Annotated in this window: 53 protein-coding genes and 1 pseudogene (2 of these 54 cut by a window edge); 45 read left to right on the top strand and 9 right to left on the bottom strand. The window is 28.1% G+C overall.

What is annotated here, in order from left to right:
- On the top strand, window positions 1–419 hold the 3' portion of the coding sequence (locus U880_RS0108680) for a superoxide dismutase (RefSeq protein ID WP_024655636.1). 193 nt of this gene lie to the left of the window's left edge; only the last 419 of its 612 coding nucleotides appear in the window; its start codon lies beyond the left edge, outside the window; the stop codon is at window positions 417–419.
- Between the two features lie 119 nt (window positions 420–538).
- Here U880_RS0108680 and nagB read toward each other — a convergent pair whose 3' ends face one another.
- Complete coding sequence (gene nagB, locus U880_RS0108685) at window positions 539–1342, bottom strand: glucosamine-6-phosphate deaminase (RefSeq protein ID WP_024655637.1); 804 nt, start codon at window positions 1340–1342, stop codon at window positions 539–541.
- Window positions 1343–1374: 32 nt separating this feature from the next.
- On the bottom strand, window positions 1375–2580 hold the full coding sequence (gene nagA, locus U880_RS0108690) for an N-acetylglucosamine-6-phosphate deacetylase (protein WP_024655638.1): 1206 nt from the start codon (window positions 2578–2580) through the stop codon (window positions 1375–1377).
- A gap of 171 nt (window positions 2581–2751) precedes the next feature.
- Here nagA and fliD point away from each other — a divergent pair, with 171 nt between their 5' ends.
- The 5 genes from fliD (at window position 2752) to U880_RS0108715 (ending at window position 8970) form a co-directional block, all read left to right on the top strand.
- Window positions 2752–4752: a flagellar filament capping protein FliD gene (gene fliD / locus U880_RS0108695; protein WP_024655639.1), complete on the top strand. Its 2001-nt coding sequence runs from the start codon at window positions 2752–2754 to the stop codon at window positions 4750–4752.
- Window positions 4753–4879: 127 nt separating this feature from the next.
- Window positions 4880–5884 (top strand): flagellin N-terminal helical domain-containing protein, encoded by a 1005-nt coding sequence (locus U880_RS0108700; protein ID WP_024655640.1) that lies wholly within the window; start codon window positions 4880–4882, stop codon window positions 5882–5884.
- A gap of 124 nt (window positions 5885–6008) precedes the next feature.
- Complete coding sequence (locus U880_RS0108705) at window positions 6009–7127, top strand: ATP-binding cassette domain-containing protein (RefSeq protein ID WP_024655641.1); 1119 nt, start codon at window positions 6009–6011, stop codon at window positions 7125–7127.
- 6 nt (window positions 7128–7133) lie between these two features.
- Window positions 7134–8033, top strand: coding sequence for an ABC transporter permease (locus tag U880_RS0108710; protein WP_024655642.1), 900 nt, complete (start codon window positions 7134–7136; stop codon window positions 8031–8033).
- A 40-nt stretch (window positions 8034–8073) separates the two neighbouring features.
- Window positions 8074–8970: a glycine betaine ABC transporter substrate-binding protein gene (locus U880_RS0108715; RefSeq protein WP_024655643.1), complete on the top strand. Its 897-nt coding sequence runs from the start codon at window positions 8074–8076 to the stop codon at window positions 8968–8970.
- Here U880_RS0108715 and yidD read toward each other — a convergent pair.
- A complete protein-coding gene (yidD, locus tag U880_RS10980) occupies window positions 8959–9261 on the bottom strand; it encodes a membrane protein insertion efficiency factor YidD (protein WP_084543263.1) in 303 nt (100 codons plus the stop codon). The two genes, U880_RS0108715 and yidD, sit on opposite strands and share 12 nt — an antisense overlap.
- 28 nt (window positions 9262–9289) lie before the next feature.
- Here yidD and U880_RS0108725 point away from each other — a divergent pair, with 28 nt between their 5' ends.
- The 5 genes from U880_RS0108725 (at window position 9290) to U880_RS0108745 (ending at window position 17266) form a co-directional block, all read left to right on the top strand.
- A complete protein-coding gene (locus U880_RS0108725) occupies window positions 9290–10615 on the top strand; it encodes a TolC family protein (RefSeq protein WP_024655782.1) in 1326 nt (441 codons plus the stop codon).
- Window positions 10616–10797: 182 nt separating this feature from the next.
- A complete protein-coding gene (locus U880_RS0108730) occupies window positions 10798–11601 on the top strand; it encodes an efflux RND transporter periplasmic adaptor subunit (RefSeq protein ID WP_038359744.1) in 804 nt (267 codons plus the stop codon).
- 15 nt (window positions 11602–11616) lie between these two features.
- Complete coding sequence (locus tag U880_RS0108735; RefSeq protein ID WP_024655645.1) at window positions 11617–14856, top strand: efflux RND transporter permease subunit; 3240 nt, start codon at window positions 11617–11619, stop codon at window positions 14854–14856.
- Between the two features lie 12 nt (window positions 14857–14868).
- Window positions 14869–15162, top strand: a complete 294-nt coding sequence (locus U880_RS0108740; protein ID WP_024655646.1) for a PG0541 family transporter-associated protein — start codon at window positions 14869–14871, stop codon at window positions 15160–15162.
- A 214-nt stretch (window positions 15163–15376) separates the two neighbouring features.
- Window positions 15377–17266 (top strand): AMP-binding protein, encoded by a 1890-nt coding sequence (locus U880_RS0108745; protein ID WP_024655647.1) that lies wholly within the window; start codon window positions 15377–15379, stop codon window positions 17264–17266.
- A gap of 1 nt (window position 17267) precedes the next feature.
- Here the strand turns inward: U880_RS0108745 and U880_RS0108750 are convergent, their stop codons facing one another.
- Window positions 17268–19145 carry a penicillin-binding protein gene (locus U880_RS0108750; protein ID WP_038359712.1) on the bottom strand — a complete coding sequence of 626 codons (1878 nt, stop codon included), beginning with the start codon at window positions 19143–19145 and terminating at the stop codon, window positions 17268–17270.
- A 142-nt stretch (window positions 19146–19287) separates the two neighbouring features.
- Between U880_RS0108750 and hisS the strand changes: the two genes are divergently transcribed.
- Complete coding sequence (gene hisS, locus U880_RS0108755; RefSeq protein WP_024655649.1) at window positions 19288–20658, top strand: histidine--tRNA ligase; 1371 nt, start codon at window positions 19288–19290, stop codon at window positions 20656–20658.
- Window positions 20659–20697: 39 nt separating this feature from the next.
- Here hisS and U880_RS0108760 read toward each other — a convergent pair whose 3' ends face one another.
- Complete coding sequence (locus U880_RS0108760; protein WP_024655650.1) at window positions 20698–21843, bottom strand: tetratricopeptide repeat protein; 1146 nt, start codon at window positions 21841–21843, stop codon at window positions 20698–20700.
- A gap of 185 nt (window positions 21844–22028) precedes the next feature.
- On the opposite strand from U880_RS0108760, the gene U880_RS0108765 reads away from it, so the two are divergent.
- From U880_RS0108765 to rseP, 17 genes and pseudogenes are all read left to right on the top strand, one after another.
- Window positions 22029–22973 (top strand): tetratricopeptide repeat protein, encoded by a 945-nt coding sequence (locus U880_RS0108765; protein ID WP_024655651.1) that lies wholly within the window; start codon window positions 22029–22031, stop codon window positions 22971–22973.
- A 35-nt stretch (window positions 22974–23008) separates the two neighbouring features.
- Window positions 23009–25711 carry a transcription elongation factor GreA gene (greA, locus tag U880_RS0108770; protein WP_024655652.1) on the top strand — a complete coding sequence of 901 codons (2703 nt, stop codon included), beginning with the start codon at window positions 23009–23011 and terminating at the stop codon, window positions 25709–25711.
- A gap of 10 nt (window positions 25712–25721) precedes the next feature.
- Window positions 25722–26813, top strand: a complete 1092-nt coding sequence (gene recA / locus U880_RS0108775) for a recombinase RecA (RefSeq protein ID WP_024655653.1) — start codon at window positions 25722–25724, stop codon at window positions 26811–26813.
- Between the two features lie 14 nt (window positions 26814–26827).
- Window positions 26828–27598: a hypothetical protein gene (locus tag U880_RS0108780; protein ID WP_235048056.1), complete on the top strand. Its 771-nt coding sequence runs from the start codon at window positions 26828–26830 to the stop codon at window positions 27596–27598.
- Window positions 27579–28329 (top strand): annotated as a pseudogene (locus U880_RS0108785) (pseudouridine synthase). Before U880_RS0108780 ends, U880_RS0108785 begins: the two are co-directional and overlap by 20 nt.
- Complete coding sequence (cmk, locus tag U880_RS0108790) at window positions 28316–28969, top strand: (d)CMP kinase (RefSeq protein ID WP_235048062.1); 654 nt, start codon at window positions 28316–28318, stop codon at window positions 28967–28969. Before U880_RS0108785 ends, cmk begins: the two are co-directional and overlap by 14 nt.
- Window positions 28970–28982: 13 nt before the next feature.
- The gene (locus tag U880_RS0108795; RefSeq protein WP_024655657.1) at window positions 28983–30644 is read left to right on the top strand and encodes a 30S ribosomal protein S1; all 1662 of its coding nucleotides are present in this window, start codon (window positions 28983–28985) and stop codon (window positions 30642–30644) included.
- The gene (locus tag U880_RS0108800) at window positions 30637–31239 is read left to right on the top strand and encodes a tetratricopeptide repeat protein (RefSeq protein ID WP_024655658.1); all 603 of its coding nucleotides are present in this window, start codon (window positions 30637–30639) and stop codon (window positions 31237–31239) included. The genes U880_RS0108795 and U880_RS0108800 overlap by 8 nt, the downstream gene beginning before the upstream one ends.
- Before the next feature lie 96 nt (window positions 31240–31335).
- Entirely contained in the window at window positions 31336–32034 is a 699-nt protein-coding gene (locus U880_RS0108805) for a hypothetical protein (RefSeq protein WP_084543280.1), read from the top strand.
- 13 nt (window positions 32035–32047) lie between these two features.
- Window positions 32048–32326: a hypothetical protein gene (locus U880_RS11980; RefSeq protein ID WP_024655660.1), complete on the top strand. Its 279-nt coding sequence runs from the start codon at window positions 32048–32050 to the stop codon at window positions 32324–32326.
- Complete coding sequence (locus U880_RS0108815; protein ID WP_024655661.1) at window positions 32316–32915, top strand: Maf family protein; 600 nt, start codon at window positions 32316–32318, stop codon at window positions 32913–32915. The genes U880_RS11980 and U880_RS0108815 overlap by 11 nt, the downstream gene beginning before the upstream one ends.
- 35 nt (window positions 32916–32950) lie before the next feature.
- A complete protein-coding gene (gene rpsB / locus U880_RS0108820; RefSeq protein WP_024655662.1) occupies window positions 32951–33715 on the top strand; it encodes a 30S ribosomal protein S2 in 765 nt (254 codons plus the stop codon).
- Window positions 33716–33736: 21 nt separating this feature from the next.
- Window positions 33737–34573, top strand: coding sequence for a translation elongation factor Ts (gene tsf / locus U880_RS0108825; protein WP_024655663.1), 837 nt, complete (start codon window positions 33737–33739; stop codon window positions 34571–34573).
- A 37-nt stretch (window positions 34574–34610) separates the two neighbouring features.
- Window positions 34611–35165 (top strand): ribosome recycling factor, encoded by a 555-nt coding sequence (gene frr, locus U880_RS0108830; protein ID WP_024655664.1) that lies wholly within the window; start codon window positions 34611–34613, stop codon window positions 35163–35165.
- Window positions 35166–35169: 4 nt separating this feature from the next.
- Window positions 35170–35862, top strand: a complete 693-nt coding sequence (gene uppS / locus U880_RS0108835) for a polyprenyl diphosphate synthase (protein ID WP_024655665.1) — start codon at window positions 35170–35172, stop codon at window positions 35860–35862.
- A complete protein-coding gene (locus U880_RS0108840) occupies window positions 35810–36715 on the top strand; it encodes a phosphatidate cytidylyltransferase (RefSeq protein ID WP_235048063.1) in 906 nt (301 codons plus the stop codon). The genes uppS and U880_RS0108840 overlap by 53 nt, the downstream gene beginning before the upstream one ends.
- Window positions 36716–36730: 15 nt before the next feature.
- Entirely contained in the window at window positions 36731–38011 is a 1281-nt protein-coding gene (rseP, locus tag U880_RS0108845) for an RIP metalloprotease RseP (protein ID WP_024655667.1), read from the top strand.
- A 38-nt stretch (window positions 38012–38049) separates the two neighbouring features.
- Here rseP and trhA read toward each other — a convergent pair whose 3' ends face one another.
- Window positions 38050–38736, bottom strand: coding sequence for a PAQR family membrane homeostasis protein TrhA (trhA, locus tag U880_RS0108850; RefSeq protein ID WP_024655668.1), 687 nt, complete (start codon window positions 38734–38736; stop codon window positions 38050–38052).
- A gap of 227 nt (window positions 38737–38963) precedes the next feature.
- On the opposite strand from trhA, the gene U880_RS0108855 reads away from it, so the two are divergent.
- The 6 genes from U880_RS0108855 to dnaB all read left to right on the top strand — a co-directional run bounded on the left by U880_RS0108855 (window position 38964) and on the right by dnaB (window position 44412).
- Window positions 38964–40655, top strand: coding sequence for a PTS transporter subunit EIIC (locus U880_RS0108855; RefSeq protein WP_024655669.1), 1692 nt, complete (start codon window positions 38964–38966; stop codon window positions 40653–40655).
- Window positions 40656–41331: 676 nt separating this feature from the next.
- Window positions 41332–41736, top strand: coding sequence for a 30S ribosomal protein S6 (rpsF, locus tag U880_RS0108860; RefSeq protein WP_024655670.1), 405 nt, complete (start codon window positions 41332–41334; stop codon window positions 41734–41736).
- A gap of 11 nt (window positions 41737–41747) precedes the next feature.
- A complete protein-coding gene (gene ssb / locus U880_RS0108865; protein ID WP_024655671.1) occupies window positions 41748–42188 on the top strand; it encodes a single-stranded DNA-binding protein in 441 nt (146 codons plus the stop codon).
- Window positions 42189–42200: 12 nt separating this feature from the next.
- Window positions 42201–42491 (top strand): 30S ribosomal protein S18, encoded by a 291-nt coding sequence (gene rpsR, locus U880_RS0108870; RefSeq protein WP_012537884.1) that lies wholly within the window; start codon window positions 42201–42203, stop codon window positions 42489–42491.
- Window positions 42492–42504: 13 nt separating this feature from the next.
- Window positions 42505–42999, top strand: a complete 495-nt coding sequence (gene rplI, locus U880_RS0108875; protein WP_024655672.1) for a 50S ribosomal protein L9 — start codon at window positions 42505–42507, stop codon at window positions 42997–42999.
- Between the two features lie 18 nt (window positions 43000–43017).
- Window positions 43018–44412: a replicative DNA helicase gene (gene dnaB / locus U880_RS0108880; protein WP_024655673.1), complete on the top strand. Its 1395-nt coding sequence runs from the start codon at window positions 43018–43020 to the stop codon at window positions 44410–44412.
- Between the two features lie 47 nt (window positions 44413–44459).
- Here dnaB and U880_RS0108885 read toward each other — a convergent pair whose 3' ends face one another.
- The gene (locus U880_RS0108885) at window positions 44460–45815 is read right to left on the bottom strand and encodes a hypothetical protein (RefSeq protein WP_024655674.1); all 1356 of its coding nucleotides are present in this window, start codon (window positions 45813–45815) and stop codon (window positions 44460–44462) included.
- Window positions 45816–46005: 190 nt separating this feature from the next.
- Between U880_RS0108885 and U880_RS0108890 the strand changes: the two genes are divergently transcribed.
- From U880_RS0108890 to U880_RS0108925, 7 genes are all read left to right on the top strand, one after another.
- Window positions 46006–47199, top strand: a complete 1194-nt coding sequence (locus U880_RS0108890) for a thiolase family protein (protein ID WP_024655675.1) — start codon at window positions 46006–46008, stop codon at window positions 47197–47199.
- Between the two features lie 90 nt (window positions 47200–47289).
- Entirely contained in the window at window positions 47290–48300 is a 1011-nt protein-coding gene (locus U880_RS0108895) for a peptidylprolyl isomerase (protein WP_024655676.1), read from the top strand.
- Window positions 48301–48325: 25 nt separating this feature from the next.
- Complete coding sequence (gene nusB / locus U880_RS0108900) at window positions 48326–48760, top strand: transcription antitermination factor NusB (RefSeq protein WP_024655677.1); 435 nt, start codon at window positions 48326–48328, stop codon at window positions 48758–48760.
- The gene (locus U880_RS0108905; RefSeq protein WP_024655678.1) at window positions 48747–50402 is read left to right on the top strand and encodes a tetratricopeptide repeat protein; all 1656 of its coding nucleotides are present in this window, start codon (window positions 48747–48749) and stop codon (window positions 50400–50402) included. The genes nusB and U880_RS0108905 overlap by 14 nt, the downstream gene beginning before the upstream one ends.
- A 4-nt stretch (window positions 50403–50406) precedes the next feature.
- Window positions 50407–51159 carry a type I methionyl aminopeptidase gene (gene map / locus U880_RS0108910; protein ID WP_024655679.1) on the top strand — a complete coding sequence of 251 codons (753 nt, stop codon included), beginning with the start codon at window positions 50407–50409 and terminating at the stop codon, window positions 51157–51159.
- 55 nt (window positions 51160–51214) lie between these two features.
- Window positions 51215–52660, top strand: a complete 1446-nt coding sequence (locus tag U880_RS0108915) for a trypsin-like peptidase domain-containing protein (RefSeq protein ID WP_024655680.1) — start codon at window positions 51215–51217, stop codon at window positions 52658–52660.
- Between the two features lie 350 nt (window positions 52661–53010).
- Complete coding sequence (locus U880_RS0108925; RefSeq protein ID WP_024655681.1) at window positions 53011–53601, top strand: phosphoribosyltransferase; 591 nt, start codon at window positions 53011–53013, stop codon at window positions 53599–53601.
- Here U880_RS0108925 and U880_RS0108930 read toward each other — a convergent pair.
- Entirely contained in the window at window positions 53598–54152 is a 555-nt protein-coding gene (locus U880_RS0108930; protein ID WP_024655682.1) for a hypothetical protein, read from the bottom strand. The two genes, U880_RS0108925 and U880_RS0108930, sit on opposite strands and share 4 nt — an antisense overlap.
- A gap of 27 nt (window positions 54153–54179) precedes the next feature.
- Window positions 54180–55565, bottom strand: coding sequence for an asparagine--tRNA ligase (gene asnS / locus U880_RS0108935; RefSeq protein ID WP_024655683.1), 1386 nt, complete (start codon window positions 55563–55565; stop codon window positions 54180–54182).
- Window positions 55566–55683: 118 nt separating this feature from the next.
- Between asnS and murI the strand changes: the two genes are divergently transcribed.
- The 3 genes in view from murI to U880_RS0108950 are tightly spaced (each overlapping or abutting the next) and all read left to right on the top strand, a layout consistent with a single transcriptional unit that may run on beyond the window.
- A complete protein-coding gene (gene murI / locus U880_RS0108940) occupies window positions 55684–56448 on the top strand; it encodes a glutamate racemase (protein WP_024655684.1) in 765 nt (254 codons plus the stop codon).
- Window positions 56445–57386, top strand: a complete 942-nt coding sequence (gene rsgA, locus U880_RS0108945; protein WP_024655685.1) for a ribosome small subunit-dependent GTPase A — start codon at window positions 56445–56447, stop codon at window positions 57384–57386. The genes murI and rsgA overlap by 4 nt, the downstream gene beginning before the upstream one ends.
- Window positions 57358–57671: the beginning of an endonuclease MutS2 gene (locus tag U880_RS0108950; protein WP_038359718.1), read on the top strand. It continues 2023 nt past the right edge of the window; only the first 314 of its 2337 coding nucleotides appear in the window; its start codon is at window positions 57358–57360; its stop codon lies off the right edge, out of view. Before rsgA ends, U880_RS0108950 begins: the two co-directional genes overlap by 29 nt.

Consider the following 57671-nt stretch of genomic DNA (forward strand, 5'->3'; position numbering starts at 1 on the left):
TTGAATTTCAAAAAGTTGTTAAAAATAATGCAGGTGGATATGCTAATCATAATTTGTATTTTAGGACTTTAAAACCTGGCAATAAAGATAATATTTTGAAAAATTTTGAAGAGCATGTAAATGCTACTTTTGGTAATCTTGATAATTTGAAGATGGCCTTAAAAGATTTAGCTGTTAGTATTTTTGGAAGTGGTTGGGCTTGGTTAGTTCTTTATTCAAATAGAGAGCTGCAAGTAATATCAAGACCAAATCAAGATAGTCCTTTGATGGAGGATTATAAGCCAATTTTAGGTATTGATGTTTGGGAACATGCTTATTATCTTAAATATCAAAATAGAAGAGCCGAATATATTGATGCATTTTTTAAGACATTAAATTGGGAAGAAATTTCGCGAATTTATAATGAAATCATAGAATAATTATAATTTTAATAGGTAAATATTTTTATTTTTTCAGAACTAGGATTAAATATAGACATATATTAGGTATATTTATATTTAATCCTAGTTCATTTTAATAATATGTCATTAAAATTTTTTTATAGCTCATTATTGTAATTGTGTTTTTCAATATCATTGAAATATTTGACTGTTCCAACCTTAAGTTCATATGTTGCAGCTTCATCTGATACTATAATTGCATTTTGATGTAACTGCAAAATGCTAATTGGCCACATGTGATTTACTCCTTTTTCAATGGCATGTTTTAGTGCTCTTGATTTGTTGTGTCCATTTACTATAATCATTACTTCTTTGGAATCCATGATTGTTCCTACTCCTACTGTTAAAGCACTTTTTGGGACTTTGTTGATGTCGTTTTCAAAAAATCTTGAATTTGCTATAATTGTGTCTTGAGTTAGTGTTTTAATTCTTGTCCTTGATTTAAGAGATGAGCCAGGTTCATTGAATGCAATGTGACCATCAGGTCCAATTCCTCCCACAAAAAGTGTAATTCCACCATAAGATTTAATTTTTTTCTCATATTTTTCACATTCATTTGTAAGATTGATAGCATTGCCATTTAGTATATTGATATTTTCTTTTTGGATGTTTATATGTGAAAAGAAATTGTTCCACATAAATGAATAGTAACTTTCAGGATGATTTTTATCAAGACCTATGTATTCGTCCATGTTGAATGTGACTACATTTTCAAATGATATTTTATTTAATTTGTTGAGTTCAATTAAATTTTGGTACATTCCAATTGGAGAACTGCCTGTTGGAAGTCCTAAAATGAATGGTTTTTCTTTTGTAGGTGCCCATTCTTTTATTTTTGTGGCTATATGATTAGCAGCCCATCTTGACATTTCATTATAAGTAGTTCTGATAATTAATCTCATTTGTTGCTCCTTGTATTTTTGAATTAATAACACTAAAGTTTGTTGAAAATTATTTTTGATTCTATCATTGTTAATTTTAGATTTAAGTCTTTGTCAAGAACATTTATATTTGCATCATACCCATGACATATTAGACCTTTTTTTTCAAGATTAATAATTCTTATCGGATTATATGAACTTGCTTGAATAGCATCGCTTAAACTGTATCCAAATTCTACTAAATTTTTAATTCCTTGTATCATTGTAAGCGCAGATCCTGCTATTGTATCACTCTCTACAATATAAAATAGGTTGTTGTTTTTAAGATATACTTTCTCTCCATTAGCTATTAATTCTCCAGATGGTTGTAGTGTTGGGGTTAATCCATCAGTTACAAGTACCAACTTGCTTATGTCTTTGAGTTTTCTAAGCATTAAAACAAGTTTTGGATGAACATGATGTCCATCAGCAATAATTTCACAAGATACATCTCCATGAATTAAGGCAGCTCCTATTGCATTTGGATTTCTATGGTCGAGTTTTGACATTGCATTAAAAAAATGAGTTGTATGAAGTATACCTACTTGAAAACCTTCTATCATATTTTCGTATTTTGCATTTGTATGTCCTGCTTGAAGTGTGATATTGTTTTCCATACAAAATATTGCAAGTTCCCTCATACCTTTAAGTTCAGGTGCAACCGTCATTGTGGCAATATTTGTCCTTTTTCTACCAAAAGAGTCTGTAAAAGTTCCTCCTGCTGCTTCTATAAATTTTTTCATGATTTCAATGCTTGGTTTTTGGAGATAGGAAGTAGGATGAGCTCCTTTTTTTTCGGGAGAAAAAAATGGTCCTTCAAGATGAAGTCCTAAAATTTTTGCACCCTTTTCTTTTCCTATTGCTTGTGTGCATGCTTTAATTGTTTCAATCATTTCTTCAGTTGGACGTGGATAGAGTGTTGGCAAAAATCCTACTACTCCGTGTTCTGCTAAATGTTCTGACATTTTGATAATAGAATTTGTTGAACATTGATCAGTTCCATATCCGTAAAATCCATGTATGTGATTATCATAAAGACCAGGTGTGATATAATTACCTTTAATGTCAATCATTTCATAATCTTGTAGTTCAAGTTTTTCAAGTCTGTCGGATGTTACGATATCAAAAATTTTATTTTCTCTAATCAGGACAGCTGAATTGTCTATTTTATCATTTCCTGTAAGTACAGATTTTGCGTTAAATAAACAAAAATTTGACATATGTGCTCTCCTATTAACTTAAATTTTACTATAAATAAGGATCTTTTTAAAAGATACTTATTTATTTATATTTAAAATTAGATTTTAATTGTTAACTTTAAAGTATAATATCATTTCTTATGTAATATCTATATGTTTTTATGTTAAACTTTCTACTTAAGAGGTGTTGTAATGTCTTCTGGATTTTTTGTTCCTGGTGTAGATAATAAATATAATACCAAAGAAATCCGTGAATCAATGCTTAAGCCTGATAAGGCTAAAATAGATTCTTCTGTGCAAAAGCTTGAAAGTTTAGAACAGGAAAAACGTGCTTGGCAAACAATTAATAAAAAGGTATCTGTTTTGAATTCTCTTGCAAAACAAATTACATCCCTTAATGGTCCTTTTAATTATATGTCGGGTAATTCTAGCAATAATGATATTCTGTCTGTTTCTGCTCGTTATGGGGCTAAAAATGAAAATTATAAAATCGATGTTAATCAAGTAGCAAGTTCTGATGTTTTCTTATCTGCAAATTTTAAACACAAAGAAATTAATATTCCTGCAGGAGAATATACATTTTTAGTTGGGAAAAAAGAAATTAAGATTAGAAATAATGGAGATCTTGAGTCTCTTGTTAGAGATGTTAATAATAGGGGTAAGGGATTTTTGTCTGCTAAAATTGTTAAGAGTGATAGTTCTGGGAATAGTAGGTTAATTTTGCAGTCTTTAAAGGAAGGTGAAAATAATAGACTTATTATGAAAGATGAAGCTTTAAATCTTGCTAAAAAAATAGGCATTTTAAGTGAGCTTACGACAAATTTTAGTCCAAATATAAGGGAAATTGTTAATAGTCAACAAAATAGTAGTAATAAAATTTTTCTTGATAAAGATGATATTGTTTTAGAGCCTCTTTCAGAGATTGCAATAAGTATTCCAGAAAATATTGAGATTAGTAAGGGAAGTAAAATTAAATTTGAAATTAAATATTATGATATGGATGATAAGGGTATTTTAAATGAAATAGTTTTTAATCCTGGTGAGGCTACATTTGAGGGTGCTAAAGTTGAAGGTGAGGATAGTATTATTAATCTTGAATCTGATTATAAGCCTTTTTTAAAAGAAAAAAAATATATTCAAATGAATATGATTAAGATTCACAGTGGTACAGGTTCCTTAGAATTACCTCCAATCAATGTTGCAAGTGATTTTGAAAAGGTTGAAGTTGAAGTTGGGGCTCTTTTAGATTTAAAGGAGATTAATATTGAAAATAAATTAAATAATAAGGCTTTTGTTATTCGAAATATTGAAGTATTTGATCCAAAAAACAGAGATGGTCATTTGCCAATTAATGCCAAAAGCTTTGCAGAGAATGCGAAAGTGAAGTTTGATGGTGTTGATGTTGAGCGAGATTCAAATACTATTAATGATTTAATACCAAATGTTACATTAAATTTAAAACAGTCATCAGATGATACTGTTGTTGTGCGTGTTGAACCTGATTATGAGGGGATTAAGAAACTTTTGTTAGATTTTTTAATTGCCTATAATGAAGTTTTGGCTGGAATTAATATTGTAAGTTTGAATGAAGATAATGTGGATAGTCAAAAGCCAGATGTATTAGAGGAATGGTCTTATTTGAATGAAGAGGAAAAGGAAGAGGCTTATAAAAATTTGGGAATTCTTAGAAGTGAGTTTACACTGAAAAATTTTAAATCAAAATTAGAATCAATCATTTTTAATGTTTATAAAACAAATGATCCTAATTTTTCGCTTATTAATCAGATAGGGGTTTTTACTAATTCTATGTCTGTATCAGAAGGATTTTCACGTTATTTAAAACTTGATGAGAAGAAATTTAATGAGGTTCTACAAAGTAACATTAGTTCAGTTAAAGAGTTTTTTGCGTTTGATTTTAATGATGATAGAATTTATGATGATGGGCTTGCTAAGGTGCTTGGTGATTATTTGTCTCTTTTAATAGGTGCTGGGGGATTTATTTATAATAAGATAAAAAGTTATGATTTTAGAATTCCCAATCAAAAAAATGTGGTTGAAGATTATAAAAAGAAATATGAAGAGAGAGAAAGAAAGGTTGAAGGAGAACTTAATACTTTGGATTTTACTGTAAAGCGAATGAAAGAACAGGAAGAAATTCTTAAGTCTTTAAATTTATATAGACAAAACAAGTAACAAATTTAATTTAAATTAATATTGTATTTATTTTTTTCTTGTTTTTGTGATATCCTTTTAAAAAGACGACAAATGGATTTGTCGAAAACATCAAAATTATATTAATTTATCACGGAGGAAATGATATATGATCATAAATCATAATACGTCAGCTATAAATGCTTCAAGAAATAATGCTATTAATGTTGCTAATCTTAGCAAAACTCAAGAGAAACTTTCTAGTGGGCATAGAATTAATCGTGCATCTGATGATGCTGCTGGTATGGGTGTTGCTGGAAAAATTAATGCTCAAATTAGAGGATTATCCCAAGCTTCAAGAAATACTTCAAAGGCGATAAATTTTATTCAAACAACAGAAGGAAATTTGGATGAAGTAGAAAAAGTGTTGGTAAGAATGAAAGAGCTTGCTGTTCAATCTGGTAATGGTACATATTCAGATGCAGACAGAGGTTCTATTCAGATTGAAATTGAGCAACTTACAGATGAGATCAATAGAATTGCTGATCAGGCACAATATAACCATATGCATATGTTATCTAATAGATCAGCTGCTGAGCATGTAAAAACAGCTGAAGAGCTTGGAATGCAACCTGTAAAGATTAATACACCAGCATCATTATCTGGCTCACAGGCTTCATGGACATTAAGAGTACATGTTGGTGCAAATCAAGATGAAGCAATTGCTGTTAATATTTATGCAGCTAATGTTGCAAATCTTTTTTCAGGTGAGGGTGCTCAACAAGTAGCTCCAGCTCAAGAGGGTGCACAACAAGAAGGAGCACAAGCAACTCCTCCAGCAGCAGCTCCAACTCAAGGTGGGGTTAACTCTCCAGTTAATGTTACAACTGCTGTTGATGCTAATGTGTCACTTACAAAAATAGAAGATGCTATTAGAATGGTAACTGATCAAAGAGCAAATCTTGGTGCTTTCCAAAACAGACTTGAATCTATTAAGGCTAGCACAGAGTATGCTATTGAAAATTTAAAAGCGTCTTATGCTCAAATTAAAGATGCAGCAATGACAGATGAAATTGTAGCATCTACAACAAATAGTATTTTGACACAGTCTGCAATGGCTATGATTGCACAAGCAAATCAAGTGCCTCAATATATATTGTCCTTGCTTAGATAAATTTGATTTTTTAATAAGGGTCTGTTAGAGGACCCTTATTTTTATTTGTGTCAATTGAAATTTGATATTTAAGTGCGATAATATTGCTTTATGTAAAATTATGTTTTAATATTAGGAGTTTGCTTTGTATAAAGCTAGTGTTAAAGTCAGGAACCTTTATAAAACGTTTTCTTATAATAAGAATAAAAAACAAATTTTTAAGGCCATCAATAATTATAAGAATGGTAAAGATAGAGCTGATATTTACAAAGAATTTTCTGTTTTTATTGCAAATGCAAACATTAATCTTGATATTTATGAGAATGAAATTTTAGTTATTATGGGTATGTCAGGTTGTGGTAAGTCTACTTTTGTTAGATGTTTAAATGGTATACATAAAATAGATTCTGGTTCTATTTTAGTAGATAATATTGAAATGAATGATATTAATCAAAAGGATCTCTCTGCTTTGAGAAAAGATAAGTTTGCAATGGTTTTTCAAAATTTTGGGCTATTTCCACATATGAATGTTTTAAGAAATGTGACTTATGGCCTTGAAGTTAAAAGTATTCCTAAAAAAGTTAGGATTCAAAGAGCCCTTGATATTTTAAGACTTGTTGGGCTTGAAGATTCTAAGTATAAATATATAAATGAACTTTCAGGTGGAATGAAACAAAGAGTGGGTATAGCAAGAGCTTTAGTTGTTAATCCTGATATACTTTTAATGGATGAAGCTTTTTCAGCTCTTGATCCTTTAATTCGAGGTGAGATGCAGTGTGAGCTTTTAAGATTGGTAGACAAGTTAAAAAAAACAGTTGTATTTATTACTCATGATTTAATTGAGGCTTTTAAATTAGGCAATAGAATTGCTTTTATGAGAGATGGTGAGATTATTCAGGTAGGCAGACCATTAGAAATATTAAGAGAACCTAAGACAGAATTTATAACTAATTTTATTAAAAATCTTCCTGTTTTAAATATTTTAAAAATCAAAGATATTATCAAAGTTGATTTTGATCATTATGGATATAATGATCAATTTAATGTTATCATTAAAAAAGAGAATGATAGTTTTATATTGCATAACATTTCTATTGGTAAAAAATGTAGTCATGTTATTTCTTTAAATTTAAATTTAGATGATGAGATAAAAAGTGTCGTTAAATATTTAAATAAGTTAGATTATTTGATTGTAACAAAAGAACAAGGTGATATTGTTGGATATATTGATTTAGGAGAGATTTCTGCTTTATTGGCAAGATAGTTATTTATGAATAGGGATTTTATAGTTAGTAGTATAGATAAGGCATTTGATTTTTTGGTTGATAATTTTGCAAACTCTAGTGGTATTGGATTTGCTAAGGTTATAGATTCTTTTTATGAAAATTTGAAAAGGTTGTTTATCGTAATTAATCCTGTTCTTTTTATTGTGATAATTTGTGTTTTTAGTTTTTTATTTTTGAAAAAAAGATTGGCACTTTTGATTATGTTGGGCTTTTGTTTTATTTTATATTTTGATCTTTGGGAAGTTTCTATGGATACAATATCACTTATCTTTGTATCTGTATTCTTTTCTGTACTTTGGGGAATTTTAATAGGTATTTTGGGTGGATATTGTGCAAAGTTTTATGTGTTTTTAAAACCATTGCTGGATTTGATGCAGGCAATGCCTCCATTTGTTTATTTGATACCAGCCATATCTTTTTTCGATACGGGTACGTCTTCAGCAATTTTTGCTACAATAATTTTTGCAATGCCCCCAGTTATTAGATATACACGATTAGGAATTATTCAAGTTCCAAGTGAGGTTATTGAAGCTGCAAAATCTTTTGGAAGTAGTAGTGCTCGTATTCTTTTTCAAATTCAATTACCATTGGCTTTGCAGAGTATAATAGAAGGGATTAATCAATCAATAATGATGGCAATATCTATGATAGTGATTGCGGCAATGGTTGGTTCCTCAGGACTTGGTAGAACCGTGATATATTCTGTTGAAAGGTTGCATTTTGCTGAAGGTTTAATATCTGGATTGGCTGTTGTGATAATAGCTATTATTTTAGATAGAATTATGCAAGCTATTTTTATTAAATTTAGTTATTTAAATACTGATAATTATGGGGTTAAGAAAGAAAATAAGTTCAAAAGGTTTTTAGAAATGTATAACAAATAATACTTTGTTTGTATTTGTTGGATAGAGGGGGAATTGATTTATGAAAGGTATTTTGATATCTGTTTTTGTAAGTTTTGTTTTAATTTTTGTGGCTTGTAGTAAAGATGATAGTTCTGATAATGGTGATCTTAAAAGTTTAAAATCGGTTAAAATTGCTTATGTTAATTGGATAGGTGAAACAATTGCTACTAATATTGTAAGAGTTGTTTTTGAGAGAATAGGGTATAATGTAGAAATACTGCCTGTGACAACATCTATAATGTATCAGTATTTGGCATCTGGACGAGTGGATGGTATGGTATCTGCATGGGTTCCTACAGCAGATAAGTTTTATTATGAAAAATTTAAAGATAAATTTGTTGACCTTGGTGCTAATTATGAGGGAACATTACAAGGTTTTGTAGTTCCAAGTTATGTTACGATTTCAAGTATTTCGGAACTTAAAGGTAGGGGTTCTGAATTTAAAAATAAAATGATAGGAATAGATGCAGGAGCAGGTACTCAGCTTTCTGTAGAAGAAACTCTTAATAGTTATGGATTGAGTGAAGAATATGAACTTATCTCTTCGAGTGAAAGTGTAATGCTTGCAAGTTTAGAATCCGCCATTAATAAACAAGAATGGATTTTAGTGCCTTTGTGGCAACCTCATTGGGCATTTGTCAAGTATGATATTAAATTTTTAGATGATCCGTTATTGTCAATGGGAGGTCCTGAAAGTATTCATTCTCTTGTTAAGCTAGGACTTCAAGAAAGTGATCCTGATGCTTATTATTTGTTTGATAATTTTTATTGGGGTGATGATTTGTTATTGCCTTTGATAGAAAAAAATTATAAAGAGCCTGGTCAAGAATATAAAAATGCTGTTGAATTTGTTGATGCTCATAAAGACTACATAAAAAATTGGGTTCCTGATAAATATAAAAATTTATTTGATTAATCTTGTTTTAAATTCTTTTAATGAACTTAATATCGGATTTTTAGTTGGTAGTGATTCGCAACCTCCTTTAAAGAGTGCATTGCATCTAAGTATTCTGAGTGTAATTAGTATGAAAGCAGTTAAAATATTATATTTTTTTAAACAATTAAGTGCATAGTTTGAGCAACTGGGTTGATATATACAGTAAAAACCAACTATTTTAGAAAAAGTTTTTTGGTATATTTTGATCAGTAATATCAAGATTAAATTTACCATTATAAAAATTTTTTTTAATATTCGAATGTATATCATAATATTATGTTATTATATAGGAACCATAATGAATATATTAATTATTAATAAAAATATTTTATTTTATTTTATTAAAAGTATTTATAACAATCATTTAATATTAATTTTTCTTTTATCAGTTCCATCTTATGCAGAAGAAGTTATGAAAATATCTGCCATGGATGCCGTTAATATGGCTTTAAAATATAGCTTAGAATCTAAAAATGCCAAATATCAAGAAAATATAAAGAAATTATATAAAGATAGATCTTGGAATATTTTTATGCCGAATTTGGGATTTTCTTCAAATATTTCAAGACAAAATCCTTTTATGTCAAATGCGAGAGGAGAACATTGGCATTTGGGTTTAGGTGTTTCTGCTGAACTTTCAATATCACCATCTTTTGTTAATAAAATGAGACTTGCTTCTTTTAATTATGATGAAGTTGTTATAGATAGAGAAAGAGTTAATAAAGATATTAAGTTGAATGTTCTTAAAATATATAATGAACTTTTAGCTTTTAAAAGGATTGTAGACGTTTTAAAGGAGCAGCTTGATAAAGGGAGACTTAAATTTGAACACGTAAGTATTGCTTATGATAATGGTCTTATTTCCGAGATAGATTATCTTGATTCTAAACTTAAATATAATAAGCTTCAGCCCAATTTGGATGAACAAATCATTAAGTTTGAGGAGATAAAGTCAAAATTTAGGTTGTTAATAGGATTAGATGTCTTGCAAGATTTTGAAACTGTAGGTGAATTATCAGATGATATATTGGATGTTTCATTTTTTAATGAAATTGTAGATGTTTATGAGGATTTAGAGATAAAAAAATTAAATAACTTTGTCAAAATCATGCAAACTACTCTTGATAGTCTGTGGTTAGATGCCTTTTTGCCGAGCTTGTCATTTTCAATGTCTTATAATCCTGGAAATATTTCTTTTGGTAGTGGTTTTTCTGGTTTGGGGCAACAAGGATTTCATTTTGTTTTTGGATTAACTTATAGCTTAACCGAGATTTTGCCTTTTTCAAAAAGTTTTACAGAAATATGGAAACAAGATTATCAATTGAAAATGTTAGGAGATCAAATTGATAATAAAATGCGTGAATTTAAATCTAAGGTTGTTCAAAAACGTAAAAGCATAAGGCTATATAAGTCTATTTTAGATAATTCGAAAATGACATTGGAGATTTCTAAAAAGAATTATCAGATAGCTTTTGATGCTTTTAATGCAGGTACTATAGATCTTATAAAGTTAAATGATATTGAGCTTTCTTATAAACAGAGTGATTTGCAGTTGATAAAAGATAAACTAAATTATTCTAATTTAGTACTTGAGTATAAAGATTTAATAAATAAATTGGATTAATGGAGGAATATTTATGAATTTTATTTGCAGTATTAGGGGGTTGTATTAAGTATTATTTTTTACTTTTATTTTTATTTTTTATCTTGTCATGTAGTGAAGGAAGCGAAATTCAAGAAGATGTTACTGGCGATAATACTGCTGGTGATGTTATTGATAAACCCTATAGGTTTCCAGTTATTGTTATGAAGGCTCGAAGAGGAGCTATCAGTGATTATATTTCTTTGAATGGTGATGTTGATACTAAAGTTAAGGTCAAAGTATTTCCAGATGTTGCAGGTAAAATAAAGTCTTTTAATATCAAACTTGGGAGTTATGTAGAGAGGGGACAAGTTATTGCAATGCTTGATCCTTCAAAGCCAGGTTCTTTTTATTTGCAGAGTCCTGTAAGATCTCCAATTTCCGGATATGTTTTGTTTGTTAATTGTAAAATTGGAGAAACAGTTACTCCTCAAACAAGTGTTGCATTAATAGGAAAAATGGATGTTATGCAAATTAAAACTTATGTTTCTGAAAAATATATCTTAGATATTAAGGTTGGTAATAATGCGCTTATTGAGTTTGGATCTTATTCTGATGAAAAGTTTAGGGCAAAGATTTCAGAAATATCTCCTATTTTAGATTTTAAGAGTCGTTCTGCTGAAGTATATCTTGAGCCTTTAGGAAGTACTGCAAAGAAAATGGTTGTGGGTATGTTTGTTAAGCTTAAAATTGTTACTAAGAATTCAAAAAATGTGATTAAAATACCAAAACATGCTTTTGTTGAAAGAGAGGGTAAACTTTGTGTTTTTAGGGTGAATACCGATGCAGCAACAGTGGAGAGAGTGTTTCCTTTAGTAGATTTTGAAGTGGATAATATTGTTTCTATTAAGGATGGTATTAATGAGGATGATTTGATTGTGACTGAAGGTGTTTCTTTGCTATCAGATGGAGTTTTTGTAGATATCGTAGATACTCAAGATGGACTTGATGTTGAAGACAATATTTGATTTTTGAGGTTAATTATGTTAGTAAAAAAAGTTGTTAATAAACCAATAACGATGCTAATATTGTTTTCTTTATTGATTATTCTTAGTATTTATACTTTTTCAAGACTAAATATTAATTTGTTACCCAATGTTGAAGATGCCAATCTTTATGTTTCTACTCTTTATGCAGGAAGTTCTGCAAAGGAAGTTGAAGAAAAGGTTACACGCATTTTAGAAAGCAATTTGTCTTTAGTAAAGAATATCAAGACAATAACTAGTAGTTCTTCTAAAGGGCATAGTAGAATTACGCTTAAGTTTTATCATGGCACCAATTTGGATTTGGCTTTAAATGAGGTAAAAGACACACTTGAGTTTTCAAAAGGTCTGTTGCCAAAAGACGCAGGTTTGCCTAGGATTTCTAGAGATCGTTTAGATGGTATTCCAGTAATATCGTTTTTCATGTATTCAGATAGATCTGTTGTAGAACTTACGAGGTATGCAAAGGAGCTTTTAAAGCCTAGATTGGAAAGACTTGCTGGGGTTGGACTTGTAAATGTTGCTGGAGGAGGTGACAAACATATTGTAGTTGAAGTGTCTCAAAATAGGTTGGAGGCATATGGACTTACTTTATCGGATATTGTGCCATTTATTTCTTCGCAAAATGTTGAATTTTCTGTTGGTGAGATCTTGGACAATGATTTACAATATCAAGTACAAATATCTGGGAATTTTAATTCAATTAAAGATTTGGAAGATGTTGTTATTGCTTATAAATCTTATTCTTTGCAAGATGATTCTTTTGTGCAAGTTAAGTTGAGAGATGTTGCAAGTATTAAGACTATTTTTAAAGAAAAAAAGTATGTACATTATAATGATAAACCTTCTGTTAGTATATCTATACAAAAACGAAATGATGCAAATTTCGTTAATGTTTCAAATGCAGTAAATGCAGAATTTGAAAAAATTAAACTTATACTTCCAAAAGATATTTCTCTAGATGTTTTTGAAGATAATGCTGAACATATTAGGAATGCTCTTTCTTCTGTTTCTCATTCAGCTTATTCAGGAGCAGTTCTTGCATTATGTATTATTTTCTTTTTTTTAAGAAGCTTTAGAGCAACTGTTATTATTGGCATTACAATACCATTAGCTATTATTATTACTTTTTGTTTAATGTATTTTGCAAATATTTCATTAAATATCATGAGTTTATCAGGGCTTGCTTTAAGTGTTGGTATGGTTGTGGATTGTTCTATTGTTGTTATAGAGAATATATATAGATATAGGCAAAAGGGTGCAAAGCTTATCTCTTCTGCTATTCTTGGAACACAAGAAATGATGATTCCAATTATGGCTGCAACTTTAACGTCGATTTGTGTATTTGCACCTATGCTTATTTTTAAAGCAGAGTTGGGTATGATTGGTGATTTTCTTAGGGATTTTGCTTTTACTATTGTTATATCTTTAACGGTTTCTTTGTTTGTCGCAGTTTTTTTAGTTCCTGTTCTGTCAAGTTACTATATTAAACTTTATACTAGTTTTCAAAAACCCATTAGAAACACATTATTTAAAAAGGTTGATGGTTTATTACATAATGTTTATGCTTTTGGAGAGAGATTTTATGTTATTTTATTGAATTATGTTTTGAATCATAAGTTGGTTTTTTTGTTTATTGTTATATGTAGTTTTATTGTAAGTTTAGTTTTGTTTCCTTTTTTAAATGTATCTTTTATGCCTAATGAGCGTCCTTCTGTGATTAATTTTTCTTTTGGTTTTCCAGATAGAACAAGCTTGGATATTTCAAAATCATATTCAGATAAGGTTTTGGAAATTTTAAAAACTGAAATTAAGGCTTATAAAAGTATTGTTTCTGATATAGATTCAGGAGGTTTTTATTTTAGAGTTTTATTGTCTTTAACAGAAGAAATTGATGATTGGAGAGAGATTCAGTATAGAGTTGATAATCGTGTTAAGAGTCTTTATCCTATTTTAAATTCTTATGCTTTATCAGATAGAAATTCTCTTGGCGGTCCTCCTATTGAAATTAAAATTACATCTTTGAATTTTGAATATGCAAAGGAATATGGAGAATCGTTGATTAATCTTTTAAAGAAAAGATTTCCAAGTCTTATAAATCCTAGACTTAATATACAAGAAGAGCCGCAAATTGATATAGATATAGATAGGGAGAAAGCTTATTCTTATGGGATTAATATAGAAACTATTTCAAGAGAAATTGGGGCCAATATTGATGGAATTTCGGCAGGGAAATATGTTGAAAATGGAGTGAGTTATGATATTTTGCTTAAGCTTAATAGAAGTAATATTGTTGGTCTTAAAGATTTGGATAATATATTTGTTATAAATAAATTTGGTGTAAAAGTTCCTCTATCTTTAATATCTAATTTGAGAAAGACAAAAGGAGTTAGTAGTCTGTTGCGAGAAGATCAATCTTTGGTAATTACATTAACAGCAGGTATTGCTCCAAATGAAAGTTTAGCTTCTGTTACGGAAGATGTAGTAGATTTTGTAACTAATAAAGTTCCACAAAGGGATGGTATATTGGTTAAAATTGAAGGAGAATACGACTCATTTATAAATAGTATGCAGCAATTTAAAATAATAATTTTAATGGCTGTCTTGCTTGTATTTGGAGTAATGGCGGCACAATTTGAGTCTTTGCTAAAGCCTTTTATTATTCTATTTACAATTCCATTGACTTTAATAGGTGTTATACTGATTTATTTTATATCAGGAGAAAAAATTTCTGTTTTGAGTGCTATTGGTATGCTTATGCTTGTTGGTGTTGTCGTTAATACTGGTATTGTATTGGTTGATTATATTAATTTATTGATTAAAAGAGGATTTAATCTTAGAGAAGCAATAGTTGAAGCGGGTCGTTCTAGATTTAGACCAATTTTGATGTCTTCTTTAACTTCAATAATAGGACTTTTTCCAATAGCATTTTCAAATTCGAATGATAGTGATCTTATCAAGCCAATTGCTTTTACCTTTATTGGTGGAATGATTGCTAGTACATTTTTGGCTTTGCTTTTTATTCCTATGCTTTTTGAAGCTTTTTCTAAGCTTTCTATAAAGAATTTTATTTTGATAAAATTCTTGTTTTTTGTCTTTAAAATAGATCGTAAAAAAGAGAAATGTGACTTATTAAATAAAAAAGAAAATAATGATGCTATTTCTAAAATTGGTACTGATAGAAATGTTAAATTTAAAGGCAATTTTGATGATTTTTTTATTAACGAAGATGAGAGTTGATATGGAGGATATGTGTATAGGGTTGAAATAATTTCTAACTTTTCTTTAGAATTTGATTTTCATGAATGTATAACTAGTATAGAAGAGGAATTAGGAGAGATTATATATTATTCTAAAGTATATAATGTTAAAGGGAAAGGAAGAAAAGGTGAAAGGCAGGGTAATGAAGTATGGCCTGAAGAGAATTTTATTTTTATAGTTTATACAGATAAGTTAATTATTGTAGAGAAATTAAAGAATATTACTGAGATTTTGGGTAAAAAATATCCTACTGAGGGAATTAAATTTTTTGTTCTTGGCAATTAGGATTTTATTAATTTTTACTTTATACAATTTTATTTTATAAATATTTGTTAGTAATTTGAGAACTTGGTAAATATTATAAATTATTGCATTAAATAAAATTAAGATGCCTTTTATTAATTAGTATATTCTCAGATAAGATTAAATTATGATTTTGTTATTTAAAATGTTATAATTGTTAGTAATGTTCTTTATGATGAGTTTGTAGTAGGATCATATGTCAATAGTAAAGACTTTTTTTGAGATTGCTAGTAAGCATGGTTGTGGAATTGCACAAATATATAAAAATAATAAAGATTATTTTAAAGTTACTTATTCTGATTTGAAAGATAATGTTTTAAAATTTGCTTCATTTTTAAAGAAAATTAATTTAGGATATCAAGATAAGGTATTTATTTGTTCTGAGAATAGAGTTGAATGGAGTGTTATAGATTTTGCAATTTTATCTTTAGGTGCTGTGGATGTTCCTAAGGGCATTGATATTACTCTTTTTGAGGCTGAAATAATTATTAATAATGTTGTTCCGAATATAATCATAGTTGAAAATGTAGATCTTCTTGATTTAATTATTAAGCTTAAGTTTAAATTAAAACCTACTTTGATTGTTATTGATGATTTGGATGCAAAAGATAAATTACGTTTTAGTGAGTTTGAAATTTATACTTATAAAGAGTGTATTTTAATTGGAGAAAATGTGAGACAGGATGAAGAGATTTTTAAAACTGTCAATGATATTAGTCTTAATGATATGGCAACAATAATATATACTTCTGGTACTACAGGAAATCCTAAAGGGGTAATGCTCTCTCATGCTAATTTTCTTTATCAGGTGTCTAGTTTTAGTAGGATGATTAGTGTTACTGAGGGACAAATATTTATGTGTATTTTGCCGATTTGGCATTCATTTCAAAGGTCATTCTCTTATAATATTTTTCTTAAAGGTATGACTTGTTTGTTTTCAAATATTGTTCCAAGAAATATGCTTGATGATATTAAAAATATTAATCCTCATTATATTGCTGCTGTTCCTAGACTTTGGATTGCAATAAGACAAAATATTGTTAAAGAGATTTCAAAAAAAACCTTTTTTGTAAGATTATTGTTTAGGATTTTTGTTAAATTTGCATGTATTAATGATATTTGTCGTAGAATAATTTTAGGTTTATATCCTGATAATGGACTGGATTTATTAATACCTTTCAAAAAAATTTTAAGTATTTTGGGAGTAATAATTTTATTTCCTGTGAATGTTTTGGGAAATTTGATTGTTTTTAAGAAAATAAAAAAAATTTTAGGAAATAATTTTGTTGTTGGTATTTCTGGTGGGGGTAGTATACCTTTGTATGTTGTGAGGTTTTTTAATGCAATTGGTATTAATCTTGCTAATGCTTATGGCTTAACAGAAGCATCTCCAGGTGTTGCATCTAATGAGTATGGGAAGATAATTATTGGTACTAGTGGTAAAATATTACCCGGAACTATTGCTGAGATTAGAGATGAGAATGGGATTAAGCTTAAAAAACCCGGGAAAGGAATTTTGTTTATTAAAGGTCCTCAAGTTATGATTGGATATTATCAAGATATAGAAGCTACAAGGCAAGTTATTGGTGATGATGGATTTTTAGATACGGGTGATATTGTGAAATTGTCAAAAGATAATGTTGTGAAGATTATAGGGAGGGAGAAAGATACTATTGTTTTAAACAATGGAGAAAATATTGAGCCTGCTCCAATTGAAATTAAGCTTGAAGAATCTTTACTTATTGAAAAGGCTGTTGTTGTTGGGCAAGATCAAAAATTTTTAGGTGCATTAATTCTTCCTAATTTTGAGGAGGTAAATAAATATTTAGAGAGCATAGGACACAAAATTCTTGATACTAATAAACAACAAATTATTGCAAATAATATTGTTCTTAAAGTTATTGGTGATGAGATAAAAAAACTTATTAATAGGGCCAATGGATTTAAACCTTTTGAGCAGGTACTAAAATTTGTGCTTTTAGAAAAGCCATTTGAAGTAGGGAAAGAGATGTCTATTAAAATGGATATTAAGCGTAATTATATTTCGAATTTTTATCGAAATGAGATAAAAAATTTATTCTCTTGATTTATTGTAATATTATTTCAAGTTCTTTGATGTCTTTTAATTTTGTGTTAGGTGAATGAGACTGTTTATATACAAAGCCATTTCCTTTAATATGTATTTTTATATTTATATAGTCTTTTAAAATTTTCATTAAGTCTCTTTTAGAGAGTCCCTTTAGGTTTGGCAAAGTTTCTTTTATGTTATGTTTGATTATAGGTTTTGGTATACTGATTTTTGAAGAAATTTTAATTTTATTGTATTCTTCTTTATTGTTTTTCTGTTCAATTAAATTTATTATTTCTCTAGCCATTGGTGCAGCGATTCTTGTTCCATATATGATTTTTTTAGGGTATCTATATACGACATAAATAATATATTTTGGATCCTCTGTAGGATATATTACGAGTATTGAAGATGTATAATCTTCATCTGAATATTTACCTGTATTTTGATCTATTACTTGAGAAGTTCCGCTTTTGGCTGAGATGCTTAGGTTTTTTGTCTTAAGTTTTGGTATGCCTCCTTTGTTTACGACTTCTCTCATCAATTTTAAAACTTCTTTTGCTGTGTGTTCAGATATTACTTTTTTAATTTCTTCTTTAGAAAATTCTTGAATTGTATCTTGCATTTCATTGCTTATTTTTTTTATGATTTTTGGTTTTAACATGATTCCTTTGTTACTCAATACACTAGCAGCTTGTAATATTTGAATGGCAGAAACCCCTATTTCTTGCCCAAACCCAATTGTGGCTTTGCTTCGTCCTGACCATTTTGAATGATGATTTAAGATGCCTTTTGTTTCTCCGGGGAAAGGGAATCCAACTCTTTCACCAAAACCAAAATCTATTAGTTTGTTATAGAAATATTCATTATTGATTTTGTCTGTGATATGAGCTATTCCTACATTAGATGAATAAAGTAAAATTCCACTAAGGTCAATATAATCGTAAGGAGGATTTAATGTTTTAATTATAATTATTTCTCCTGATTTGAATTTTTTTTGATATATACCGTTATCTAAGAATTTTTCGTTTGGTTTTAATAGTCCACTGTCTAATAGAATAGCTACTGTAAATATTTTATTAATACTTCCAGGTTCATAGGTTAGTGATGTTGAAAAGTTGTTCCATATCTCTTTAGAATATTGTGAATAATAATTGGCATCATATTGTGGAAATTGAAGCATTGATAAAATTTCTCCATTCTTAGCATCCATTACTATTGTAATCATATTTTCAGGTTTATTTTCTTTGAAATATTTTTTGGCTATTTGATTTATATTTTTTTGAAGATCTATGTCTATTGTTAGGTAAATATTGTTTGTGCTTGGTTTTTCATTGATAGATTGTTGTTTTGTAAAATCTTCGTTTAATATGGAGTTTAGAGAAAATTCAATACCTGTAAGTCCAATATTATCAATACCTACAAATCCTGTAATATTGCTTGTCAATTCTTTAAATGGATAAATTCTTTTATAATCTGGATACAGTATGATATCTTTTAGTCTTCCTTCTGATTGAATTCTTTTGATTAGTTCTGATTCTTCTTTTGTTATTTGTCGTTTTATATACAGAAATCCTTTTTTGGATGACAGTTTTTGTTTTATTGTTTGAGGATCAATTTTTAATATTGCACCAAGAGTTTCTGATGTGTTTACAATATTTTTTATTTTTCTTGGATCTGTTCCTACTGAATATGATTTTGAAGAGAAAGCTATTATTTTACCATTTCTATCATAGATGTTACCCCTTCTTGATATATGATTTATTTTTTGAGGGAAATGTTGCATATCTTTTGAAAACATTAGTATGAAATATTGATAGATTGTTAACAGTGTTATTATGAGAAAAATTATCAATATGATGTTTAATCTTAAGCTACTAGCAAAATTTTTATTCATCAATTATTTAGATGCTCCTTATTTTTGAATAAATATTATAATACTTAAGAATTTTATTATTAATTTTGATTAATTTTTTCTCATATTTGTAATATTATATTATGAAAAGATTAAATTTGAAATTAGTAGAGGTTAAAATATAGTGGATGTTAGAACTTTAAAAGGTTTTAGAGATTATTTACCAAAAGAAGCATTAATTCGTACTCATATTATAAAACAAATATATAGTGTTCTGGTTTCTTATAATTTTGATTTAATAGATACTCCTATTCTTGAGTATTCTGAATTTCTTTTAAAAAAGGGTGGGAATGAAGTAGAAAAGCAAATTTATAGATTTAAGGATAATGGAGATAGGGATGTTTCCATGCGTTTTGACTTGACCGTTCCTTTTGCAAGATTTATGGCTACTAATAAATCTAAGATTAAATTTCCTTTCAGAAGGTCTCAAATAGGTAAGGTATTTAGAGGTGAGAATACTCAAAAGGGCAGGTATAGGGAGTTCATGCAATTTGATTTTGATATATTAGGTGAGGATACTTTTCGTAGTGATGCTGAGATTTTATCTATTGTTTATTGTGGACTTGAAGAAATTTTTTTAAATTTTATAGAAGGTATTAATATAAAATTTGTTATTCACTTTTCTCATATTGGAATATTAAATTCTTATATTGAAAAATTGGGATTAAAGGATAAATCCATTTTTATTTTAAGGAATATAGACAAATTAGACAAAATAGGAATTGAGGCTGTACGAGAAAATTTGCTTTTAGAGTTAAGTGAAGAGCATGTTGATTTCGTATTAGAATTTGTAAATTTAGATGGAACTTTTAGTAATAAAGTAAAGGCTTTAAGAAGTATTTTAGGAGATAATGATGCTATTAAGAGAATCGAAGATATTTTTGTACATCTAAATGCATTGGGAATTCAAGATGCTTTTAATTTTAATTTAAAGATAGTGCGTGGACTTGATTATTATACCGGACTTGTATTTGAGGCTGAAATGTTAGGTGTTAATATGGGAAGTATTTGTAGTGGTGGGAGATATGATAATTTATTGTCTTTATTTGCTGGTTCTCTGCAAAAAGTTTCAGGGGTTGGAGGATCTTTTGGTATTGATAGGATTCAAGATATAATTGAAATTGATAAATTTAATTACATTAAGTTGTTTGTGGTGAAAGCCAGTTCTAGAGTATTAATTGTTAATATAGACGATACTTTGCAAGATTATTATTATAAACTTGCAGATAAATTTAGAAGACATGATTATTCTAAGATAAATAATATTGCTTGCGAGGTATATCCTAAGAGTAAAGATGGTAAAAATATTAAGATTCAAATAGAGTATGCTCTTGCTAAGGCTATAAGATTTTTAATTTTTGTGGGTCAGGAAGAATATCAAGAAGGTAAGTTAAAGGTTAGAGATTTAACAAAAAAGGAAGAATTGTTATTGTCTTTTGATGAGGCTATTAAGTTTATTAAGGGTAATGATAAGTTTTTATGCACACCTTTTTAATTAAAGGTGGTTAAATTTTATAACTTTTTTAAATCAGATTTAGCTTTTTTCTTTTTTTATTTTGCGAATTGTGATTGCATTTAAGAGCAATGTGTTTGTCTTGTATTCATATTTGATTTGTCCTAATATTTCAACACAGTCTTTGAAATTAATTTCAATGTCAAAATTTGTTTTTGTTGTTATTATTCCCTCAAGTACATCTTTATTGTATCCTACATAAAAATCAAAGTAGGTTATGTTATTTTGTTTTTCAATATTATTGATAATTCCTTCCCATTTAACATATACATCTGCATAAATTAGTGGATTTTTTTTAATTTCTTTTAAAATTAAAAAATCGTCAAATGTGATAAAATCTGGACTTGATATAAAACTTGCAAGATTTTTGGCTTTAAGTTTTATTGATTCTGATGCATTTGAGTTTAATATTTTATTTATTTCGATCCTTGCAAAATTGTCTTTACCGTTTTTTAAATGGCTTTTTATTTTTTGAAATGAATTTTTAATTTCAGTTTCAGTTAGTATGAATACAAATTGTCCTTCATAATTTTTTATTTTTTCTTTGTCATTTATTTTTATGTCATCAATATATGTTGCTACATTATTAATAGTTTTTTTTGTGTTTGTTTGAGAATTATTTATTATTAATTTAATATTTTCTTTGAAATTTGTAAATGAAAATATTGCTATTAGCAAAAATGAAATACCAACTATTGGTAGTGCTATTTTTATTAATTTATAAAAATTCTCTCCTTTTTCTACTGTAATTTTTGGAAATAATTTATCATATATTTTGTTTTTGGTAAGAAATAATGTTCCTTGAATAGGATGTTTTCTGATAATTTCTAATGATAATTCTGAACGTTTTATTTCTTGATTGTCTTCTATCATTTTAAGCCATATTTGTATAGCTTTGTCTTCTTTACCTTGAGCTGCTAATAGTATTGCTATTGATTGTTTGACGTCTGGTTCTGTTGGATTTAAAGTATAAGCTTTTTTTAGATATATTTGAGCATTTCCTAAATTTCCCATTCTAAGATAAGACATTCCTAAAATATAATGATAAATATAGTAATCTTTATAGAAAAAGATTTCCTTTTCTATAAGTTTTATTACATCTGCGTATTTATGAGAGTTATAATAATTAATAGACTTGTTAATAAGTTTTTTAGGTGCTGTTTCCATAAAGTTGCACTTACCCTCATGATATTATTTTTAGTATTTTTATATATAAATATTATCTTAAAAAAATGATAAATAAAATAATATTGTTGTTTTGTTTTAAATGGTGTTAGTTTGACTAAAAATTTATTAATGTTATAATTATGTAAGTCGTTTGGGATTTATACATATTGTAAAGTGGTAGGAATGTGTCATCAGAAAAAATCGCGGAATTAATCAAAGATATTTATTTAAGTTTCAAAAAAGGTGATTTTAAAACAGCTTTGATGAAATCAGAAGAAGCGCATTCTCTTGATTTTGACAATGTTGAAATTTTGACGGCTTTAAAGAGTTCTGTATATTGGAATGGTCAAATTGAAAGTCTTGATAGAATAGATAAAGATTATGAGAAGGCCGAATTTTTAACAAGGGAATGGAATAATTTTGCTAGAAGATATTTAAAAAAAATGAGTTTTGATTTTATTCAAGGGCGTAACTCAATTAAGTATTTTATATTTCAGTTGTGTTTGGATATATATAAAAATATATATAGGTTACAACCAGAAAATCTAGACATTTTAATAAAGATTGCTAAGTCTTATAAAGGAATGGGTAATTATGAGAGAGCTATAGCTGTTTTTTTACAAATATTGGGAGATGCAAAGGATAATGCAGATGTGGTTGCTGAGCTTGCTGATTCTTATGCTCTTATTGATGAGATTAAAGAGGCCAAGGTATTGTTTAGAGAGGCTTTTTTTATTAATCCTCAAAAGATCGATGTAGATGCACTTGAATCTGAAATGATACTTAAGCTAATAGAAGCTATTAAGAGTGATAGAAATATTTCTGATACTCTTATTAAAGAATGGATACCTGTTTATGGTGCACTTAATGGTGTTTTTAATATAAAAAGAGAATTGAGGCCTATTGAGCTTGGTCATTTAAAGCAATCTGTTTATAGTTTGCGTAATGAACTTAAAGAAAAGTCTTATAGATCAATAAATGAGAGCATATTGCTTCCAAGGCTTATTAATAAATATTTTTGGCTTATTGATCATTATGTAAGGATAAAAGAAGATCGTGTTAGGATCGATGAAATTTTGTCGTATATTAAAGAAATAGATATAGGAATATATCAGCAATATGTCAATTAGATTGGTTTTAATAAAATTGATATTAGGAGAGTTGAATGTCTAATATTACTATAGAAAGATTAGATAATATCTTGCAAGAGGATAAATGGACAAGAATAGTTGTTAACAATTATTCTCTTGCTAAGATAAAGGAATTGGATGAGTTAATAGATAATATAATTTCTGAAAATTTAACAGAAGAAGCTTTGGATATTTGTGGCAAGCATTTAAAAGATATCAAGAAGAGTATTGCTGGTCTTTATATTTCAGGAATGCTTATATATAGTAGAAGGCCACTTAATGATATGAGTTTGCTTACAGTTGTAGATTTGTTTTCTCAGAACTTAAAGTGGTCTCTTGTTGAGCATATATGTCACAAAATGCTTTTAACTTCTGAGAATAAGCATGCACTCTATACACTTGCAAAGATATATGCACAAAATAATGAAAATGATAAGTTGCCAAATATTTGGATGCGTATTGTTGAAGCTGATGTTGATGATACTGTTTTTGTAAGACAACTTGCTACTCATTATGAGAATGTTGATTTGCAAAAATCGATATATTTTTTTAGAAAGGCTATTTATCGTTTTATAGATAAAAAACAAATGTCAGGTATTAGAGAAATATGGTCTAAGTTAATAAGATATGTCTCTGATGATTTTGATTCCTTTTTGTTAATCCTTCAGAAAGTTGAAAAAGAACTTGGTTTTAAAAAGGTAGTGGTTCTTTACGAAGATTTATATGAACATTATTCTGTAAGTGGCAATATCGATGAGACAATAGAAATTTTAAAAGGAATTTTGAAACTTGATAATAAAAATCAGAAAGCAAGAGAAAATTTAGTGATTTTTTTAAGGGAAAAGTATAAGGATGTTAATAATATAGAAGAGTATCTTGAAAAGTCTGATATTGAGAATTTAGACAAAAACTTTGTTGATGTTTATTCTGATTTTGAGAAATATTTGTTTTTTGCTAAGGGCAATTTCGTTTATCATCAGACTTGGTTTGTAGGAATAGTTAAAGATGTAAATGATCAGGGTATTTTAGTTGATTTTGTATCTAAACGTGGACATTTTATTAGTTTTGATATGGCTATATCTGCTTTATCTCCTCTTGAGAGGGAAGATATTAGAGTTTTAAAGGCTATTAAACCTAAAGAAGAGCTTGTTGAGCATCTAAAGAGAGATATTGAATGGGCGTTAAAAGTGATTATTAAAAGTTATAAATCTATTGATCTTAAAGGGATTAAAAGAGAACTTGTCCCAAGTTTAATGACGCAGAGTGCCTGGAATTTGTGGAGTGTTAAAGCCAAACAAATTTTAAAAGATAATCCTCATTTTGTTATGGCATCTGGGAAAGCTGACTGTTATATATACAATGAGCGAGCTTCTAATTTCAATGAAAAAATTTATGATAAATTTAAGGTAGAAAAAGATTTTTATAAAAGATATGAAATTTTTATGCATTATTATACTGCTGGTGGTGTTGTAAAAGATTCACATATTGAAGAAGAAATGCTGAATTATTTTTTGATTTATGTTAATAATTTTGCAAAAGTTGATCATTATGTTATAAGTTCTTATGTGATACTTAAATCTTTAAAAAATTTTGATGATAAGATTGCTTTAAAAATTAATATTGAAAGAGATATTAATTTAGAAGTTCTCTTAAAGGAATATTCTAAGAGTATAGTTGATCTTTTTGAGGCTATTTTGAATGCAGATATTAAAAAGGAATTGATATCTTTGATTAAAGAAGAATTGGTTGATTGGGTTGCTTATTATAAGCAGCTTTTTCCTTGTTATGTGAATAAAAAATTGATTGATTCTCTTTATAAAGAAGATATAAAAGAAATAGAACATCTTTTTAATTATGTTACAAAGAATTATAAGATGTATAAAGATGCTTATATTTGGATTTTAAAACATTATACTTCTTATTCTCTTAATTTGGATTATTCTGATGCAGAGTTATTGGTAAATTTGATTAAGATTTTAACAGATAGTGTTATTAAAATTAATAATAAAAATAATTCTGTTGCTAATAAGCGAATTTATAAGATGGTAAGTAATCTTTTAATTAAAGATAAATATCTTAGTATTGTTTTAAGTAAGGTTATGGATGAGGAACTTGCTAAGAGGATATATATGACTTGTTTTTACATAAGAGATTTTCCGCCAAAAGATCTAATACATATTAAAACTGCAATAAGAACTGTATTTGGTAATATTGAATTTGAAGACGAGAAGATGCAAGTTTCAGGAGATAAGGTTGAGATAGGGTTTTTAACCATTTTAAGTTCTCTTAGCAAAAAGCAAAAAGAATTGCAATATTTAAAAGATGTAGAAATACCAGAAAATTCGAAAGAAATTGGTAAGGCACGTGAACTTGGTGATTTAAAAGAAAATGCAGAATATCATTCTGCAAAAGAGAGACAACAGTTTTTAACAAAGAGATTAAATACTCTTATGTCTGAGATAGATGTTGCTAAGGTTATTGATATTAAAGAACTTCAAAGTTCTGTTGTTGGATTTGGAACAAAAGTTACTATGATTAATAAAGATACAGAACGAGAGGAGTCTTATTTAATATTTGGTCCTTGGGAATCAAATCCTGATGAAGGTATTATATCTTATAAATCACCTTTTGGGGAAAATTTGTTAGATTCTAAAGAAGGTGATAATCTTGATTTTGTTATAAATAATACTCATTTTCAATATTATGTTAAGAAAATAGAGCCTGCCAAAATTAATTGAGAGAGATAAGATGTCAAAATTAAAAGATCCAATGGATGATTCTTTAAAAAATAAATTGAACAAAGAAAAAGCCATTGAACTTGCTAGAGTGCAAATAGAGAAGGATTTTGGAAAAGGAAGTCTTATTAAAATGGGAGAATCTCCTGTAGGTAAATATTTAGAGAGCATACCTAGTGGTTCTATTTTGCTTGATGAGGCAATTGGTATTGGTGGGTATCCAAGAGGCAGAGTAGTAGAAATTTTTGGTCCTGAGTCTTCTGGTAAGACTACTCTAACTCTTCAAGCAATTGCTGAGATTCAAAAGACAGGTGGGATTGCAGCTTTTATTGATGCTGAACATGCTCTTGATCCTGTTTATGCAAAGGCCTTGGGTGTTAATATTAATGAACTTTGGCTTAGTCAACCTGATACAGGAGAACAAGCCCTTGATATTGCTGAATATTTAATTAGGAGTGGTGGAGTTGATTTAATTGTTGTTGATTCTGTTGCGGCTTTGACACCACAAGCAGAAATTGATGGCGAGATGGGTGATACTCAAATTGGGCTTCAAGCAAGACTTATGAGTAAGGCTTTACGGAAAATTACAGCCATACTTTCAAAATCTAATACTTGTATTATGTTTATTAATCAAATAAGAATGAAAATTGGTTTAGTCTTTGGTAGTCCAGAGACTACTACTGGAGGAAATGCTTTGAAATTTTATTCTTCTCTTCGTCTTGAAGTTAGAAAAGTTGAGCAAGTTATAGGCAGTTCTTCAGATAATGTTATTGGTAACAAGATAAGAGTTAAAGTTGTTAAAAATAAAGTGGCGCCTCCTTTTCGTAAAGCAGAACTTATAGTTTATTTTGGAAAAGGTATTTCGCGTGAGGCTAGTATATTAGATGCTGCTATTAAATATAATTTGGTGCAAAAATCAGGTTCTTGGTATGCTATAGGAGATGATAACTTAGGACAAGGTAGGGAAAATGTTATTGATTATCTTTTTAAGGAAAAAGCCCTTGCAAATGAACTTGAAAATAAACTTAGAAAAATAATATTTGAAAATCCTAGTCAAGATTCTCTTACGGTTGATATTTCTAAGAATGAGGAAAATAAAGAATAAAATAAGAAGAAATTATGAGTTTAGATAATTATTTGATTGTTTGTAATGATTTTAAAGGAGAAATAGGAATCTTTTTTGATTATATAAGAAATAAAAGGGAAATTCTTAAAACTTTTAATTTAAATAAAATAATAGAAGATTTTTTGGTGTTTTCTGAAAATATTGAAATGGATATTAGAGAATTAATTAAATTTTATTCTTTTATAACTAGTTTGCTTTATTTGAAAACTCAAATACTCTATCCAGTTAAGTTAAAAGATCGAAAATTTGTTGAAAGAGAAATAGTGAATAAATTGATGAAATTTAGTGATAAATATGTGATGTCTAAAAAGTTTGTTCGAAAAAAAGATGAAGTATGTTTAGATATATCTAAATCTTCTTTTTTAAAGGAAAATGTTGTCTTTTTAAAAAATATAGATGATGCTAAAAATTATATTGCTAATATTAATGAAATTAAGAGTAAAGATAGGACAATGAGGGTAAGTAAAGAACGAAATGATATTTTATCTGATAGGTTTAGGTTTAATATTGTCTTAGGTACTTATGATGCTAAGATTGCAGATAAAAAAACTAAAATTATGTCACTTTTGGCTAAAGAGGATAAGTGTAGATTTGAACTTTTATTGAATTTAGATGATCAATTTTACTTTTTGGAGAGATTTTGTTATTTTTTAATCGTTCTTGAATATAAAATGTCAAATGTTATAGATTTAGTTTATATAAATAATGAATTAATTGTAATCAAGGGAAGAGGTATTGACGAATATAAACAGCAAAGGGCTTAGAGTACATGTTTTTTTAGCAGAAAAAGGTATAGGTTCTAGGAGGTTTTGCGAAGAGCTTATAAAAAAAAATCTTATTAAAGTAAATGGCATTTTTGCTAAACTTGGAGATAAAGTTTTCTTAGGTGATAGGGTGGAGTATGGAAAACAAGTATTTGTTTTTCAAGATGCCAAGGTTGTAAATAAAATTTATATTGCTCTTCATAAACCTATAAATTACCTTTGTTCAAATTTTGATCCAAGGGGAAGAAAATTAGCAATATCTTTAGTGCAGCCTTTATTTAAAGAACGTTTATTTTCAATTGGTAGGCTTGATTTTAAAAGTTCTGGTCTTTTGCTCTTTACTAATGATGGTCAGTTTGCAAATAGTATTGTGCATCCAAAGAGTGAGATAGAAAAGGAATATATTATTGAGTCAAAGAGGGTTGTTAGCGAAGATTTGCTTGTTAATTTTAAGAATGGAATAAAAGTTGGTAATGAGCTTTTTAAGTTAAAATCTTACGTTATGCTTGGTAATAATACGGCCAAGTTAATTTTAACAGAAGGTAAAAATAGAGAGATACGTAAAGTTTTTTTAAGTAAAAATATTTTTTTAAAAAAAGTGCATAGAGTTAGAATAGGTAATATTACATTGAATAATTTGAAAGAAGGACAAATTAAGGTTTTGTCTTTAGCTAAAATTAATAAATTAAAGACTCAGTTTTTGGAGGCATTGATGTGATAATAGCAATTGATGGACCTTCAGCTTCAGGGAAAAGTTCTGTTTCAAAAGCATTGAGTATGAAATTGGGTTTTAAATTTATTAGTTCTGGTTATTTGTATAGAATAATAACTTTAATTGCTCAAAGATTTACTTTAAATGAATATGATTTGCTTAATGAGAGTAAGCTTGTGGAGCTAATATCTCAAAATGATATTAAATATAATGATAATGCTTTTCTTTTAAATGGTGTTGATGTTATAAGTCATATTTTAACTGAAAAAATAGATTTTCAGGTTTCTCTTTATTCTTCTTATGTAAATATTAGGGAGATTGTGAATAAAAAATTAAGAGAAATAGTTAAAATTCAAGGTGATGATTATATAATAGAGGGTAGAGATATTACTACTGTAGTATTTCCAGAAGCTAAGATTAAAATATATCTTGATGCTTCTGTTGAAGTGCGAACTTTAAGACGGTATAATCAAAGGGATGATGATATGGCTTTAATTGAACTGGAGCAGGCACTTGAGAAACGAGATGCAATTGATCAAAATAAAGAGTATGGTAAATTGAAGTTGGGTAAAGAGGTTTTTTATATTGATACAAGCTATAAAAGTTTAGATGATGTATGTGATATTATCATAAAGACGTTTAATTTGAAAAAAAAGTGATAGAGAGGTGAGAATGGAAAATCAAGAAGATTTACAAGAAAATTATCTAAAGGTTCTTGAGAAGGTAGAACTGGGTAGTAGTGTTTCTGGTATTGTTATAAATATTATGAAAGATTATGTACTTGTAGATATTGGTTATAAGTCTGAAGGTTTTATTAAAATTGATGAATTTGAGACCATTCCAAATGTTGGCGATAAACTTGATGCAATAGTGACAAAAGTAGGAGGAGAATTAGGTTTGGTTCTTAGTGTATCGAAACTTGATTCTCTTAATTTGCAAGATAAAATTGATGAATATATTGCAAATAAAAAAGTACTTAAAGGCAAAATTTTAGTTGAACTTTCAAGTGGATATAAAGTTCAGATTAATGATAATATTACTGGGTTTATGCCATTTTATTTAAGTTCTCAATTGAGAGATGAAAAATTAAAAAGAGGTTCTATAGTTGAATTTTATGTTATTCAGGCAGATAAATCTGATGGTCTTAGGCTTATTCTTGATAGGCGGACTTTAGAGAGAGAGCGAGAATTTTTGAAGCGAAAAGAGCTTGTTAGTTCTTATAGTGAAGGGGATATAGTTGATGGTATTGTTGAGAAGATTACAGATTATGGTGCTATTATAAAGATTAAGAATCTTGTTTTAGGAGTTTTGCATAAAAGGAATATTGCATTTAATCGTGTTGAGAATGTTGAGGATTTTATTCATGTTGACGATAAATTAAGATTGAAGATTATTAAGCTGAGTGCAAATACAGGCAAAATGGAATTATCCCTTAAGGCTTTAAAGGTAAATCCTTGGGATTCTGTTGAATCTAAATATAAGGTTGAGAGTATTGTAAAGGGAAAGATTGTTAAAATATTACCTTTTGGTGCTGTTGTTGAACTTGATAGTGCAATATCAGGATTTCTTCATATTAGTAATTTTTCTTGGGTCAGATCCATAAAAAGTCCTCAGGAGTTAGTAAAGGTTGGACAAATTGTAGAGGTTAAGATTTTAGAGATAGATAAAGAAAATCAAAAAATTTCTTTAGGTATTAAACAAGTCAATGAGAATCCTTGGAATAATTTGGCTGATAGATATGGTGTTGGGAAGGTTGTTCAGGGTGTTGTTAAAAATATTACCAAAACTGGTGCTTTTGTAAATATAGAAGAGGGCATAGATGCATATATTAGTAAATTTGATATCTCTTGGGTTGAAGAAGTTAGTCCTGAGAAATATTTTGAGATTGGTAGTTCTATTAGTGGTAAAGTTATAGAATTTGATGCAAAAAGACAAAATATTAAGTTGGGGATTAAACAATTAGAAGAAAATCCTTGGGATGATTTTTCTAAGAGTTATAAAAAAGGTGATGTTCTTGAAGTTGAAATTATGGAAAAGAAATCGAAGGGGGTTCAAGTAAGAGTTTATGGTAAAATTATGGGATTTATTAGTAAAATTCAACTTGGAGATACAAAAGAGTCTAGTTTGGAGACTTTTGAAAAGTTAAATGTTGGGGATAAAATTAAGGTTATAATTACCAATATTGACTTTAAGAATAAATTGGTTTTGCTTTCTTATAAGGCATATAAGGAACAAAAATCAAGTGAAGAAATTTCTTCTTATCTATTTAAGGAAGATGATGAGGAATCTTATAAGCCATTTGCAAATCTTTTAAAGAGGGATTCTGATGCTTAAAAATAAATTTTTTATCGGTATTCTTGCAGTTATTATTTTTGTAGGAATTATTATTTATTTTTATGATTTTACGGATATAAATTATGTCAAGGAAGGAGGAGAAATAGTAGAAAATCTTGAGCGAGATTTAAGTCTTTATTTGAAATCAAAAAATACTGAAGAAAGGAAAGATTTAGAATCTAAAATAGAAAAGGCTTTAAACAGTATAGATGATATTACTTATGAATTTCTTTCACGGTTTTATCTTGCAAAGTCTACTTATTCTCAGAGTAAAGGTTTGTATGAAGAAGCTCTTAAAGATTTAGATATTGTTATTGCTTCGAAATGGATTGAGCGAGAATTAGCTTATATTAATAAGGCTGTGATTTATGAAAAAATAGGACAAGTAGAACATGCTTTGTTAATGTATGATAATGTGATTAATCAAACTAAATTAGATTTTATGAAAATTAGGGCTTTGCTTGGAAAGGCAATATTACTTGAATTACAAGATAAAAAATTGGCTATTGATATATATGAGAAAATTGCTAGTTTTTCTTATGAAGATAACTTGTATATTAATATTGCTAAAAATAAGCTTTTTCAGCTTAAATAATTTGATTTGGTTTTTTATTTAAATGTGCAAGGAGGATTTAGTTATATTATATTTTTAAGTGTATTTTTTTTTATATTTGGTTGTGGAATTGAAGATATCGTTTTAGTTGATTCTCCTTCTGTAGTTGATAGTAGAGCTTCTAGGGATATTTTGGCTTTTAAATTACCTTATGGGTATTTTGATAAGAGTAGTAATGCTAAGGTTAGAGGTTTTGATATATATTATAAATTTTATCCAGAAGGTGCAAATCATAATTTTAGTGGTTTTGCAAGAAGTGTTCAGAGAGATTTTGATGCATTAAAGAGTGTTTTTAATAATGTTAGTGCATTTAATGTGAGAGGGTTTTATAAAATAAATTTAGATAGAGATCGTTTTTCAGGAAGTCCTACCTTAAAATTGGATAAAAGTTGGATTCAAGGTAAATTTCCTTTATATATTGAACTAAATTTTGAAAATTTAAGAAAAAGTATTCCTGGTTCAGCGTTTATTACTATAAGGAAGGGTAATGATTCTTCATCTCCTATTCTTAGAGAGATTAGGAATATGTACAGATCTTATGTTGTTGATGGTTTTTATACTGAATTTTTTGATGTTTTGAAGAAATCTAAAGTATCAGATAGTAAAGATAGACCATTTGATCTTAAACATATTAGTGATAGCTTTTTTACAAGAGATGTTTCTCCCAAGTATAATTTAGTGATTTTTGTTATGGCAGCAGGTAATGCTATTGAAGGTGATTTATATAGTGTTATTGTTAATTTAGGGACTTTAAACAGTTTTGAATTGTCAAATTAGTTGAAGGTAAGGTATGTTAGCATTTTTTTTTCATTTAATTTTAACTAATATTATTATTTCTTTTATAGTAAGTTTTTTTGTTGTTTTTTTTGGTATACTGCGATTTAAGTTTTTACTTATTTATTTTATAAGTTTTTTGGGAAGTGTTTTATTTTTATTTTTTATTCCTCTTTTTTATTCCGGTTATTATGATAGACAGATAGATATTTTATTTTATTTGTTTCCAATTATTGGTTCAGTAGTTTTGGTATCTTTATTAAGATTTTCTGAGAGGAGTAAGAATGATTTATAAAGAGAATTTTGAAATTGCACTTGTATCAAATTCCCTTGCTAGAATTGAATTTTTAAATGCTTTAAAGCTTAATTTTGTTTCTCTTAGTGTTGATATTGATGAAGATTTGATCATCAAATCTGGTGAGATGGAAATTACAAAAAAGATATCGCTTATTAAGCTTACTAATGCCATTGAAAAATATGGAAAAGATAAATGTTTAATTACTGTTGATACTTTAGTAAAAAATGATTCTATTTATATTGGCAAAATACAAGATGAAAAGGAAGTTTTTGTTAAAATAATGGAATATAGTAATAAGCTTGTTGAGGTTGAAACGAGTTTATGTATTTTTATTCCAGTAAAAGAAAAAATAGTGAAAGCTTGTGAAGTTTCATTTATTAAATTTAGAGAATTAACTCCTGATATCGTTTATCATTATATTTCTCTTGGATATTGGAAAGATAAGTCTGGAGGTATAAGTCTTAAAAATGGTGTTGCAGATATATTGATTGAATATATTAATGGTAATTATTCAAACATCGTAGGCTTACCAATTGGATTGTTTTATGATATTCTTATTAAAGAAAATGTAATTTCCGCTATATAAGTAGTGAGTAATAGCGAGGGATTTGGGAGGTTATTTTGGCAGTAATTACTATGAAAAGTCTTTTGGAGGCTGGAGTTCATTTTGGTCATCAGGTAAAAAGGCTTGATCCAAGAATGAAAAGATTTATCTTTTCAGAAAGAAATGAAATACATATTTTAGATTTACAAAAAACTCTACAAGGAATTAAAGATTCTTATGAACTTGTTCAGAGTGTTATAAAGAATGGTAAGAAAGTTTTATTTGTTGGTACTAAAAAACAGGCAAGTGAGATAATTGAACAGGAAGCCAAAAGGAGTGAGATGCCCTATGTTAATAATAGATGGCTTGGTGGGATGCTTTCAAATTTTAATACTATTAAGAAATCAGTTCAAAAATTAAAAAAATTGGAAAAAATGGAAGTTGATGGAACTTTTGAAATGATTAGCAAAAAGGAAGTTTCTCAAATTAATCGTGAAAAGTTAAAATTAGCTAAAAATTTGACAGGTATTAAGGATATGGAGGATCTTCCTGGTGCTATTTTTATAATTGATCCTAAGAGGGAACAGATCGTTATTAATGAAGCTAGGAAACTTGGCATTCCTATAATTGCGGTTGTTGATACTAATTGTAATCCAGATGTAATTGATTGTCCGATTCCTGGAAATGATGATGCAATTCGTTCTGTTGCTTTATTTACTAAGATAATATCTGATGCTATTTTAGAGAGTGATAAAGAGGTTGGCATTCAAATAGTTGAAAATTTGAATGAAGAAGATTTAATGAGCGAAATTGAAGTTAAGAATGAAAGGAAAGAATCATAAAATGTATATAAGGAGAGTAATATGAGTATTAGTCCTCAAGAAGTAAAAAGACTCAGAGATGCAACTGGTGCTGGATTTGGTGATTGTAAAAAGGCATTAAGTATTGCTGGTGGTGATTTTGAATTAGCTAAAAAAAAGCTTAAGGAGATGGGTATTGTATCTGCTGATAAGAGAAGTGGTAGAGATGCTAAGGAAGGTCGAGTTTTTTCTTATGTTAATACAGAAAGAGTGGGTCTTTTACTTATTGCATGCGAGACAGATTTTGTTGCTATGAATAGTGATTTTGTGGCTTTTGGAAATTCTTTGATAAAACAATTAGTCGAGAGTGGTAGAGATGTTCTTGATGAGCATCAAGAACTTGAAATTAAAAATTTGGCAGCCACAATTAAAGAAAATATTTATGTAAGTAAAATCTATATTTCTAATATTGCATCTAATGAGCTTGTGAAAAATTATCTTCATGGAGATCAGTCTAAGATAGGTGTATTTGTTAAATTTAAAATAGATGATGTTTTAAAAATGCAAGATGAAAAATTAAATAATTTTGCAATGGATTTAGCTTTGCATGTGGCAGCTTTTTCTCCTCTTTATTTAAGTGTTAATGATATTTGTCTTAATTATATTAAAGAACAGGAAGAAATTTTTATGAGACAAATGGAATCTAGTGGAAAACCTGAGAATGTAGTTAAAGGGATAATATCGGGAAAACTTAAAAAACATTTAGGAGAAATTGCCCTCTTAGAACAAGGGTTTGTAAAGGATGATAAACTTACTGTTAAAGAAAAAATAGAAGAGATTTCTAAGTTGATTTTAAGTAAAATAGAGGTGGTGGAATTTAAGTACTTAAGTGTTGGATAATAATTTGTGATTCTTTTGATTTTTTAAGGAGGTTTGAATGGAGGAATATAAAGCTTTATTAGATGAAAAGATGGGAAGGGTTGTTTTATCTCTTGAGAGTGAATATAAGTCTTTAAGAACCGGTAGAGTAAATAGCGCTCTTTTTGATAAAGTATTTGTTGATTATTATGGAGAAAAAACTCCTTTAACTAGGGTTGCTAATATTAGTGTTCCTGAGGCAAGGCTTATTGTCATTCAGCCTTGGGATAGAAGTTTGTTATCTAAAATAGAACAGGCTATACTCAATTCAGATCTCTCAATGAATCCTTCAAGTGATGGATCAGTACTTAGGATTAAGGTGCCTGTATTGACTATCGAGAGACGGAAAGAAATAGTAAAACAAGCAAAGAAAATAGCTGAAGATCATAAAATTGCAACTAGAAATATAAGGCATGAATTAAATAATAAAGCAAAAAAGCAAGAAAAAGATTCTCAGATTACTGAGGATGATTTACGACGAATTTTAGATGATATTCAACGAGATACTAATTTTTATATAAAAAAAATAGATGAGATTTTTGATTTAAAAGCAAAAGAGATAATGGAAGTTTAAGTTTATGAGTAGTAATTCCCTTCCAAGTCATGTTGGGATCATTATGGATGGCAATAGAAGATGGGCATTAAAAAAAGGTTTGTCATTTTTTGAAGGACATAAAGAGGGTTTAAAGCGAGCTAAAGAAATAGTGAAACGTTCTTGTGAATTGGGTATAAAGTGTTTATCTCTTTATGTTTTTTCTACAGAAAATTGGAATAGAACAAATTCTGAAATAGAACATTTGATGTTTTTAATTACCGATTATTTAAGTTCTGAATTTAAATTTTATGCTGAAAACAATATAAAGGTAGTGATTTCAGGTGATATTGAGACTTTAAGTCAAAAAGTCAAAAAATCGATTGAAGATGCTACTAATTATACAAAGAATTTTGATGGGCTTATATTAAATTTGGCTATTAATTATGGTGGTAGAAATGAAATAGTTAGAGCTACTAAGAAAATTTTAGAAAAAGGGTTATCAGTTGAAACTTTAAATGAGGTTGAATTTGCTAAGTTTTTAGATAATCAAGAACTTGGTGATCTTGATCTCTTAATTCGAACAGGTGGAGATATGAGAGTAAGTAATTTTCTTTTATGGAGACTTGCTTATTGTGAATTTATTTTTTCAAATGTTTTATGGCCAGATTATTTTGTTTTTCATTATGAGAGAGATTTGGAGTGCTTTAAGAATAGGAAGAGAAATTTTGGGAGATAAAGGTTTATTTAGTATTAAGTCTAAAAAGTTGACATTTGTTGCTCGACTTGGAACATTTTTATTTTTTGTTCCTTTGGTTTTGCTTTTAATATTTTTAGAGTTTAAGAGTTATTTGTTGATTAATATTTTAATTTTTATGTTTAGTGGAATTGCTGCAAAAGAAGTTAATGATTTACTTAAATTTAAGTCTGCTTCTGTTTCTAGTACTTTGTCTTTCTTTTTAGGGATATTCCCTCCAATTTTGACATATGTGCATTTTAATATTTTAGATTTAGGCATTAATATAGTATTTTATTTAGTTATAACTTTGGTTTTTAGTAACTGGATTGTCAATTTGGTTTTTATTAAAGAGAATGAAATTGTTAATTTTTTATCACAAGCAACTTCTATAATTTTTATACTCATATATCCAGGTATTTTGATGTCATTTATTGTTGCTATTACTACTTTGCCAAAAGCACCTATTCTTTTATTAATACTTTTTTCTATGGTTAGTGGTAATGATACTTTTGCCTATCTTTTTGGATATTTCTTTGGGAAAAATAGTTATAAGCCCACTATTATTAGTCCTAATAAAACTATAATGGGATTTTTTGGTGGTATACTATTTTCTGTCATTGTTGTACTTATTGTAGTAAGTTTAGGATTGATAAATTTAACTTATGGAGAAGCTATGATTTTTGGAGTTTTAATAGGATTTTTTACTATTATTGGTGATTTGTTTGAATCTGGACTTAAGCGTAGTGCAGGAGTTAAAGATTCTGGTAAAATTATTCCTGGTAGAGGTGGTGCTCTTGATTCAATTGATTCATATCTCTTAACAGGTCCTATATTTTATTTGTATTTATCGTAGTTTTGGGAGTCATTAATGTATATTTTTTTTAGTATTTTAGCTTTCACTTTTATAATATTCATTCATGAGTTGGGGCATTTATTTTTTGCAAGACTTTTTAAAGTTAAGGTTGAAGTTTTTTCTATAGGAATAGGACCCAGTCTTTTTAAAATCAAAATAAAGGATACTGAGTATAGATTTTCTCCTATTTTTTTAGGGGGATATTGTAAACTTAAAGGGTCTGAACATCTTGAACATGAACTTAGGTTAAATAAACAACTTGAAGCAGATAAAGATTCTATTTTTGGTATTTCTCATTTTAAAAGGATATTGATATATTTTGCAGGGCCTCTTTTTAATTTGATTTTTGCATTAATTGTTTTTATTGCAATTGAAATGATAGGAATTGTTTATCCTGATTATTCTAGTAAGATAATCGTTATTAATAAGAGTGCATTAAGTAAATTTAGAGATGGTGATGTTATATTGAGCGTTGATAATACTAATATAAAATATTATTCTGATTTAAAGAGAGTTCTTCCTTTAAAAAATTCTAGAGTGACCTTTACTGTTTTAAGAGATGGTGAGAATATTAGTTTTGAGGATAACACAAATTTAGATAAGTTCTTAGAAGAAATTAATCCTTGGATAGATCTTGTTGTTGCTAAAGTTAAAATTAATTCTTCAGCCGAAGTTGCTGGTCTTCAGCCGAATGATAGAATAGTAAGCATTAATGATGTGTCTATAAGTAATAATAGGGATTTAGACAATTTAATTTCTAAACTTGATGTTAATGTGGTAGATATTAAATATGAAAGAGATGGAGAAATTTTGACTTCAAAATTGGTATTTCAGGATATTAATAAAAATTTAGGAATTTATTTATTGCCTGGTTCGAAACGATTGGTGAGAGCAGATAATTTGGTAATTGCTTTTACAAATTCGTTTAATAAAGTTTTAGATATTTTGGGTCGCATTTTATATTCTATTGTTGAGTTGTTTACTAATTTTAGAAGTAATGCTAAGAATATCACAGGTCCTGTTGGAATGATTAATATTTTTGCTGGTTCTTTTTCTTTTGGAATATTGTATTGGCTTGATACTCTTGCTATTTTTAATTTACTTATTGCTGGTATGAATTTATTTTTTGTTGTAATTCCAATGCTTGATGGTGGTCAAATTTTGATTAGTTGTATTGAACTTTTGCGTGGAAAGAGATTTAAAGCAAAGATTATTTACTATTTTTATCTTTTTGGTATTTTGATGATGCTGATTCTTTTTGTATTAGGGCTTTTAAATGATTTGAGTAATCTTTAAAGCACTTTTATATTAATTTCGTGGTATAAAAATTTGAATTAATAAGGAAGTACATATTGAAACATAAACCAATAATGTGCAAATGATGCAAGTAGTATCAATATATGAAAGAAGTCATGCATTCTCATATTTGATATTGGGTTTAGATTTTTGCTTGTTGAATATACTATTCCTCCTATTGTATAAAGGATGCCCCCAATAGCTAGCCATAAAAATCCTTGTGTAGGGAGTATGTTGTAGATGAGTTTGATTCCAAATATAATACTCCATCCCATAATGATAAATATACATCCGTTAATCCATCCAGGACTATTTGTGTATATTGATTTAAAAATGATTCCTAAAATAGCAAATCCCCAAACGGTTGTAAGAATTATTTTACCATAAATATTAGGCATAAGAATTAGACATGGTGGAGTATATGTTCCTGCTATCAGTATAAATATTGATATATGATCAAATTTTCTAAATAGTTGTTTTATTTTGCTTCCCTTTGTAAATATATGATATAAGGTGCTCATTGTGTATAATAATGTCATTGATGAACCATAGATTAAAAATAATACTGCATGAAGATATTTTTTTAGATTGATTGATAGGGTGATAAGAATAGTTGTCCCTATAATTGATAGGATCATGCCAAATAAGTGAGATATTGAACTGAATAATTCATTTTTAGGTATTATACCATTATATGGTGATACGTTTTGATTTTTTTTAGACATAATTTACTCTTTTTTATATACTTTTATTTTAATAACATGTATATACTTCTTTATTTTAGGTATATTAGTGCAAAATAAGACATAAATCAAGTAACCTAAAATAATTTAACATAAAACTAGAGATTATGTTAATTTTATTATTAAATTTTTATATTAAAATCTAACTTTTTCTAAAAAAAGCAATATAATGTTGAATTGTCTTTAACTTTTAGATGGAGAGGTTCAGCGTGATAGGTTTTTTTAAAATTCTTAGATTTGCTAATTTGCAAAAATTTTCTAGTGCAGTGCGATTGCCAATTTCTGTTATTACGATTTTTTCTTTGATGCTTGGGATAGGGTCAGCATTTTTAAATCCTTCTAATTTATTTTATGTTGATAATGCTGTTTTGAAATTGATTTTAGGTCTTATTAGAAGTGCCAGTAATATTGTTATATTAAATATTCCTTTATTTTTTGTTGTAGGTATTACTGTTGGTGTTGCTAGAGTGCAAAAAGGTACTGCTGCGCTTTTAGGCCTTGTTGGATATTTGATTTTTAACGTTACTGAGAATTATTTTCTTGGGGTATTTTCAGGATTAGCTGAACCTGATTTGATGTCTTCTGTTGGACAAGTTAAAGTTTTAGGAATTCAAACTTTAAACACAGGTATTTTGGGTGGTTTATCGGTTGGGCTTTTAGTTGGTTATTTACATAATAGATTTTGTAACATTGAATTGCCAGGACCTTTTGATTTTTTTTCTGGAATTAGATTTGTTCCTATAGTGATTTTTCCCTTTTCTATTTTATTGGGAGTAATATTTTTTTTAATTTGGCCTTATCTTAATGAACTTATCACTTCTTTTGGATTTTTTATTGCTAAGTTAGATTATTATGGTAGTTTTTTTTATGGATTTTTGAACAGAATACTCATTCCTCTGGGACTTCATTCTATTTTGACATTTCCTTTTAATTTTACTTCTTTGGGAGGATCTGAAATAATTAATGATCAGGTTATTGGTGGTATTCAGAATATATTTTATGCTCAATTGTCAGATCCATATCTTACAAGATTTTCTTCAAGTATTTCTAGATTCAATAGTGGATTTTATCTTTCTATTATGTTTGGACTTCCTGGGGCAGCCTTTGGAGTTTATAGAGGAATTATTCATGATGATAAGCGTAAGATCTTAACATTGTTATTTTCAGGGGCTTTTGCGGCTTTTTTTACGGGAATTACAGAACCTTTAGAGTTTTTATTTGTTTTTACAGCGCCTTTACTTTATTTTGTGCATGCTATCTATACTGGATTTGCATTGTTAATTGCTAATATATTTGATATTTCAGTTGGTATGACTTTTTCTGCTGGATTTTTGGATTTTGTTATGTTTGGGGTATTACAAGGGCATGATAAGACAAATTGGTTATATTTATTACCATTAGGTTTGTTATTTTTTGCTTTGTATTATTTTACTTTTAAATGGATTTATAATTATTTTGATTTTCAGATTCTTGGTGTTGGAGAGCCGTTTTTTGTTGGAAGTGAAGGTGAAGTTGAAGGGATGGGGATTGCTCATTTAGTAGTGCAAGGACTTGGAGGTCTTGATAATATTCAAGAATTTGATGTTGTATCGACAAATTTAAACTTTGTGGTTTTCAGTCCAGAACTTAGGTTTGAAGATTTTCTTAAAAAAACAGGTGCTTTGAATATTGTTACAATTGGTAATACAATTCAAATTGATTATGGAACAAATGTTTATTATATAAAACAGGCTATTGAAAATTATTCTCCCAAAAGTCTTTTTAAAGCCAGCGTTATTGTTGCATCTGATAATGTAAGACAAGGAATTAAAGCATATATTGAGATGAAAGAAGATGATAAGCGTGAAAAACAAGGATCAACAGGGAAGCTTTATAAACTTAATAAAGATGATAAGGATTAAACTTGAAAATATGATGTAAAGTTATGTATTTGTAATTATTAAATAGTAAACTATTTTTTATTATTTATTTAAGTATCTTTTTGGAGAGATGAAAATGTGGCGTTGGGAGTATAGGTTGTAAAAAAAGTATTGAGGGTAAAAATTATTTGAATTTTGTTGTTAAAAGAATGAATTTTATTTCTGAAATAGTGATTGGTTGTTAGTTAAAGGTTATACGGATAATCAACTTGTGATTTATTGCTATTTATCTGTAATTAATTATGATGTTATAATTAATTATGTACATTGTTATTAATGCTGAATTTTAAAAAAACATGCAAGATTATAGGCTACTGCAAAAATTTCATAGAATATTTTTTAATGATATTTTATCGTGGATTAATTTTTAGTAATAGTAAGTTAGAATTTTAGTTATTGAAAAAGAATACATTGAAAAAGAGATTTTTGTTTTATAATAAAAAAATTTATCGTTTATTATCGAGTATTGAAGGCATCTGATCGTTTTTTATGAATAATTAAAAAATGAATAATAAAAGAAGTTCAATTGTCTTTTATCAAGAATTGAAAAAATTGAAGCGTTTTTATATACTTTACATAAATAATACATTATAGCGTTAATAACCTTTGCCATAAATTAGAGAAATTTATGGTGCAATTAAGACCATAAGGAGTTGGAATGATAAAGAAGTATGAAGGTTGTTTTTTATTTAGAAGTGAAGAGCTTGAATATAAATCTGCTTTGGAAGAAGTAAAAAAACAGCTAGTAGCTTTTGGTGCAGTTGATTTTGTTGAAAATTCTCTTGGAGAGAGAGCACTAGAATATCCTGTTAAAAAACAGTTACGTGGTAGGTATGAAATAATAGAATTTAAAATGACAAGTGATAATTTAAAAGAGCTTGAAACACAATTAAAGCTTATTAAAAATTTGCTTAGATGTATGATTTTGGTTAAAATTAACAGAAAAATTAGTGTTAAGAAAGTTAAAAGAAGAAATTTTAGAGAGTATAGAGATAATAGAGATATTAAAGAAAAAGAACAACCATCAGAGTCTAATGTTGCTGCTGATTTGAATGTAAATTGAGGAGGTTGTAGATGGCCGACATTAATTCCTTGGTATTGTCTGGTAGACTTACTAGGGATTCTGAACTTACTTATACTGATTCAGGTATGGCTATTCTTAAGTTTGCTTTGGCTAACAATAGAAGAATCAAAAAGCTTGATGAATGGATTGATTATGCTCAATTTTTTGATTGTGTCATTTTTGCTAAAAGAGCTGAAAGTCTTAGTGCTTTTCTTAAGAAGGGTAAACAAGTTGTAGTTAGTGGTTCGTTAAAGTATGAGAGTTGGCAAGATAAAAATACTGGGGATAAGAAAAGTAAGTGCAGTATTTTGGTAGATGAAATTCAGATGTTTGGAGCATCTACTGCTGTTGCTCAGGGAACAAGCAATGTTGATTTTGAAAGTTATAAGAAGCCAGATTCATTTAAAACTATTGATTTTGATAATGGTTTTAATGAGGATATACCTTTTTAGGAGTTTTAATTTATGTATAAAGATATAGATTCTCATCAAAGAGATTCAAGAACCGATGGACATCAGGATGGTTTTAAAAAGAATCCTAATTTTAGATTTTTTAAGAAAAAAACATGTAAATTTTGTGATATGGATAGAGTTCCTGATTATAAAGAGTTTGATTTCCTTAAGAAATTTATTACAGAACAAGGAAAAATATTGCCTAGAAGAATTACAGGTACTTCTGCTAAACATCAGAGACGTCTTGCACTTGAAATTAAAAAGGCTAGATATATGGCTTTACTTCCTTTTGTAAAGAAATAATGAAGGAGAAGTTATGAAAGTTATTTTAAGAGAGGATTTTATTAATCTTGGCAAAGAAGGTGATATTGTTGATGTAAAGGATGGTTTTGCTAGAAATTATTTGTTGCCAAAAGGTTTTGCTGTTTTTTCAAATAAACATAATATTGATATTTTTTCTCAAAAAAAGAGAGCGATACTTAAAAGACAAGAAACAAGAAGAAAAATGGCAGTTGAGCTTAAAGAGAAACTTGATAAAGTGAATTTAGAGTTTGTAATGCAATCTAATGATAGTGGTAAATTATTTCATAGTATTAATAGTTCAAATATTGCTGATGAACTTTTGAAACTTGGATTTGAGATTGAGAGAAGAAAAATAGATATGCATCATGGTGCATTAAAAGCCTTTGGAACTTATAATGTTACTATTAAGCTTTATGAAGGAATTAGTTCTGTAATTACGGTTGAGATCAAAAGGGAAGAGAAAAAAAATCTTCTTAAAAAGTCTAAAAGTGTTGAAAAAGAAGTTTAATAGAGAGGGGCATAGCTTGTGGCTTTTACTTCGATAAGCACAGCCTCTACACTTCTTTTTAATGAAGGTGCAGAAAAGGCGGTTATTTCAAGTATATTCTATAATCCGGGGAAAGTAGAAGAGGCTTTATTATATTTAAAACCGGATGATTTTTATAATCAAAATCATGAAATGATTTTTAAAGCTATGATTTCTCTTTATGAGAAAAGAGAGAATATTGATCCGATAACTGTATTTGAGGAGGTGTCTACTATAACTCCTAAGTCACAACTCTTAAATAATTTGAAAGCTTTAACAGGTTTGCAAGATTATTTAAGTTTTCTCTCAGGTTATCTTCCAACTGATAAGACTATAAATATTTATGCAAAAATTGTTAAGGAACATCGTATTAGGAGAGATATTGCAAAAATTTCTAGAGAACTAAATGATTTGGCTAATGATTCTACAAAGAAAGTTGAACAATTTGTTGAAGAAGCACAAAGACAAGTTCTTTCAATTGAATTGGATTGTTCTAATAAAAATCTTAATCATGCAAAGGTAATTGCTGAAAGGGTTCATGCTGAAATATATGAGAGGAGTGTTAAGAAACGAGAAGTTGATTTTGGTATTCCAAGTGGTTTTAAAAAGGTAGATAGTCTTATTGGTGGATTTAGAGAGAGTGATTTTATCATTATTGGTGCTCGTCCTAGTGTTGGAAAGACAGCATTTGCATTAAATATTGCATCCAGTATAGCCTTAAAGGGTGATAAGAAACGAAGAGTAGGATTTTTTTCGCTTGAAATGACCTCTGATGCTTTAATTAAAAGAATAATAGCATCTCAGGCTAATATTGATGGTTTTAAAATTCAAAATAGTATTTTGTCAGGACATGAAATTAAGGCAATTAATGATGTTGTAAATGATATTAGTAATTCTGAATTTTATATTGAGGATACTGCAAATATCAGTTTGTTAACGCTTGCAACTCAGGCTAGAAAACTTAAGAGATTTTCAGGTATAGATATACTCTTTGTTGATTATATTAGTCTTATTTCTCTTGAAAGTAAAAATGTACCAAGGCATGAGCAGGTAGCCTCAATTAGTAAAGCTTTAAAAGAGCTTGCTAGAGAACTTAAAATACCAATTGTTGCTCTTTCACAGCTTACAAGGGATACTGAGGGGCGTGAGCCTAGTCTTGCTAGTTTAAGAGAATCAGGTGCATTAGAGCAAGATGCAGATATTGTTATTTTACTTCATAGAGATAAGGATTTAAAGAGCAGTTCTGATGATGATTATGGAATTGTAAATGCTATTGACACTAAAGTTATTGTTGCTAAACATAGAAATGGTCCTACGGGTAGAGTTGATATATTATTTTTGCCACATGTTGTTAAATTTGTTAATAAAGAACATGAAATGGACTATTATTTATAAGATATATTTATTGTTTTACTTTTTTGATGTTTAAGGCGTTTTAGGTATTAAATATTAATTTTTATGCCGATTCCAATGTAGTTGCAAATGAATTTATGTTTTTCTAACGTGTGATTGTTTGTGTTATAAACAAGAGGAGAATAATTCATTTTTGTAAATATTTTTATGTTGTATTTTGTTTTATTATATGTAAAGGCATTTATATTTACCCCGGGTTCAATTTCAAATCCTGTTTGTAATGTATCTTTTATTTTTAATGGTCTGTAAATGGATTTTATATCTTTTTTGTCTTTATTGTAAGCTAAAAACAAACCAGAAGCTATATATAAAATGAGCCGATTTTTTGTAAAAAATTCATATGTTATTCCAGATGAAAATTTATTTGTACGGCTGTTTATTTCATGTGCATTAATATCATAATTTGCTGAAATTGCGAAATAATAGCTTAATTGAGGTATTATTTCGTAATATATTATATTCCTAGTTTGAAACGGAAGCATAATATCATATCCTATAGAGAAATTGTGATTTAAGAGATATAAGTTATTTTCTATAGGATTATCATATTCTTCAGTGATAATTATTCCAAATCCTCCTACGCTAAAAAAATTTTCTTTATTTGAAAAATTTTTTAAATTAAGATTATTTATCGAAAAGAAATTTTTGGAATGAAGTTTATATTGAATGCCGATACCAGTTTCTGCTTCTTGTATTTTCAAGTATGTTTCTATATCTTTTATTTTGCTTTGAATTTGATAAAAAAGTTGTGTTTCAATTCCTATAAATTGATTTTTAAAATCCATTGAAATGCTTGTTTTAAAAAAGTAATCTAAAAAATAAGATAAATCTATATAATTTTCGAGATAAAAAAAACCCATGTAAGAGTAATTTATGGCTGTACTTATGAAACCTCTATAATTGTAATGTTCATAATTTTTAGGAATTGGTCTTAATTGTCTTAGAGCAAAGTGAACCGCTCTTTGTATTAAAGAGCCACCCCAATTGCCATAGAGTAAATTTTTAATTCCAATACCAATATTAAGATTTCCAAAATATTGAGTTTTTGTTTTGAATAAAATTGGGAAATAATACATAAATCCAAGCTCTAATAGATCAATTCTTTTTCTTAGTTGTTCGGGACTTTCTTTATTTCCCCTAAAGGTTAACATGTGTGCTTCTGCATTTATTATAAAACTATATTTTGATTCATGGATGAATATTAAAGAGCCACTTCTTAGGTCATCAAAGAAATCACTTAGAGCGAATCCAAAACCATCGTTTAATTTGTCAAAATGGTATTTATCAATTCCATCATTTTGATATTTCATTAGATAATTGTAAGCATGGGAATTGATAGCTAACATTATAATTATTGTTTTAAAGCTAACTTTTGCTAAGTACATTTATAGATTAATACTACCATGTTTTGATATAAATTAACCATTTTATTTTCAAGTAAATGAAAGTTGTATTTAATAATTCAGTATTTTTAATGATAATTTTTATTAAATCATTTATAATTGTTAAATACATTATATCGTATTGTGTTTTACTTGTTAATATTGAAATTATTATTTTTGTTTGGAGTTATTTATGAAAAAAATAGCGATTATTGGTGGCCTTAGATCTCCTATTACTAGGTTTGGAGGAACATTGAAGGGAATGAATATTGTTGATGTGTCTGCTGATATTGTTAAGGTTTTGCTTGAAAGGAATAGTATTGATAAAGTGGATGAAGTTATTGTTGGAAATGTAATCTCAGCGGGACTTGGTCAAAATATTGCCAGGCAGATTACTTTGAAAACTGGTTTGGGAGAAGTTACCCCTGCTTTTAGCGTAAATAAAGTTTGTGGTTCAGGACTTAAGTCTTTGGAACTTGCATTTAATTCTATATCTCTTGGTGAGAGTGAGGTTGTTGTTGCAGGTGGAGTAGAAGATTTGAGTAATGCACCTTATTTGTTGCCAAGAAATGTCAGATTTGATGGTTTGAAATTTGGAGACTTTAAAATAGAAGACTCAATATATAAAGATGCTTTAGTTGATACTCCAAGTTCTACTGTGATGGGTATTACAGCAGAAAATTTAGCAGAAATGTATGAAATTACAAGAGAAATGCAGGATCAATTTGCATATAATTCTCATATGAAGGCAAAAGTTGCAAGAGATAGTGGGTATTTTAATGATGAGATATATCCTTTATCAATTTTTGATAAAAAGACAAAACTTAAAAATGTTGTGTCTAGTGATGAGGAAATACGTGATAATTTAAGTTTAGAAAGGCTTGCTTCTTTAAAACCTGTCTTTAAAGAAAATGGGACTATTACTGCTGGCAATTCTTCTAGTTTAGATGATGGAGCTTGTTTTTTAATATTGGCAAGTGAAGATTTTGTTCATAAAATGAATGTGAAACCTTTGGCTTATATTGGTGGTTTTAAGAGTGTAGGATTAAATCCTTTGCATATGGGATTTGGAGCTTTTCTTGCTATTGAGGGAATTATAGAAAAGTTTAATTTAAATCCAAATGAAATTGATTTTATTGAAACAAATGAAGCTTTTGCAGCACAGTCTTTGAGTGTTTTGAAAGCTTTACGTAAAAAATATGATATTAAGGATAATATTGTTAATGTTAATGGAGGGGCTATTGCATTAGGTCATCCATTTGCAGTTAGTGGTTCAAGGATTTTATTGACCCTTGCACGTCTTATGAGTATGAATAATAAGTCAAAAGGAATTGCTTCTCTTTGTATTGGGGGTGGTCAAGGTATAGCAGCCTTTTTATATAGGTAGATAATATTATTTTGAAACTAGATTTAAGTTTAATGTTTTGTTAAAATTTTATGAAGCGATTTAGTTTAATTTGATATAAGGGTAATTTTTATGGGTAATTTTTTGTGTTTTTTATTATTTTGTGTTTTAGGAATAACTTCTTTTGCTCAGAATACTCCTGTTGTAATTATTAATTTGCATAGTAATGAAATTATTACTAAAACAGAGTTTGAGTCTAAAGTTAATACATTGAAAAAAACACAAGGTAGAGATTTAAATAATATTGAAAAAAAGCAAGTTTTACAGGTTTTAATTGCTGATGTACTTTTTGGTCAGGAAGCTTTAAAACAGGGAATTAAAGTTGCAGATGATGAAGTTATGCAAACAATTAGAGCTCAGTTTGGACTTGCAAGTCTTACAGATGAACAAATTAAACAGATGATAGAAAGTCAAGGAACAAATTGGAATGAGCTTTTAGCTTCGATGAAGAGATCTCTTGCTGCGCAAAAATTAGTTCTAAAAATTGCTCAGCCTAAGTTTTCAGAGATAAAAGCTCCAAGTGAAAAAGAAGTAATTGAATATTATGAGGCTAATAAAACTAAATTTGTAAATCCTGATATAGCAAGAATTAGTCATGTTTTCTTTTCGTCAAAAGATAAAAAAAGGTCAGAGGTTCTTGAGCAGGCAAAAGATATTGCAAAGCAAATAAAATCTAGTAAGATTACTTTTGAAGAGGCTGTTAGAAAATATTCAAATGATGAAGGTTCTAAGGTTAAAAATGGTGATCTTGGATTTTTGGCAAGGGGTGATCAAAGTGCTCAAAATGTTCTTGGTGCAGACTTTATTAAAGAGGTTTTTGTGCTTAAAAAGGGAAATGTTTCTAATCCAATATCATCAAAGGAAGGTTTTCATATAGTGAAAGTTACTGAAATGTATTCTCAAAAATTTTTAGGTCTTCAAGATAAGATATCTCCTAATGTGAATATGACTGTAAAGGATGCTATTAAAAATAATATGATTAATGTTCATCAACAGCAAATTGTTGCTAAAATACAACAAGAAATTTATGATAAACTCAATAAGTCTGCTAGTATACAAATTTTGGATTCTAGTCTAAAATGAAGAGAATATATTTATAATATTGGTTATGAATTTGAGACATAAGGCTAGGGTTTTAGCTTTTCAAAAAATTTACAGTATTGATGTTAACTGTAAGGCAAAGGATAATATTTTTGATATTTTAAGTTTTGAAGAGAATGAGATAGATTTGGATGGGGATTTAAAGTTATTTTATTCTGTTTTAGTTAATGGTACTTATGATAATTTAGAGTCTATAGATAAATTAATTAGTGGTATTTCACTTAATTGGCGTTTAGATCGTATGGATAAGGTTGATCTTGCTATATTAAGAATGAGTGTATATTCACTTAAGTTTCAAAAGTTAGATGTTCCTAAAAGGGTTATAATAGATGAGGCTATTTTAATTGCTAAGAAATATGGCAATAAAAATTCTGATAAGTTTGTTAATGGTATACTTGATGCTTTGTTAAAAGATATGGAGAGTTCTTTTGAAAACAAATAGGTTATTGTTGTTTTTTATTTTGTTTTTAATTTTTTTTGTATCAATTTTTGTTTATTTGAGCTTAAATCCATATGTTTTGTATATATTAAAGGGAGAAAGGGATTTTAATGAAGTTATTATAGAAATTGATAATTATATTTCAAGTGGGAATTTAGATAGTGCAGAGAAAGCAATTAAATTTTATTCTTATTATGCTGATACTGAATATAAGTGGCTTTCTCTTGTTAAGAGAGCAAAGCTTTATTCTGATAAGATCAATCATTATGTATTGATGAGAAATATTCTAGATTTGAGTGTTAAAAGTTTGCCAGGGAATTTGAAGCTTAGGGCACTCGAAGTATATTCAAAACTTAAAGTAGGAGCTGTTTTAGAAGCTTATGATGTTGCTAAGCAGTATTTATTGGGATATAAAGAATATAAATATTTATGTGATGAGGCTTTTATTAAAAGTGTGATTTTAAATTATGATGTAAAAGACATAAAGAGTTTTTTAATTAAAATGGAACAAGAAAGAGATGCTCTTGCATTTGAGACTATAGGATTCAATCTTCAAAATAATGCGTTTTTAATTAATGCAATGCTTTTGTATATAGATAAAAAAGATTTGGATGCTGCTAAGAGAATACTATTAAAAATAAAAGAAGATAAGGATTTTGCTAAAGAACTTGCTTATATTTCTTATGGTCTTGATAATTTGGATTTTACTATTGCCAATCTTAAACTTCTTAGTGACAATAGTGAACCTAGTTTGATGTTTTTGTTAGCGGATGCTTATTTGAAGAAGGGAGATATTCATAATGCTAAGAGTGAATATTTGAAACTTTATACAGATTTTCCTGATTATAGTATGATGATATATCTTGGGCTGGCATTTATTGCAAAGAAAGAAAATGATTTAAAGCGTGCCATTACTTATCTGAATAAGGCCAATGAAAAATTTAAAGGAAATGAAATGATGAATTATTATTTGGCTAGTATGTATTTTGAAATTAATGATTATTTTAATGCAAATGAGATTGTAAAAAAATATAAAGATAATCCTTTATTCTTTAAACTTTATTTTATTTTAAATTATTCAAATTTAAAATATGAAGCTAAAAAGTCTTTTTTATGGCGTTTGTTTTATAGATCAAACTATGGTAGTGATATTGCACAATTTTTGGCTTGGAATTTACTTCTTTATTCTGATTTAAAGGATTTAGATTTGTTCTTTAATATTTATAATCCTGTTGATGAAATACAAGATTGGTATTATTTTTATAAATTTTATTATTTATTTCTGAAAAAGGACTTGGCTGTTGCAGAAAAAATACTTTTGCGTGAGCAAACGAGCAAGTATTTGTATGGTGTGTATTATAATTTTGGGGTTCTAAGGTTTTATCAAAAAAATTATAAAGAATCAGAAGAATATTTTAGTAATGCAGTTTCGCTTTTACCTTTTGCTCTTGATGATAAGAGTAGCATTAATTTAAGAGAGCGTGAGGATATAGCAAAAATATATTTAAAGCGAGGGATTAATTATCTTTATTTAGGTGAATTTGAAAAAGGACGAGAGGCCATTTCAATTGCTAATTCTTTTTATGAAACTAATGAGGGTAAACTTTATATGAACATGATAAAGATATTTAAAGAGAGGAATTAAATATTTGAAATTAAGATTAAAATCTAGAGAAGAAATTGAAAAGATTAAGGCATCAGGTAGACTTTTAGCTCAAACTTTTTTGGAAATTGAGAAAAATATTGTTCCTGGAATTAATACTAAAACACTTGATTTTATAGCTAGTGATTTTATTATTAAAAATGGAGGCAAGTCTGCTTTTAAAGGATATAATGGATTTAAAGGGACTATTTGCGTTTCTATAAATGAAGAAGTTATACATGGGATTCCTGGGAATAGAATGCTTAAAAATGGAGATATTGTTAGTGTTGATTGTGGTGTTGTTTTAGATGGGTTTTATACTGATATGGCTAAAACTTTTAAAGTGGGAAGGGTAAGCTCTCAAGTTAGTCAATTATTAGAAATTACAGAGGCTGCTCTTTATAAAGGGATTAATGAGATGAAGGTTGGTAATCGAATTTTAGATATTTCAAAAGCTATAGAAAATTATATTAAACCATTTAAGTTTGGGATTGTTAGGGAATATACGGGACATGGTGTTGGTTTTTCGTTGCATGAAGAGCCAAGTATTCCAAATTATTATGATCCTTTTTTTAAAAATATTGAAATACAGGAAGGTATGGTTTTAGCAATTGAGCCTATGGTAAATTTAGGAAGTCATAAAGTTTCTCTTAAGGGTGATGGTTGGACAGTATTTGCATCTGATCTTAGTTTTTCTGCTCATTTTGAACATACTGTTGCTGTTATTGATGGTTTGCCTTTAATTTTAAGCAAAGTTTGATAATACTTAAGTAAATATTTAAAAGATTTGGTTTTATATTATGGAGGTGTATAAAATGAATAAAAATTTTATTTCCGTGTTTTTTGCTAGTTTTTTAGCTTTAGCTATTGGATTTTTTGTTGGAATAGGTTGTTTGAAATCTGAAAAAAATACTATTGTTTTTGCACAGGAGAAAGGAGATGCTGTACACTCTCTTCAAGATTCTTTTAGAGAAGTATCTAAAAAGATTTTACCATCAACTGTGGAAATTTATGCTACTGGAACAATTAAAACGCGCGATCCTATGCAATTTTTCTTTTTCTTTGATATTCCAGGGCTTAATCTTGAAAAAAAAGCACAATGGGGTGGTTCTGGCGTTATTATTGGAAAAGACTCTAAGAATCCAAATTTGTTTTATGTTCTGACAAATAGTCATATTTTAGAAAATGCTAGTGAGTTTGAAGTTGGAACTTATAATAATAAAAGTTATAAAGCTCAGTTAGTAGGGAAGGACGATAAAAAGGATATTGCATTGGTTAGTTTTGAGGCTGATGGTGCGGCAGATATTGGGGTAGCTGAACTTGGTGATAGTGATAAACTTGAAGTGGGAGATTGGGTTATAGCTGTTGGAAGTCCTTATCACTTTAGTTTTTCGGTTACAGCAGGTATTATTAGTGGTCTTCATCGTTCTTTTAATCCTAATTTAAAAGCGAGAAATTTATTTATTCAAACAGATGCGGCTATTAATCGTGGTAATTCTGGAGGACCTCTTGTTAATACTAATGGAGAGGTTATTGGTATCAATTCGTGGATTTCGTCTCCTTCTGGAGGAAATATTGGACTTGGTTTTGCTATTCCTATTAATAATGCTAAGAGTGTTTTTGATGCATTAATGAGTGGACAAAAGAGTGAGTCAGCTTGGATGGGCGTTGCATTTCATCGTTTGAGATCTAAAGATGTAGAATTTCTTAAAAGCTTAGGTTATGAGGATGAGTCTGTCTCATTAGCAATTGTTGCAGGTGTTTATGATGGTTCTCCAGCTTTGAAAGCAGGATTTAGAGCTGGTGATGTGATTAGCAAGATAGATGGTGTTGCAATGAATCTTTTCTTTGATGTTAAGCAATATATTAATGATTTTTATGCTAAGGAAAAAATTAAAGTTGAAGTTTTAAGAGGACAAGAGACAAAAACTTTTGAAGTGGAACTTGGTGTTATGCCTACTAATAGTGATAAGGAAAAGGGAAATACTTTAGATTTAAAATTGATGCCAGGCTTTACTGTTTATCCTTTAACCAAAGAGGTTAGGGTACAACTTGGTTTGAGAAATTGGATTAATGGAGTTGTTGTTGACAGTATTGACTCAACTTTGGGTACTAATCCTCAAATTGCAACAGGCGATATTATTATGATTGTTAATTCAAAAAATGTTAAAACTTTAAGAGATTTTTATGATGCTATTAAGCATGGAAAAAATAATTATAGTATTTTAAGAAATGGACAAACTTTAAAAGTGTCTCTTTAATAATAATAATTTTATTTTTTGTATAAGGCTTGAAGAATTAACATCTTTAAGCCTTTAGGAATGAAACTTGATAATTCTATTTTGTATGATGAATTTTTTTACTTGAGAGGATAAATTTTATGTTTTATTTATAAATATAAAGAGGTAATATTGGGATAGAGATTTGTATTTAAGTGTATTAGTATGAATAATGCTGTTTATTTTTATAAATTTTCTTAAGTGCAGTTCAAGTTATAAATTGTTTTTTAGCATTGAGAGAGTATTGAATATATGAGTATGAGTTACATTGAAGAGATAATTGATTTTTTTGAAATAAATCTTAATTTTGTGTGTTTTGAGGTGTTATACAAATGAAAAAATTCGTTTCTTATGAAGATATAAGAATAAATGGTCTTAAGCTTGCTTATAAGATTTATAAAGATGGGTTTATTCCTGATATTATGTATGTGTCTTTGAGAGGTGGAGCTTATCTTGGCAATATTATTAGTGAGTTCTTTAAATTTATTAAGCTAGAAAAGCCCCTTCTTTATGCGGCTGTTGTTGCAAGATCATATGATGTTTCAAACAAGCAAAAAAAAATAATGATAGATGGATGGACTTATGATCCGAAATATTTAAGAGCAGGTGATAATGTTTTATTTGTTGATGATATCTTTGATACTGGTCGTACAATTATTCATTTGCGAGAAGAAGTTTTAAAGAGAGGGATAGATAGTCAAAATGTTAGAATAGCTGTTTATGATTATAAAGAACGTGGACATATTGATTATGAACCTGATTATTATGTTAATAAATATTCAGATGAAGAGGAATTAACTACTTGGATACATTACAGTAATCATGAGTTAATTGGATTGTCAGAAGATGAATATAAATTAAATTTTGTTAATTTAGATAATGAATTATTAGATATTTTAAAATTTTTATCAAAAAAACTTTAATTCTGTTCAAGCTTAATATATTCTAGTTCGTTATAGCCTCTTATGTTTAATGCTTTTGTTATTTCTCCTAAATTATCTTCCAGGATAGGTCCAATTAAAGCAAAATCTTTTTTTATGTTTGTATTTATATTATTTAGTAATTTAATTTTTTTAAATCTATCCTTTATATTGGTTGGATAGACTTTAATGTTATACCATACATTTTTTTCTGAATTTGCTTCTTGTATGTTAATTTTATCTTGCGGATAATATATTTTTTTTGATTTTTTTATTTTTACAGTATCATTTGTTTGGTTATTTATATGTTTTTTATTATAAGATTTAAAATCTGTGTTTTTTTTTCTTTTAATTTCATGATGATAATTAATTTTTTTGTTTGGATAATTGATTTTATTGGATTTATTTATTTTAGGTGTTGTTTTATTGGTTTTATTTGTGATTTCTTCTTCTACATTTAAAAATATTTTGAAATCGTCTTTTAATTTTTCATTTGCAAATAAGACTAGTACTGATGACATCAATAGCATTTTATACAAAATTTTGATTTGCAATGTTTTTCTCCTTTCGAAAACTCTTTATTAGAAATGAAGAGTTTTCGGAGTTCTTGGAAATGGTATAACATCTCTAATATTAACCATTCCTGTTGTATATTGCAGTAGTCTTTCAAGTCCAAGTCCAAATCCAGAATGCGGAGCTGAGCCAAATCTCCTTAAATCTAAATACCAATTAAGAGTCTCTGTTTCTAAGTTTAGCTCTTTTATTCTATTATTCAATTTATCTAGATTATCTTCTCTTTCACTTCCTCCAATGATTTCTCCAATTCGTGGAACTAAAATATCCATTCCTTTTACAGTTTTGTTGTCTTGGTTCATTTTCATGTAAAAGGCCTTAAATTCTTTTGGATAATCAATAACTGTGGTAGGTTTTTTAGTAATTTCTTCTGTTAAATATCTTTCATGTTCTGTTTGTAAATCCATGCCCCAATAAGGTTTTATTTCAAATGTTTTTGTTGCATTTTCAAGTTTTTTGATTGCTTGAGTATAGGTAATAACTTCAAATTTAGAATTTATTACGTCTTCAATCTTTTTTATTACTCCCTTTTCAATGAAATTGTCAAAAAATTCCATATCTTCGGAACAGTGATTTAAGGTTTCTCTTAGGACGTATTTTAAAAAATCTTCTGCTAAATTTATGTTGTCTTCAAGCGTAAAAAATGCCATTTCAGGTTCAATCATCCAGAATTCTGAGGCATGGCGCGTTGTATTTGAATTTTCTGCTCTGAATGTAGGACCAAATGTATATATTTTTGATAAAGCCATTGCATAAGCTTCTCCATGCAATTGTCCAGTTACTGTAAGAAATGCTTGTTTGCCAAAAAAATCATCTTTAAAATCAACTTCTTTTTTGTTTTCAATGTTATTAAGGTTTAGGGTAGATATACGAAATATTTCACCTGCTCCTTCTCCATCATTGGATGTAATAATGGGTGTATGGATATAAAAAAAGCCGTTTTTTTGAAAATATTCGTGAATTTTATAGGAAATTTGGTTTCTAATTCTGGCAACAGCACCAAATGTATTAGTGCGAATTCTTAGATGAGAGATTTCTCTTAAAAATTCAAAAGAATGTCTTTTTTTTTGTAAAGGATATATTTCTTGATCTGATTCCCCAATTATATAAAAATTTGTTGTTTTAATTTCGTAAGTTTGTCCTTTTGCAGGGCTTAAAATTAAGATTCCTGTTAAGGATATGCTTGCACCTGTTGTTAGCTTTTTAAATTCTTTTTTTTCAAATTGAGGATTGTTTTCGTCAATAACAGCTTGAATTCCTTTAATATTTGAGCCGTCATTAATTTCTAAAAATGAAATTTTACCATTACTTCGTTTTGTTCTAATCCATCCTTTGACTGTGGTTGTACTATTTGGTATAGGATTGTTTAGTATTTCTTTGATACTTTTGTGCATATGTGCCTCCTTCTCTAACTTGATGTTTATTATAATTATAGTTTAACCCATGTTATTTTATCATTTTGTCATTGAAAGAGAGTAAATTAATTTTTATACTTACATTTAGGAAAGGTTTATGGACAATTTAGAAGATGTTATAGTTATTTTTGATTCAGGTATCGGTGGACTTTCTTATTTTGAGTATATAAGCAAGAGGTTGTTTAATAGAAATTATGTTTATGTTGCAGATAATAAAAATTTTCCTTATGGTGATAAGAGTTCAAATTTTATTTTAAATGAGATTTTAGAACTTGTTTCAAAATTAAGGGAAATATATAACATTGCCTCAATTGTTATTGCGTGTAATACGGCTTCTATTAGTGTTTATAATAAATTAAATTTTAATTTTCCTATAATATATACTTTGCCTTCAGTTAGTTTAGTTAAGGAACTTGCATTTAAAAGGGTGATTTTAATTGCAACAAATACTACTATTAATAGCGAATTTGTCAAGAAAGAGCAGAATAATCATATAGATTTAATTTTAAGATCTGCGGGTGAACTTGTGAAATTTGTTGAATATGGAGATATCTTTGAAAAAGATGCGCTTGAGTATTTAAAATCTTTAAAGTTTGAAGTTCAGTCTACTAAACGAGATATGGTTTTTTTGGGTTGTACGCATTATTTGCATATTAAAGCTATGATAGAAAGTGTTTTAGAAATACCCGTTTATGATAATCGTAAAATTGTTGCCGATGAACTTAATAGATCTTTAAAAAATATTGAAAATAGTGGTTCTTGTTTTAAACGTTATTTTTATTTAACTCAAGATAAAAATTTACACTTTTATAAGAATTTTTGTGAAAAATATGATTTTTATTTTAAAGGAATATTTAATTGAATAGTAGTACATTTGAAGTTCTCTGGGGTGTTAATAATATTTATTCTATTGTTGAAGTTAATACTGATACAATTTATGAGGGTGTTATTAAAGGTAAATTCTTAAATACTAAAGAGAAAGAATATAGTCCTTTAGTTCCGGGTGATTTTGTTTGTGGTGATATTTATGATGAGCATAAGGTATATATTAAAGAGAGAATGGAACGTAGAAATGTTTTTTGGCGTTATAATAAAAAGGTTGCTTTAAGGCAAGTGATTGTTTCAAATATCGATAATATTTTGATTGTAAGTTCTGCTACTCTTCCAGAATTTAAAAATTCATTTATTGATAGAACATTGATAGTTGCTGAGGAGCAGGGAATTACTCCTATTATTTTGGTAAATAAGGTTGATGAAGGCATAAATCTTAGGGTTGATTCTTTTATTAAGATGTATGAATATTTAGGTTATAGAGTGATTAAGACTTCTGTTGTTACTTTACAGGGCATTGATGAAGTGAAAAAAATTATTGAAAATTCAAGAACTTCTTTTATTGGGCAGTCTGGAGTTGGGAAATCTTCACTTATAAATGTTATAGATTTAAATGCATCGCAGGCTATAAATGAAATATCTTATAAATATGCACGAGGCAGACATACTACGGTTTATGCTGTGGCTTTTCATTCTGATAATAAAATTTTAATTGATACTCCTGGAATAAAGGAATTTGGAATTGAAGGTTTAGAATATCTTGATCTTAAATATTATTTTAGAGAATTTAAATATTTTAATGATTTATGTAGATTTAATTCTTGTTTACACATAAATGAGCCAAATTGTTTTGTAATAAGTCAAATTGGATTTAAAATTGCAGAAGCTAGATATAATAGTTATCTGAAAATTTTTAGTGAACTTAAGAGATATAAAAGTTATGCAAGAGAAATATTTGGAAAAAATTGATTTTTATCAAATATTATCTTCAGTTGCATCTTATGTAACTGTTTCAGATACGGTTAAACTTTTAAATGAACAGCAAATATTAAAAACTGATAAAGAAATTCAGGAAGTATGTTCTTTTGTTAATTTAATTAAAAATCTTATTGAACTTGAAGAAGAATATCCAGATTCTTGTCTTGAGAGTATAAATAATTCTATTGTTTTACTCCTTAAAGAAAATTCAAGAATTTCTATTGAAGAGATTAAGAATATTATTTTTTTCTTAAGAGAAATTTTAAGAATAATGTT

Source organism: Borrelia hispanica CRI (assembly GCF_000500065.1).
GTDB lineage: Bacteria > Spirochaetota > Spirochaetia > Borreliales > Borreliaceae > Borrelia > Borrelia hispanica.

Coding starts and splice junctions, on each gene's coding strand:
- nagB (WP_024655637.1), bottom strand. CDS start 1,342: ATGAGATTAATTATCAGAACTACTTATAATGAAATGTCAAGATGGGCT.
- nagA (WP_024655638.1), bottom strand. CDS start 2,580: ATGTCAAATTTTTGTTTATTTAACGCAAAATCTGTACTTACAGGAAAT.
- fliD (WP_024655639.1), top strand. CDS start 2,752: ATGTCTTCTGGATTTTTTGTTCCTGGTGTAGATAATAAATATAATACC.
- U880_RS0108700 (WP_024655640.1), top strand. CDS start 4,880: ATGATCATAAATCATAATACGTCAGCTATAAATGCTTCAAGAAATAAT.
- U880_RS0108710 (WP_024655642.1), top strand. CDS start 7,134: ATGAATAGGGATTTTATAGTTAGTAGTATAGATAAGGCATTTGATTTT.
- U880_RS0108715 (WP_024655643.1), top strand. CDS start 8,074: ATGAAAGGTATTTTGATATCTGTTTTTGTAAGTTTTGTTTTAATTTTT.
- yidD (WP_084543263.1), bottom strand. CDS start 9,261: ATGATATACATTCGAATATTAAAAAAAATTTTTATAATGGTAAATTTA.
- U880_RS0108725 (WP_024655782.1), top strand. CDS start 9,290: ATGAATATATTAATTATTAATAAAAATATTTTATTTTATTTTATTAAA.
- U880_RS0108730 (WP_038359744.1), top strand. CDS start 10,798: ATGAAGGCTCGAAGAGGAGCTATCAGTGATTATATTTCTTTGAATGGT.
- U880_RS0108735 (WP_024655645.1), top strand. CDS start 11,617: ATGTTAGTAAAAAAAGTTGTTAATAAACCAATAACGATGCTAATATTG.
- U880_RS0108745 (WP_024655647.1), top strand. CDS start 15,377: ATGTCAATAGTAAAGACTTTTTTTGAGATTGCTAGTAAGCATGGTTGT.
- U880_RS0108750 (WP_038359712.1), bottom strand. CDS start 19,145: ATGAATAAAAATTTTGCTAGTAGCTTAAGATTAAACATCATATTGATA.
- U880_RS0108760 (WP_024655650.1), bottom strand. CDS start 21,843: ATGGAAACAGCACCTAAAAAACTTATTAACAAGTCTATTAATTATTAT.
- greA (WP_024655652.1), top strand. CDS start 23,009: ATGTCTAATATTACTATAGAAAGATTAGATAATATCTTGCAAGAGGAT.
- recA (WP_024655653.1), top strand. CDS start 25,722: ATGTCAAAATTAAAAGATCCAATGGATGATTCTTTAAAAAATAAATTG.
- U880_RS0108780 (WP_235048056.1), top strand. CDS start 26,828: ATGAGTTTAGATAATTATTTGATTGTTTGTAATGATTTTAAAGGAGAA.
- U880_RS0108795 (WP_024655657.1), top strand. CDS start 28,983: ATGGAAAATCAAGAAGATTTACAAGAAAATTATCTAAAGGTTCTTGAG.
- U880_RS0108800 (WP_024655658.1), top strand. CDS start 30,637: ATGCTTAAAAATAAATTTTTTATCGGTATTCTTGCAGTTATTATTTTT.
- U880_RS11980 (WP_024655660.1), top strand. CDS start 32,048: ATGTTAGCATTTTTTTTTCATTTAATTTTAACTAATATTATTATTTCT.
- U880_RS0108815 (WP_024655661.1), top strand. CDS start 32,316: ATGATTTATAAAGAGAATTTTGAAATTGCACTTGTATCAAATTCCCTT.
- tsf (WP_024655663.1), top strand. CDS start 33,737: ATGAGTATTAGTCCTCAAGAAGTAAAAAGACTCAGAGATGCAACTGGT.
- frr (WP_024655664.1), top strand. CDS start 34,611: ATGGAGGAATATAAAGCTTTATTAGATGAAAAGATGGGAAGGGTTGTT.
- uppS (WP_024655665.1), top strand. CDS start 35,170: ATGAGTAGTAATTCCCTTCCAAGTCATGTTGGGATCATTATGGATGGC.
- U880_RS0108840 (WP_235048063.1), top strand. CDS start 35,810: ATGAGAGAGATTTGGAGTGCTTTAAGAATAGGAAGAGAAATTTTGGGA.
- rseP (WP_024655667.1), top strand. CDS start 36,731: ATGTATATTTTTTTTAGTATTTTAGCTTTCACTTTTATAATATTCATT.
- trhA (WP_024655668.1), bottom strand. CDS start 38,736: ATGTCTAAAAAAAATCAAAACGTATCACCATATAATGGTATAATACCT.
- rpsF (WP_024655670.1), top strand. CDS start 41,332: ATGATAAAGAAGTATGAAGGTTGTTTTTTATTTAGAAGTGAAGAGCTT.
- ssb (WP_024655671.1), top strand. CDS start 41,748: ATGGCCGACATTAATTCCTTGGTATTGTCTGGTAGACTTACTAGGGAT.
- rpsR (WP_012537884.1), top strand. CDS start 42,201: ATGTATAAAGATATAGATTCTCATCAAAGAGATTCAAGAACCGATGGA.
- rplI (WP_024655672.1), top strand. CDS start 42,505: ATGAAAGTTATTTTAAGAGAGGATTTTATTAATCTTGGCAAAGAAGGT.
- U880_RS0108885 (WP_024655674.1), bottom strand. CDS start 45,815: ATGTACTTAGCAAAAGTTAGCTTTAAAACAATAATTATAATGTTAGCT.
- U880_RS0108890 (WP_024655675.1), top strand. CDS start 46,006: ATGAAAAAAATAGCGATTATTGGTGGCCTTAGATCTCCTATTACTAGG.
- U880_RS0108895 (WP_024655676.1), top strand. CDS start 47,290: ATGGGTAATTTTTTGTGTTTTTTATTATTTTGTGTTTTAGGAATAACT.
- nusB (WP_024655677.1), top strand. CDS start 48,326: ATGAATTTGAGACATAAGGCTAGGGTTTTAGCTTTTCAAAAAATTTAC.
- U880_RS0108915 (WP_024655680.1), top strand. CDS start 51,215: ATGAATAAAAATTTTATTTCCGTGTTTTTTGCTAGTTTTTTAGCTTTA.
- U880_RS0108925 (WP_024655681.1), top strand. CDS start 53,011: ATGAAAAAATTCGTTTCTTATGAAGATATAAGAATAAATGGTCTTAAG.
- asnS (WP_024655683.1), bottom strand. CDS start 55,565: ATGCACAAAAGTATCAAAGAAATACTAAACAATCCTATACCAAATAGT.
- murI (WP_024655684.1), top strand. CDS start 55,684: ATGGACAATTTAGAAGATGTTATAGTTATTTTTGATTCAGGTATCGGT.